The 57,134-nt window shown below is 68.3% G+C and carries 47 protein-coding genes and 6 pseudogenes (1 of these 53 running past the window's edge); 25 read left to right on the top strand and 28 right to left on the bottom strand.

The features are described 5' to 3' along the window. Positions 1-202: the 5' portion of a hypothetical protein gene (locus AB0I66_RS34840; protein WP_363212023.1), read on the bottom strand. Its footprint begins 128 nt before the window's first position; the window shows 202 of its 330 coding nt (coding positions 1-202); it begins with the start codon at positions 200-202; its stop codon lies off the left edge, out of view. 24 nt (positions 203-226) lie between these two features. Then, a complete protein-coding gene (locus tag AB0I66_RS34835) occupies positions 227-1,588 on the bottom strand; it encodes a flavin monoamine oxidase family protein (RefSeq protein WP_363212022.1) in 1,362 nt (453 codons plus the stop codon). A 61-nt stretch (positions 1,589-1,649) separates the two neighbouring features. On the opposite strand from AB0I66_RS34835, the gene AB0I66_RS34830 reads away from it, so the two are divergent. The 3 genes and pseudogenes from AB0I66_RS34830 to AB0I66_RS34820 form a co-directional block, all read left to right on the top strand. Continuing rightward, on the top strand, positions 1,650-2,261 hold the full coding sequence (locus AB0I66_RS34830; RefSeq protein WP_363212021.1) for a TetR/AcrR family transcriptional regulator: 612 nt from the start codon (positions 1,650-1,652) through the stop codon (positions 2,259-2,261). Positions 2,262-2,336: 75 nt separating this feature from the next. Further along, positions 2,337-2,396: pseudogene (locus tag AB0I66_RS34825) on the top strand (MerR family transcriptional regulator); the annotation flags it as partial. A 44-nt stretch (positions 2,397-2,440) separates the two neighbouring features. After that, positions 2,441-2,926, top strand: a pseudogene (locus AB0I66_RS34820) (transposase family protein); the annotation flags it as partial. A 69-nt stretch (positions 2,927-2,995) separates the two neighbouring features. On the opposite strand, the gene AB0I66_RS34815 reads toward AB0I66_RS34820, so the two are convergent. Together AB0I66_RS34815 and AB0I66_RS34810 are read right to left on the bottom strand one after the other, a co-directional pair. Further along, the gene (locus tag AB0I66_RS34815) at positions 2,996-3,427 is read right to left on the bottom strand and encodes a VOC family protein (protein WP_363212019.1); all 432 of its coding nucleotides are present in this window, start codon (positions 3,425-3,427) and stop codon (positions 2,996-2,998) included. Between the two features lie 286 nt (positions 3,428-3,713). Next, entirely contained in the window at positions 3,714-4,073 is a 360-nt protein-coding gene (locus AB0I66_RS34810; protein ID WP_363212018.1) for a hypothetical protein, read from the bottom strand. A gap of 409 nt (positions 4,074-4,482) precedes the next feature. Here AB0I66_RS34810 and AB0I66_RS34805 point away from each other — a divergent pair, with 409 nt between their 5' ends. Next, positions 4,483-5,103: a hypothetical protein gene (locus tag AB0I66_RS34805; protein ID WP_363212017.1), complete on the top strand. Its 621-nt coding sequence runs from the start codon at positions 4,483-4,485 to the stop codon at positions 5,101-5,103. Between the two features lie 107 nt (positions 5,104-5,210). On the opposite strand, the gene AB0I66_RS34800 is transcribed toward AB0I66_RS34805, so the two are convergent. After that, positions 5,211-5,522 carry a hypothetical protein gene (locus AB0I66_RS34800; protein ID WP_363212016.1) on the bottom strand — a complete coding sequence of 104 codons (312 nt, stop codon included), beginning with the start codon at positions 5,520-5,522 and terminating at the stop codon, positions 5,211-5,213. Between the two features lie 21 nt (positions 5,523-5,543). Beyond that, positions 5,544-6,053: a DUF664 domain-containing protein gene (locus tag AB0I66_RS34795; RefSeq protein ID WP_363212015.1), complete on the bottom strand. Its 510-nt coding sequence runs from the start codon at positions 6,051-6,053 to the stop codon at positions 5,544-5,546. A gap of 567 nt (positions 6,054-6,620) precedes the next feature. Between AB0I66_RS34795 and AB0I66_RS34790 the strand changes: the two genes are divergently transcribed. After that, entirely contained in the window at positions 6,621-8,096 is a 1,476-nt protein-coding gene (locus tag AB0I66_RS34790; RefSeq protein WP_363212014.1) for an FAD-dependent oxidoreductase, read from the top strand. Between the two features lie 496 nt (positions 8,097-8,592). Then, positions 8,593-9,066: a hypothetical protein gene (locus tag AB0I66_RS34785; RefSeq protein WP_363212363.1), complete on the top strand. Its 474-nt coding sequence runs from the start codon at positions 8,593-8,595 to the stop codon at positions 9,064-9,066. Between the two features lie 557 nt (positions 9,067-9,623). Here AB0I66_RS34785 and AB0I66_RS34780 read toward each other — a convergent pair. Together AB0I66_RS34780 and AB0I66_RS34775 are read right to left on the bottom strand one after the other, a co-directional pair. After that, entirely contained in the window at positions 9,624-10,367 is a 744-nt protein-coding gene (locus AB0I66_RS34780) for a response regulator transcription factor (protein ID WP_363212013.1), read from the bottom strand. Further along, positions 10,364-11,707, bottom strand: a complete 1,344-nt coding sequence (locus AB0I66_RS34775) for a histidine kinase (RefSeq protein ID WP_363212012.1) — start codon at positions 11,705-11,707, stop codon at positions 10,364-10,366. The genes AB0I66_RS34780 and AB0I66_RS34775 overlap by 4 nt, the downstream gene beginning before the upstream one ends. 235 nt (positions 11,708-11,942) lie before the next feature. Between AB0I66_RS34775 and AB0I66_RS34770 the strand changes: the two genes are divergently transcribed. The 6 genes from AB0I66_RS34770 (at position 11,943) to AB0I66_RS34745 (ending at position 19,448) form a co-directional block, all read left to right on the top strand. Beyond that, on the top strand, positions 11,943-12,656 hold the full coding sequence (locus tag AB0I66_RS34770) for an ABC transporter ATP-binding protein (RefSeq protein ID WP_363212011.1): 714 nt from the start codon (positions 11,943-11,945) through the stop codon (positions 12,654-12,656). A gap of 68 nt (positions 12,657-12,724) precedes the next feature. Next, positions 12,725-15,022 carry an ABC transporter permease gene (locus AB0I66_RS34765; RefSeq protein WP_363212362.1) on the top strand — a complete coding sequence of 766 codons (2,298 nt, stop codon included), beginning with the start codon at positions 12,725-12,727 and terminating at the stop codon, positions 15,020-15,022. Positions 15,023-15,471: 449 nt separating this feature from the next. Further along, complete coding sequence (locus AB0I66_RS34760) at positions 15,472-15,741, top strand: acyl carrier protein (RefSeq protein WP_363212010.1); 270 nt, start codon at positions 15,472-15,474, stop codon at positions 15,739-15,741. Beyond that, positions 15,731-16,966, top strand: coding sequence for a beta-ketoacyl-[acyl-carrier-protein] synthase family protein (locus tag AB0I66_RS34755; RefSeq protein ID WP_363212009.1), 1,236 nt, complete (start codon positions 15,731-15,733; stop codon positions 16,964-16,966). The genes AB0I66_RS34760 and AB0I66_RS34755 overlap by 11 nt, the downstream gene beginning before the upstream one ends. A gap of 377 nt (positions 16,967-17,343) precedes the next feature. Continuing rightward, on the top strand, positions 17,344-18,456 hold the full coding sequence (locus AB0I66_RS34750) for a type III polyketide synthase (RefSeq protein WP_363212008.1): 1,113 nt from the start codon (positions 17,344-17,346) through the stop codon (positions 18,454-18,456). Positions 18,457-18,491: 35 nt separating this feature from the next. After that, a complete protein-coding gene (locus AB0I66_RS34745) occupies positions 18,492-19,448 on the top strand; it encodes an acyl-ACP desaturase (RefSeq protein ID WP_363212007.1) in 957 nt (318 codons plus the stop codon). 77 nt (positions 19,449-19,525) lie between these two features. On the opposite strand, the gene AB0I66_RS34740 is transcribed toward AB0I66_RS34745, so the two are convergent. Then, positions 19,526-20,140: a hypothetical protein gene (locus AB0I66_RS34740; RefSeq protein WP_363212361.1), complete on the bottom strand. Its 615-nt coding sequence runs from the start codon at positions 20,138-20,140 to the stop codon at positions 19,526-19,528. Positions 20,141-20,215: 75 nt separating this feature from the next. Next, the gene (locus tag AB0I66_RS34735) at positions 20,216-20,407 is read right to left on the bottom strand and encodes a DUF4236 domain-containing protein (RefSeq protein ID WP_160502320.1); all 192 of its coding nucleotides are present in this window, start codon (positions 20,405-20,407) and stop codon (positions 20,216-20,218) included. A 359-nt stretch (positions 20,408-20,766) separates the two neighbouring features. On the opposite strand from AB0I66_RS34735, the gene AB0I66_RS34730 reads away from it, so the two are divergent. The 5 genes from AB0I66_RS34730 to AB0I66_RS34710 all read left to right on the top strand — a co-directional run bounded on the left by AB0I66_RS34730 (position 20,767) and on the right by AB0I66_RS34710 (position 32,767). Further along, positions 20,767-21,078 (top strand): putative quinol monooxygenase, encoded by a 312-nt coding sequence (locus AB0I66_RS34730; RefSeq protein WP_363212006.1) that lies wholly within the window; start codon positions 20,767-20,769, stop codon positions 21,076-21,078. A 1,582-nt stretch (positions 21,079-22,660) separates the two neighbouring features. Then, entirely contained in the window at positions 22,661-23,293 is a 633-nt protein-coding gene (locus AB0I66_RS34725) for a hypothetical protein (RefSeq protein ID WP_363212005.1), read from the top strand. Between the two features lie 469 nt (positions 23,294-23,762). Further along, positions 23,763-24,524, top strand: a complete 762-nt coding sequence (locus AB0I66_RS34720) for a dienelactone hydrolase family protein (protein ID WP_363212360.1) — start codon at positions 23,763-23,765, stop codon at positions 24,522-24,524. Between the two features lie 3,553 nt (positions 24,525-28,077). Next, on the top strand, positions 28,078-30,927 hold the full coding sequence (locus AB0I66_RS34715; RefSeq protein ID WP_363212359.1) for a PQQ-dependent sugar dehydrogenase: 2,850 nt from the start codon (positions 28,078-28,080) through the stop codon (positions 30,925-30,927). A 22-nt stretch (positions 30,928-30,949) separates the two neighbouring features. After that, positions 30,950-32,767 (top strand): ThuA domain-containing protein, encoded by a 1,818-nt coding sequence (locus AB0I66_RS34710; protein WP_363212004.1) that lies wholly within the window; start codon positions 30,950-30,952, stop codon positions 32,765-32,767. 356 nt (positions 32,768-33,123) lie between these two features. Here the strand turns inward: AB0I66_RS34710 and AB0I66_RS34705 are convergent, their stop codons facing one another. Further along, positions 33,124-33,591 (bottom strand): MFS transporter, encoded by a 468-nt coding sequence (locus AB0I66_RS34705; protein WP_363212003.1) that lies wholly within the window; start codon positions 33,589-33,591, stop codon positions 33,124-33,126. A 411-nt stretch (positions 33,592-34,002) separates the two neighbouring features. On the opposite strand from AB0I66_RS34705, the pseudogene AB0I66_RS34700 reads away from it, so the two are divergent. Beyond that, positions 34,003-34,278: pseudogene (locus AB0I66_RS34700) on the top strand (helix-turn-helix domain-containing protein); the annotation flags it as partial. Positions 34,279-34,596: 318 nt separating this feature from the next. Here the strand turns inward: AB0I66_RS34700 and AB0I66_RS34695 are convergent. Then, positions 34,597-35,025 carry a hypothetical protein gene (locus tag AB0I66_RS34695; RefSeq protein ID WP_363212002.1) on the bottom strand — a complete coding sequence of 143 codons (429 nt, stop codon included), beginning with the start codon at positions 35,023-35,025 and terminating at the stop codon, positions 34,597-34,599. Between the two features lie 271 nt (positions 35,026-35,296). Beyond that, positions 35,297-35,737: an OsmC family protein gene (locus tag AB0I66_RS34690; protein ID WP_363212001.1), complete on the bottom strand. Its 441-nt coding sequence runs from the start codon at positions 35,735-35,737 to the stop codon at positions 35,297-35,299. A gap of 394 nt (positions 35,738-36,131) precedes the next feature. On the opposite strand from AB0I66_RS34690, the gene AB0I66_RS34685 reads away from it, so the two are divergent. Together AB0I66_RS34685 and AB0I66_RS34680 are read left to right on the top strand one after the other, a co-directional pair. After that, positions 36,132-37,289 carry a pyridoxal-phosphate dependent enzyme gene (locus AB0I66_RS34685; protein WP_363212000.1) on the top strand — a complete coding sequence of 386 codons (1,158 nt, stop codon included), beginning with the start codon at positions 36,132-36,134 and terminating at the stop codon, positions 37,287-37,289. 67 nt (positions 37,290-37,356) lie between these two features. Beyond that, entirely contained in the window at positions 37,357-38,001 is a 645-nt protein-coding gene (locus AB0I66_RS34680) for a PAS domain-containing protein (protein ID WP_363212358.1), read from the top strand. Between the two features lie 1,309 nt (positions 38,002-39,310). Here AB0I66_RS34680 and AB0I66_RS34675 read toward each other — a convergent pair. Together AB0I66_RS34675 and AB0I66_RS34670 are read right to left on the bottom strand one after the other, a co-directional pair. Further along, on the bottom strand, positions 39,311-39,565 hold the full coding sequence (locus AB0I66_RS34675; RefSeq protein WP_363211999.1) for a hypothetical protein: 255 nt from the start codon (positions 39,563-39,565) through the stop codon (positions 39,311-39,313). Positions 39,566-40,172: 607 nt separating this feature from the next. Further along, a complete protein-coding gene (locus AB0I66_RS34670) occupies positions 40,173-41,447 on the bottom strand; it encodes a serine hydrolase domain-containing protein (RefSeq protein WP_363211998.1) in 1,275 nt (424 codons plus the stop codon). Positions 41,448-41,992: 545 nt separating this feature from the next. On the opposite strand from AB0I66_RS34670, the gene AB0I66_RS34665 reads away from it, so the two are divergent. The 3 genes and pseudogenes from AB0I66_RS34665 to AB0I66_RS34655 form a co-directional block, all read left to right on the top strand. Next, positions 41,993-42,763, top strand: a complete 771-nt coding sequence (locus AB0I66_RS34665; protein WP_363211997.1) for a hypothetical protein — start codon at positions 41,993-41,995, stop codon at positions 42,761-42,763. Between the two features lie 174 nt (positions 42,764-42,937). Then, positions 42,938-43,486 carry a DUF4262 domain-containing protein gene (locus tag AB0I66_RS34660; RefSeq protein ID WP_363211996.1) on the top strand — a complete coding sequence of 183 codons (549 nt, stop codon included), beginning with the start codon at positions 42,938-42,940 and terminating at the stop codon, positions 43,484-43,486. Between the two features lie 156 nt (positions 43,487-43,642). Then, positions 43,643-43,962: pseudogene (locus tag AB0I66_RS34655) on the top strand (IS5/IS1182 family transposase); the annotation flags it as partial. Positions 43,963-43,971: 9 nt separating this feature from the next. Here the strand turns inward: AB0I66_RS34655 and AB0I66_RS34650 are convergent. From AB0I66_RS34650 to AB0I66_RS34600, 11 genes and pseudogenes are all read right to left on the bottom strand, one after another. After that, entirely contained in the window at positions 43,972-44,955 is a 984-nt protein-coding gene (locus AB0I66_RS34650) for a pentapeptide repeat-containing protein (protein WP_363211995.1), read from the bottom strand. A 1,087-nt stretch (positions 44,956-46,042) separates the two neighbouring features. Then, on the bottom strand, positions 46,043-46,651 hold the full coding sequence (tmk, locus tag AB0I66_RS34645) for a dTMP kinase (RefSeq protein ID WP_363211994.1): 609 nt from the start codon (positions 46,649-46,651) through the stop codon (positions 46,043-46,045). Next, a complete protein-coding gene (locus tag AB0I66_RS34640) occupies positions 46,648-48,180 on the bottom strand; it encodes a radical SAM protein (RefSeq protein WP_363211993.1) in 1,533 nt (510 codons plus the stop codon). The genes tmk and AB0I66_RS34640 overlap by 4 nt, the downstream gene beginning before the upstream one ends. Before the next feature lie 12 nt (positions 48,181-48,192). Further along, the gene (locus AB0I66_RS34635) at positions 48,193-48,996 is read right to left on the bottom strand and encodes a hypothetical protein (protein ID WP_363211992.1); all 804 of its coding nucleotides are present in this window, start codon (positions 48,994-48,996) and stop codon (positions 48,193-48,195) included. An 89-nt stretch (positions 48,997-49,085) separates the two neighbouring features. Continuing rightward, positions 49,086-49,736 (bottom strand): hypothetical protein, encoded by a 651-nt coding sequence (locus AB0I66_RS34630; protein ID WP_363211991.1) that lies wholly within the window; start codon positions 49,734-49,736, stop codon positions 49,086-49,088. Then, positions 49,733-50,308: a hypothetical protein gene (locus AB0I66_RS34625; protein WP_363211990.1), complete on the bottom strand. Its 576-nt coding sequence runs from the start codon at positions 50,306-50,308 to the stop codon at positions 49,733-49,735. Before AB0I66_RS34625 ends, AB0I66_RS34630 begins: the two co-directional genes overlap by 4 nt. A 136-nt stretch (positions 50,309-50,444) precedes the next feature. After that, a complete protein-coding gene (locus tag AB0I66_RS34620) occupies positions 50,445-51,098 on the bottom strand; it encodes a hypothetical protein (protein ID WP_363211989.1) in 654 nt (217 codons plus the stop codon). Then, the gene (locus tag AB0I66_RS34615) at positions 51,095-51,295 is read right to left on the bottom strand and encodes a DUF5999 family protein (RefSeq protein ID WP_363212357.1); all 201 of its coding nucleotides are present in this window, start codon (positions 51,293-51,295) and stop codon (positions 51,095-51,097) included. Before AB0I66_RS34615 ends, AB0I66_RS34620 begins: the two co-directional genes overlap by 4 nt. A gap of 117 nt (positions 51,296-51,412) precedes the next feature. After that, a pseudogene (locus AB0I66_RS34610) lies at positions 51,413-51,832 on the bottom strand (DUF6302 family protein); the annotation flags it as partial. Continuing rightward, on the bottom strand, positions 51,832-52,260 hold the full coding sequence (locus tag AB0I66_RS34605) for a DUF6415 family natural product biosynthesis protein (RefSeq protein ID WP_363211988.1): 429 nt from the start codon (positions 52,258-52,260) through the stop codon (positions 51,832-51,834). The pseudogene AB0I66_RS34610 and the gene AB0I66_RS34605, both read right to left, overlap by 1 nt. Further along, the gene (locus tag AB0I66_RS34600; protein ID WP_363211987.1) at positions 52,257-52,745 is read right to left on the bottom strand and encodes an ATP-binding protein; all 489 of its coding nucleotides are present in this window, start codon (positions 52,743-52,745) and stop codon (positions 52,257-52,259) included. The genes AB0I66_RS34605 and AB0I66_RS34600 overlap by 4 nt, the downstream gene beginning before the upstream one ends. 238 nt (positions 52,746-52,983) lie before the next feature. Between AB0I66_RS34600 and AB0I66_RS34595 the strand changes: the two genes are divergently transcribed. Further along, positions 52,984-54,321: a helix-turn-helix transcriptional regulator gene (locus AB0I66_RS34595; protein ID WP_363211986.1), complete on the top strand. Its 1,338-nt coding sequence runs from the start codon at positions 52,984-52,986 to the stop codon at positions 54,319-54,321. On the opposite strand, the gene AB0I66_RS34590 is transcribed toward AB0I66_RS34595, so the two are convergent. Next, the gene (locus AB0I66_RS34590; RefSeq protein ID WP_363211985.1) at positions 54,299-54,832 is read right to left on the bottom strand and encodes an NUDIX hydrolase; all 534 of its coding nucleotides are present in this window, start codon (positions 54,830-54,832) and stop codon (positions 54,299-54,301) included. The genes AB0I66_RS34595 and AB0I66_RS34590 overlap by 23 nt on opposite strands. Positions 54,833-55,457: 625 nt before the next feature. Beyond that, positions 55,458-55,901 carry an RNA polymerase-binding protein DksA gene (dksA, locus tag AB0I66_RS34585; RefSeq protein WP_363211984.1) on the bottom strand — a complete coding sequence of 148 codons (444 nt, stop codon included), beginning with the start codon at positions 55,899-55,901 and terminating at the stop codon, positions 55,458-55,460. 229 nt (positions 55,902-56,130) lie between these two features. On the opposite strand from dksA, the pseudogene AB0I66_RS34580 reads away from it, so the two are divergent. Further along, positions 56,131-56,700, top strand: a pseudogene (locus AB0I66_RS34580) (hypothetical protein); the annotation flags it as partial. Between the last annotated feature and the right edge of the window lie 434 nt (positions 56,701-57,134).

Raw genomic sequence — 57,134 nt, 5'->3', positions numbered from 1 at the left:
AGCCGGCGGTGGCCGAAATGCCTTCCCCGGCGAGCAGATTGCCGATGCGGGAGGGACCTGCGGTCTTCGACGTCACGGTGAGCCCTGCCTGGGCAGCGGCGTTCAGCAGGGCGGCGGCGGGCGTGTCAGCGGGTGACCAGTAGGACGATGAGGGCTTTGAGGTCAGGGGCGGCGCCTGGGGCAGTGGGGGGGTGGTGTTCATGTTGGGGTCTCGCTCACGTCGGGGTCAGGGCAGTTTGCGGCGGATCTCGTCGGCGACGCGGTGGCCGGATTCGGCGGCTCCGTCGATGTAGCCCGCCCAGCGGGTGGCGGTTTCCGTACCGGCCCAGTGCAGGGGGCCGACCTGGCGGCGCAGCGCCGGTCCGAAACGGGTGAGGGTGCCGGGCGGGGTGAAGGCTCCGTAGCAGCCGCGGCTGTACTCCTCCTCCGCCCAGTCGCGTTCGATGTAGGCGATGGGGTCGCGGGCCTGGGGGCCGAAGTAGCCGACGAGGTCGTCGATGACCTGGGCGCGGCGCGCGTCGGGGCTCATGCGTGAGCCCGCGTCGGCGTGCCGGCCTTCGAGGAAGCCGACGAGCACGCCGCACGAGCCGTCGTGAGGGGTGTTGTCGAAGACGATGCTCAAGGGGCGGTGGATGCTGCTCACCTGGCCGCTGAGGCCCGCGTGGCGCCAGAACGGCTCGTCGTAGGCGAGGTTGACCTTGATGACCCGGCCCATCGGCATCCGCTGGACGAGTTGGTCACGGTCACCGGGAAGGCATGGGGTGAAGCGGATGCGGGCGGCGAGCGGCGGCGGCACCGCGACCACGGCCCGTTGGGCGCGGACGGTCAGGCCGCTGCGCGTGGTGACGCGGACGCCGGAGGACGCAGCCGGCTGCCAGTCGATGTCGGTGACGGGCGCTTGGAGGAGGATGCGGTCGCCGAGCTGCTTGGCCAGTTCGAGTGCGATGCGCTGCGTCCCGCCGATGACGCGGTCCTGTTGGGCTCCGCCGACGACATTGATCAGTTGGTCGAGGCCGCCGGCGGCGCCGACGTAGAAGGCGGCCCAAAGTGCGGACATGTCCTGGGGTTCGGCGGCGAAGACCGCTTGGGTGATCAGGCGGAAGAAGTGGCGGCCGCTTGGTGTGCGCGCGGCCCTGCGCAGCCAGGTGTCGAAGGTCTGACGGTCCAGCTCTTCGGCCCGGGGCGCCAGCCAGGGGTCGGTCGCGGCGACCTGGCGCGCGATCCGATCCAGCCGGTACTGAGTCTGCCCGATGTCGGCGAGGATCAACGAGTTGAGTTTGGGGATCCTCCCGGTGTAGCGGCGCGTGGCGTGGAGCTCGGCGATGTGCTCGCCCTCGCAGTACGTCGGGTAGGTCCGCAGGCCCAGTTCCGTGATCAACTCCATGGCGCGGTGCTGGGTCGGGGTGACCCATTGCCCGCCCAACTCGATGGGGGCGCCACCGGGCAACTCGCCGTTGAGGAGCCGTCCGCCGACGCGGTCGCGTGCCTCCAGGACCTGGACGTCCACTCCGTCCCGTACGAGGTCACGGGCGGCCACCAGCCCCGCTACCCCGGCTCCGACGATCACGACATCCGCTGACTTCTCCATCACGGCCACCGTTCATACAGAGCGAATCTGGCATACAGAATGTATTTGGTATCCATGGCGTATGGAAACACTGCGCGAGAAGTACGCGGAGAACACGCGCCGCACCCTGCTCGACACGGGATTGCGGCTCTTCACCGAGCGGGACTACGCGAGCGTCTCCGCGGAGGAGTTGGTGCGTGCCGCCGGGCTGACGCGGGGTGCGCTGTATCACCACTTCCAGGGCAAGCCCGGGCTCTTCGAGGCTGTCTTCGAGGAGTTGGAACACCAGGCCGGCGAGCACATCCGGGCGGCGATCGCCCCCGTGTCCGATCCGCTCGAGCGCGCCTACCGGGCGGTCGATGCGTTCCTCGACGTCTGCGCCGGAGGTGCCTACCGGCACATCGTGATCCAGCAGGGGCCGATCGCCCTGGGGTGGCAGCGGTGGCGCGAACTGGACCAGCTCCATCTCGGCGGCCTGGTCCGCGACATCGTGGACACCGCCCTGGACGCGGGGCGGTTGCGACCCCACCCGGCCAACCTGGTCGCCCGAGCCTTTTACGGTGCGCTCACCGAGCTGTCCGTCACGATCATGGAGTCCGACGAGCCGGAGCGGGCCCGTGCTGAGGCGGCCGCTCTCGTCCGCGATCTCGTCGGCGGGGTGGTGACCGACAGCGGCTCGTCGTCGGCCCGATGATCCCGGCCCCGGCACTCCCCGCCGGCGTTCGCACTCACATCAATGTGAGAGTCAACGCGGTGAGGTGCAGGTCACATGCGCGTCGGAGAGATCGTCCGGCGAATCGGTGTCAGCGAACGGCTGCTGCGCTATTACGAGGAACAGGGCCTGCTCCACCCGGACCGGCTCCCCAGCGGCTACCGCGTCGGCACGTTGATGAGGCAGTTGCGCGGCGAGGGCGGCAACTCGCCGGGCCGTGGCCGGCCGTGGAAACTCTCCCTGGAGGACCGGGTGCTACGGGTGGCCACGTACTGGCACATCAACTTGACTCTGCGTCAACTCGCGCCGCTCTTCGGAGTGTCGAAGTCCACCGCCGATCGCGTCATCGGCCATCTCGGCCCCAGGCTCGCGTTTACCCCGCGTGGGCGAGTTGCCGAGGACGCGGTGCTGATCGTGGACGGGACACTGGTACCCACCCGCGACCACCAGGTCGCCGAGCAGTCGAAGAACTATCGCTACTCGACGAACCACCAGGTGGTCATCGACGCCGACACCCGTCTGGTTGTGGTGGTCGGTCGGCCCCTGCCCGGCAACCGTAACGACGCGACTGCCGCCTGAGAGGCGACGGCGTGCGCCACGCGATGCACGGCGTTGCCCGCCTACACAACCTCGCCCTCGCGGGATGACTCCCGCCGCATGCGGGACCTGAGGGGTCCCCGGGAGACGGCTCCCCACCTCGCAGGGTGGGGGAGGAATCAGTCGAGGCAGAACTCGTTGCCCTCGATGTCCTGCATCGTGATGCACGACTCGTTGACGCCATCGGCGCGCTGCGTCAGCACGTGCTTCGCGCCGAGCGCCATCAGCCGTGCGCATTCGGCCTCGAGTGTGGCCAGGCGCTCCTCACCCACGAGCCCGGCACCGGCCCGCACACAGAGATGCACCCGGTTCTTGACGACCTTGCCTTCGGGAACTCGCTGGAAGAGCAGGCGCGGGGCCACACCCGAGGGATCAGTACACGCGAAATAGATCTCGTCATCATGCGGCAGCGAGTGGTGGTACTCCTCCCACGTGACAAAGCCCTCCGGGACCGTCGGTACGACATACCCCAGAACCTCGCACCAGAAGGCGGCGAGGCGCGCAGGTTGCGCGCAGTCGAATGTCACTTGGAACTGCTTGATCGTTGACATCGGCGCACGATAACAGGGGCCCCGCTCATCTCCCTGGACGGTGGATCCACACTGGCGGTTTTTGATCCCGTCGAAGGCAAGCTCGATCTCCCAGCGTTCGCGGTAGAGCGCGACCACGTCGCCCGGGGCCCCGGGTCGCACCGCTGCATCGGCGGGCAGGCACCTCGCCGCGGCCGGCATGACGCTCGCGCGGGCCTCCCACGTCACCCGCCGGCAGCTGTGGATCACGCGTGGCACCGGGGGCCAGGGAGTCGTACCGCCAAGAGCGCAGCAGTGCGGGTACGGGTCAGTTGGGCTTGGGGTCGTCGACCAACTTGAGACGGCATCCGATGCTGTTGTCCGGGTCTTCTCCCGGCGTTTGAAGGAGGATCAGTTCCTCGTCATCGCGCAGCATCGTCAACGGTTCGAGAGTGTCGCCTCTCTTCAGTTCAAAAACCTGCTTGCGCTCGTAGGTCTCCAGCGTCCAGGTCCCCTTGCCGCTCTGTCTGCTGGTAATGCGGCTATCCCTGGCATTGAAGCCCGTCACCCACCGCTTCCACTGCGCCGCACCGTCCTCCTTGAGTGAGAGAGAGGAATCGCATGGCTTGCTGGCGTGCCACCGACCCACAAGATCGGAGCGGCTGACGTTCTGGGCTTCCGGTTCCATGGAGCACCCGCTCAGGAGGGCCGCGCCGAGGCAGAGGAGAGCTGGGATGGCCGCGCGCTGGTGCATTGTTCTCCACTGTTCGTAGTTGGGCAGACGATATGCCGCGGCCGGACGCAGTGGATTTTCGGGGTGTCCAGCACCGTCGCCCACTCGCGGCCCCCGAGCGGACCGTCGACGAAACTTCCCGCGCTGGCCTGTACGTCATCTGGGGCTGCTGCTATAACGAATCCGGCATCGGTGACGCCACCTCACCCAGGTCCATGAACTTCGCGGGTGCTGGGCCGGGCGGGGGCCCCTGGGCAGAGCCCCACCGCCGTTCAATGGACTGGGACTTCATGCGACAGACACCGAACATCCCTGAGTGGTGGCGCTGAAGATGCCGGACCATGAGACGACGTCGCCTCCGCCGGTGGATTCCGAAGACTTCTGCCGCATGTGCGGGTGGGACGCCGACACTTTCTGGGAGAACGGCTGGCCGACCTCCGCCATCTGTGACTGCTGCGGCAGCGAGTCCGGGATCGGCGACATGGGTGCGGAGCTCGGCTCGTGGGACGGTGTTCGCGGCCTGCACGACTTCCGGGGATGGTGGGTCGGTCACGGCGCCCAGTGGTGGTGCCCGCGCAGCAAGCCGCGGGACTGGGACGTGCTGCAGCAGGTGATGAACATCCCCGCACCCTGGCGCACCCCGCCACCGCCACCGCCACCGCCCTCGGGCGACCGGGCGCAGCGCGTCTTTGAACGGGCCGCGTCTTCATCCCCGGGCATCGAGACCGTGTGCCGGATCTGCGGTCTGGCCGGGCCCTCGTTCTGGCGCGACGGCGTGCCCACCGAAACGCGCTGCCCGTCCTGCGGCAGCAAGTCCGGCATCGACGACCTGGGGCGCCCCGGAAATGGGGAGACGATGCGGGCCATCCGTACCCGCCGAGGTTACTGGGTCGGCCTCGGAGCCCCGTGGTACGACCTCGCGGCCTGCCCGAAGAACTGGGACGCACTCGAGCAGTTCGGCGCCATCCCGCCTGCCTGGCGGTGACCTGAGCACCGGGGGGCGGGCTGGGTTGGCGGGGACGAGCGTTCCCGGCGTCTTGCTCCGCATGCACGAACTGCTCGTGGTTTCCGGCTGCCGGCAGCACACAGTCGCTACCTGGTCAGGGGCCCTCCGAGGTCCAGGTCATTCAGTACGACGCTGATCCGTACGGTGTCAACGCGGTCGAGCTGCCGGGGCCGGTGCAGCGTTGCCAGAACGACGGAGCCTGCGCAGTAGTGGCTGGTCGGCAGGATCGGCGCGGCGTGGGCCCGCCGGGCGATCGCGAGGCTCTGGGAGGCGATGTCCACCCGGCCGCTGGAAATGCTGCGGTAGGGCAGCCGCCGGTGCCGTGCGTAGCGCGGGCCGGGAGTTGGGACGTAGACCTGCGCGATGCCCGGGTGCGGTTCCGCACGCGTGTCGGACATGACGGCCGGGACGCCCCAGTGTCAACGTCGATGCAACAGCCCCCGCACGTATGCCGCTTGGCCCGCGTGCTGCAGATCGTCTCCGATGACGCTGATCAGCCGGGTGCCGAGGGTCACATGCGGAGTCCACTGCTTGTCGACGACGCGGTCGAGGGCCGCGTTGTCGAGCGCGCGCACGAAGGTGAGCGTCTGCTGGTGGACCGCGTCGTGGTAACCGCGCAACCGGTCGAGCGAGACGCCGGCGAGGGAGGCAACCTGCTCGGCCGTGTGCCCGTAGCCCGTCTCCTCCTTGCCGAAGGGTAGTTGGAACCGTTCGTACCAGCCCTCGGCGATCCACACCTGATCCAGGCCGGCCGCATCGGCGACATGGTTGTCCTGGACGCGGGTGAGGTGCCACACCAGCCAGGCGATCGAATTGGCCTGGTCGTCGGGACGGAATGCGAGTTCCTCGGGCGAGAGGCCCTCGGCAGCAGCATGCACTTCCTCCCGAATACGATCGAACGCGTCCGCCAGAAGCTCTGCAGTGTTCATTCCTCCATTGTCACCGCGCCGGCGGGGTTGCGCCGGAAGCAGGGTGACGACGGCCTGTCGTTTACGGCGGGGACTGCCGGCGGCCCGGCGGTCACGGGGAGATGGCCCCGCGGTTGCCGGTCGGAATCCGTACGGCGCTGATGGGGCAGGGCGCGCGTCTGCTGACGATTTATACGGCGAGACCATCCGGTTCTCTCCCAGGGCGACGCCCTGGCGACCTTCGGCACCGGCGGCGACGCTCACGTCTGAACCACCAACGTCCGGTACGTCGCCACGTACATCTGCCGCATCAGCACCGACCACCACTGGGCCCAACGTCTTCCGGATCAGCCGGTGGAAGACCTGTGCCCTCATGGAAGCCTCTTCGGCTGGTGTGATTGCGGGGGACTGACCCTGTGTTCGGACCAGACCCATACCTTTTGCAAGCCGGGTGATGTCCCTGGTGCTCTGGGGTGGCTGGAGGCGGCGCGGTGTCTGGCGGAACCTGGTCTGCAGTGGTCTGATCTTGGCGTCCGAGGATGGCTGGTTGGCAGAGGGCCGGGCGGCTGCGTGGCGAGAGGCTTGGGTGTGGCTGCACAGCAAGTGGACGTGTTGGTGGTGGGGGCGGGCGTGGTGGGCCGTTCGCTGGCGTTCGCGCTCGCGGCAGCGGAGCCGTCGGTCCGGGTGGTGCTGGCCGGCGACATGGGCGGTGTGATGCCGTCGGCGTCGGCGTCGGGTGCGGCGGGGGCCATGCTCAGCGCGCTGGGGGAGGTCACCGATCTCGGGGCGCGGACCCGGCATGGTCGGTTGCGTACGGAACTTGCGATCGAGGCGGCCGGGCGGTGGCCGTCCTGGCGGGAGAGAATCCGCGCCTGCGTGCCCTCCGCCGCGCAGCACGATGGTTACGGCACGGGCACCTTCATGATCTTGAACGCGGTCTCCTCCGCTCTGGATGACGCCTCGTTCGCCGCGGTCGCCCGAACCGCCAAGGAGTACGGTCTGGCCTGCCAGGACACTGCCCCAGCGGATATCCCGGGCTACCGGCCGCTGGACAACGACCGGGCCCTGCGCGCCTGGTATCTGCCCGAGGAGCGTTCTCTCGATGCCCGGGCATGGCTGGCCACCCTGGACGCTGCCCTGGCTGCTCAGCCACACATCACCCGGGTACCGGCCGGCCCCCTCACCGCAGCTCGGCGAGGGGGCTACCTCCTGGACACTCCCGCGGGCGCGTACACCGCGCCGCGCGCGGTGGTGACGGCGGGCGCCTGGACCACACCGATCCTCGAAGCCCTCGACCCGGAACTGCCTGTGGTCCCGGTCCTGGCCGCGGCCGGCACCGCGCTGAGCGTGACGGGCCCACAAGCACTGCCCGCGGTGATTCGCACACCCAATCGCGCCTACGCGTGCGGTTTGCACGCCGTCCCCCAGGCCGATGGAGGCCTCTACCTGGGCGCCAGCGCCCACCCCTGCCTCACGCCCGCCTGCGCGCCCACCGCCGGGGCCCTGCGCTTCCTGTTGGACGCCGCACTCAGTCAACTCGACCACCGCCTGGCGGCCGCCGGCGTCACCCATACCCATCACGGGAACCGGCCTCTTGCGCTGGATGGCCATCCCGTCATCGGCTCCACGCCGCGCGAGGGCCTGTGGGTGGCCTCGGGCACCCATCGCGACGGTCTGCACGCATCTCCTCTGATCGCTGAGGCCCTCGCCGCCGCACTCCTCGCCCCGGCCGGCACGCCCGGCCCGTTGCCGGGCCCGCTGGCCGAGTTCGCACCATGCCGGGAGCTGATCGCCGACCTCACCGCGAAAGAGGCCGCTGCCGAAGCCGCCGCGCATCACGCGGCTCTGGCCGCCGAGGCGCGCATGCGGCCCCCGCTGACCGGCGCCTGGCCCCGATCGCTGGCCGACGGCTATGCCGGTTTGCTGGACCGCGCTTACGCCGGCATGCCCGACGGCTACATTCCGCCCCCCGATCTCGCGCCCCTCGCCTACGAGAGCACCGGCCCGGCCCTTGCCGAACTGGCCTCCTCCCACCTTGTCCGCCGTGAGCGCGCAAGGGGCTGACAGAAGTCACGACGTGTATCGCGGGCACCGGGCGAGGTCGTGTATGGCGACTTTCAGTCGTGGCGATGACGGCCGGTATGTCAAGTGCGCGCGCTCGTACCGGGATTGGCGGTTGGTGCGGGGTGGTCAGGTGCCGGTGACGTGTCGAAAGCGGGTCTGCTCCTCGATTCTGTGAAAGCGGCCCGTGTCCCGGTACCCGGGGCGCGGGTCGGCCGTCGAACCGGACGGTTGGGCCGGGAGCCGGGGCATCGGGCCCCACGCCTGCCTCTGCCGCGCGGCTGCGTTGACCAGCGGCGTATGCTGCGCCTGCTCGTATGTGGGGCTGCACGAGGGGGCGTTGATGAGGGAATTCCGAGGGGCCGATTCGGCGGCGGCCACACCCGCAGAGGGGGCCGGCGAGGGGTCGACGGGGGAGCCGTTGTCGGCGGGCGAGGGACATGCGTCAGCCGGCGGGGTGGGCCGGCAGCGCAGGCCGCTGTCGTGCCTGGCGGCTGGGGTGTTGGCCCTGGCGGTGGTGGCCGGTGGTGTTGTCTGGTTCCTGCGGGATGACGTGTCCCACCCGTTCGGCGACGCCAGGGCGTGCGAGGGCAGCCAGGTGCAGTTGCCCGGCGTGATCGTGGCCGGCGGTGCGCCGATCCCCGAGGGCGCCTCAGACGTGCAGTACTTCACCCAGGGCGGCATTGCTGAGGTCACTTTCGTGAGCAGCCTGATTCCGGAATATCTCCACCGCGCGGGACTGCTCCCGCCGGATGCGTCCCCGTCCGACGAGCGGTACGGCACCAAGGGGGTCGCCGAGGATGAGGTCGGGCTTCCCAAGGGGCTTTGCGGGTCCTCCCTGCGCGGTCCGGTACGGATCTACCATCGCACCGGTGAGGGTCCGAGCGTCAACGTCATGGTCGAAGTCTCTGACACCGTCCCCGGCGCCTTCCGTGTCCCGGCCCGCGCCGTGATCACCTACGACCTTCCCTGACAACACGCCTGGGCGGCCGGCTTGGGGCCCTCGGTGCGATCCGGGAAGCTCCGCGGCGCGTCATTCGGCTTCGGTGAGTAGGGCGGGGGCGATGAGTAACCGTGGCGCCGGCCGCTGCACGCGGGGGCACGCTGTCACTGCGCCCGCGGTCCGATGGCCCCGGACCGGGGGCCGTACCAGGACGCGTCATCACACGGTAGTTCACGCGGCCCCTGCAGCCGTCTCGTTGATGCGTCACCTGGCGGCCGCCGCAACCCTCCAGCAGGTTGCGATGTCTCGAGGGGTAGAGACGAGCGGCCGGGTCCGATCCTTCCGGGATGGTGGGAGCAGAGACAGGTCGAGGGGGAAAGCACCGTGCGCGCGGCCATCAGCCTGCCGCAACCACACGCCCGCGCCCGCGAGATCGCCGGGGCCTTTCTGATGTTCTTCGAACGCACCCCCACCGAGCACGGTCCGCAGGCGCGGGTGATGTCTGCCATCCGGGAATCTATCCAAGCGCGTGCCGGCAGTCGTGAAGAGGAGCTGCCTCAGGACTCGGGCGCGAGACCCTGGGACGGTCAGCGCCAGAGCTCCCGCCCGGCCGCGCCTGGCGTGGAGGTCGGTGGGTCCGGGTGCGCGTGCGGGCTGACCAGCCCGGTCTCGTACGCGGTGACCACGGCCTGCACGCGGTCGCGGAGGCCGAGTTTGGCCAGGATGCGGCCGACGTGGGTTTTGACCGTGGTCTCGGAGAGGTGGAGTCGCCCGGCGAGTTCGGCGTTGCTCAGGCCCTGGGCCAGCAGACGCAGGACCTCGAGTTCGCGGGGCGTCAGGGCGGCCAGGTCCCGATGCGCACGCTGCTGGGATTCCTTGTCCGCGGCGTCCGGTGCCGGCGTGGCGCGCGCGTAGCGTTCGACCAGACGCCGGGTGATGGCGGGGGCGAGCAGAGCGTCACCGGTGCGGACCATACGGACGGCGGAGACCAGGTGTTCGGGGGTGACGTCCTTGAGCAGGAAGCCACTGGCTCCGGCGGAAAGGGCGTCGTACACGAGGTCGTCTAGGTCGAACGTGGTCAGCATGATGACGCGGGGGTCATCGGGCGTACCGGTGAGGATGCGCCGGGTGGCCTCGAGGCCGTCGAGCTGCGGCATGCGGATGTCCATCAGGACGACGTCGGGGCGGGTGCGGCGGACGGCTTCGAGAGCCTGCTCGCCGTCGGCGGCCTCGGCGACCACGTCGATGCCGTCGGCCATCAGGATCATGCGGAAGCCGGTCCGGACGAGCGCCTGGTCGTCGGCGACCACGACACGCAAGGGGGCAGTCACGCTGTCTCCAGGGAGTCGGAGGACACCAAGGGGTGGGGGAGGGGTGCGGGCCGGACGGGCGAGGGCGGCAAGGGGATGGTGGCCTTGACCCGGTAGCCGCCTGTCAGACGCCGGCCTGTCTGCAGGGTCCCCCCGTAGAGCGCCACGCGTTCGCGCAGGCCGATCAGGCCGCGGCCGTTGCCGGTGGCCACGGCGGTCGAGGGGCTGCCACCGGTGTCGGTGACCTCCAGGCGGAGAGAGTCCTCGTCGTAGGCGACGGTCACCTCGGCGCGGGCGCCGGTCGCGTGCTTGACCGTGTTCGTCAGGGCTTCCTGGACGACTCGGTACGCGGCAAGACCGACTCCCGGCGGTATGTCGCGTCGGGTGCCGGTCGTGCTGAGGGTGACGGGGACGCCGGTTTGGCTCATGCGGGCGATCAGGGACTCGAGCTGTGCGAGGTCCGGTTGCGGGGCGAGGTGGGCCCCGGGATCGTCTGCGGCGTTCATGGTGAGCAGGCCCATGGTGTGCCGCAGCTCCGTCATGGCCGCACGGCCCGCGGCCTCCACGGACAGCAGTGCCTCGCGGGCCTGTTCGGGGGCGATGTCCATGACCTTGCGGGCTGCGCCCGCCTGGATCGTCATCATGCTGACGTTATGGGTGACGACGTCGTGCAGCTCGCGGGCGATGCGGGCCCGCTCCTGTTCGGCCGCTCGCCGCAATTCCTCGGCCTGCTCACGTTCGAGTGCGGCCATCCGGTCCTGTGTCTCGGCGGTTCGAAGCTTCCAGGTGCGCAGGCCGTTCGCGGCGAAGACGAGCGGGATCAGGATGAGCAGCGGCACGTACTGGGTGGGAACGATGGGCGGACCGCTCAACTGCCCCATCACTTGGGTGTGGTCGTCGGTGCCGATGGTGAGCACGGTCACCGGAAGGCAGGAGAGAGTGGCGATGCGATACGGGCTGTAGACGGCGGCACTGTAGGCGGCGATGGCAACGGCGTAGAACGTCAGGCGCTGTGCTTCGGCCGGCGCCAGCGCGGCTGCGAAGGTCACGATCCACAGGACCGCGAGGGGACGGGTGCGGCGCAGCACCAGCGGCGCGTAGGCGAGGACGGCCAGCCCCACCGCGGCGATCAGGCTGCCGGTTTCGGAGAGCCGGCCGAAGGGGACGACGCCTCTGGCGGAGTCATGGACGCGATCTGCCCCGTTTTCCACGGCCCAATACAGCACATCGGCGCCGACGATCACGGCGAGCAGCAGGTCGAAGACTTGACTGCGGCGGGAGAGGGCGGGCCGTGGGCCGGTCCGGCGCAGCAGCAGCTCCGTCCCTTTCCGCAGGCGGGCCGTCACCGAGGCTCTGTTCACCGAGCCATTGTCGCCGAGGGCCGCACGTCGTCACATCCTCCTGGGTGATCAGCCCGAGTACACCGCACGACTACTTCTCAGGGAGGACCGCGGCCCTCCCCAGGCAGGACCCGCGGCCGCCATCGTCCGTGCGCCGGAGGGGAAATGGCACCGCTTGCCGACGCGCTGCCGGGCCAGCCGCTCCTAGCGTCGACCATGCCCAGCCGGGCGCGACGTAGCGAGACGAGGAGACCTCATGGCAAGCACGCCGGTGATCGAGTTGCGGAAGGTGAGCCGCAGATACGACGGTCCGGGCGACGGGGCTCCAGCGCTGCGGGACGTTTCCCTGAGCGTGTCGGCCGGTGAGGCGGTCGCCATCCTGGGACCTTCGGGCAGCGGCAAGTCCACGCTGCTCAACTTGATCGCGGGGCTCGACCGGCCCGACCAGGGCAGCGTCACGGTGGACGGCGTACGCGTCGATGCGCTGGGTGAGGCCGCGGCGGCCCGCTACCGGCGCGCCAAGATCGGCATGGTGTTCCAGTTCTTCAACCTCCTCGACGACCTGACCGTCGCCGACAACGTCGTGCTGCCCGCGCAGCTGGCCGGCATGGCGCGTGGCGAGGCGCGGCGGCGGGCGACCGAGCTCATGGAGAACCTTGGTGTCGTCCGGCACGCCCGCGCCTATCCGGGCCGGCTCTCCGGCGGCGAACGGCAGCGGGTCGCGGTGGTCAGGGCTTTGATGAACCGTCCGCCGGTGCTCCTTGCCGACGAGCCGACCGGCGCGCTGGACTCCGCGTCCGGCGAGGATGTCAGCCGCCTGCTGCGTGACCTGCACGCCGACGGGCAGACCGTGGTCCTGGTGACGCACGATCTGGCCCTGGCGAGGTCCTGCACTACGCGAACGGTTCAGCTCGTCGACGGCCGCATCAATGCGGACACCGCCACCGCACCGATGGAGACGGCCCGTTGACCGGTATCTCACGCAGCAGGGCGGGAGCACTGAGCCGGGTGGTCCGGGCCGGGGTCGGCCGCCGGCGGGTGCAGACCGTGGTGATCGCGCTGGCCGCCATGATGGCCGTGGCCGCGTCCGTCCTCGCCGGGTCGCTGCTCGTGGCCTCCAGCGGGCCGTTCGACGCCACCTTCGCGCGTCAGAGGGGAGCGCACCTGGGCGTGCAGTACGACGCGGTCGCCAGCAGCGACGCAAAGCTGCGGGCCACCGCACGCGCCGACGGAGTCGAGTCGGCCGCCGGGCCCTTCCCGACGGTGACGCTCACCCCGCGCATCGAAAAGGACCTGCCCGAACCACCGATGACCATCGTCGGCCGCGCCGAACCGGGCGGGGCGGTCGACGAGCTCGCTCTGACCGACGGGCGCTGGGCCACCAAGTCCGGTGAGATCGTGCTGCCTTCAAGAACAGGGAACCCCCCGCTGATCGGTCGCAAGGTCACCTTCCCCGATCTGCCGGGTGCACCGGACCTCACGGTCGTGGGCATCGCCCGCTCGGCCACCGGTACTGCCGAAGCCTGGGTGGCCCCCGACCAGATCGCCGAACTGACCGGTTCCGGCGGGAGCACAAGCCGGCAGATGCTGTACCGCTTCAGCTCCGCCGAGACAGCCGCGCAGGTCGCTTCGGGACGCAAGGCGGTGACCGCCGGACTCACGCAGGGAGCGGTGCTGGGCTCGCAATCATGGCTCACGGTCAAGAAGACCGCCGAGCGGGACACCGCGCTGTACGTCCCCTTCCTGATTGCTTTCGGTGTGCTCGGCCTGGTCATGTCGGTACTCGTCGTCGGCAATGTGGTCGCCGCCGCGGTGGGCGCCGGAACGCGCCGGATCGGCATTCTCAAGGCCGTCGGGTTCACACCGGGACAAGTCGTACGCGCCTACATCGGCCAGGCCCTGCTCCCCGCGAGCGTCGGCACCGTACTCGGTGTCGTGGTCGGTCATCTGTTGGCCGTGCCGATCCTGGCCGAAGCCGAAGAGGCGTACGGCGCCGTGGGGTTGGGCGTCGAGCCCTGGGTGGACGCGTCCGTGATCGGCGGTGTGCTCGGCCTCGTGGCGGCCACCGCATGGGCCGCCGCCTTGCGGGCGGGCCGGCTCCGCACCGTCGACGCGCTCACGGTGGGCCGCACTCCGCGTGCCGGCCGTGGCCGCCTCGCGGCGCGCCTGGCCGGGCGGCTTCCGCTGCCGCGGCCGGTGGCGCTCGGCCTGGTCAGACCCTTCGCCCGGCCGGCGCGCGCTCTTGCGATGGGTACGGCGATCGTGTTCGGCGCCGCCGCGGTGACGTTCACGGTGGGGCTCGGTTCCTCCCTCGGCGAGGTGATGGCCGCCCGCAGCCACGCCGGCGCCGACGTCACCGTTGCGGCCCCCGGCCCGCGCTTCAACGGGCCGCCGAGCGCATCAAAGCCCACCGTCGACACCTCCACCGCGCTCGCCGCGATCAACAAACAGCCGGACACCCGCGCCTCCTACGGCACGGCGACCACCTGGGCGTCGGTCTCCGGGCTCTCCGGTTCGGTCACCGTCACCGCGTTCACCGACGACGCCTCCTGGGGCGGCTACGCGATGGTCGATGGGCACTGGCTCGACGGGCCGGGTGAGGCCGTCGTACCCACCCCCTTGCTGGCCGCGACCGGCAAGCACATCGGCGACGAGATCACCGTCATCGGGCGCACGGGCCCTGCCCGGCTGCGGATCGTCGGCGAAGTCCTCGACCCCCGCCACGACGGCATGCAGGTCTTCACCGATACCGCGACGCTGAAGAAGGCGGAGCCCGGCTTGGCGCCTGCTGCGCACCACATCGCGGTGAAATCCGGTACAGACATGGGGAGTTACCTGGCCTCCCTGAACACCGACCTGCGGCCGCTCGGCCTGGCAGCTGAGGCCGGAGGGACCGACGGCGAGAGCGAGATGGTGGTCACTCTCAACGCCCTTTCCGCGCTTCTCACCCTCCTGCTCGTGGCGGTCGCCGCGCTCGGCGTGCTCAACGGCGTGGTCCTCGACACCCGTGAACGCACCCGTGAGATCGGCATCCACAAGGCCTTGGGGATGACCCCGCGGCAGACCATCGCCATGGTCCTCACCTCGGTCGTGGTGACCGGCCTGTTCGGCGGTGCGATCGGCGTGCCGCTGGGTGTGGCCGTGCACTCCTGGGTGATCCCGGCCATGGGCGACAGCGCCGGACTGCGCTTCCCGGACGGGGTACTCGCCGTCTACCACGCGCCCGAACTCCTCCTGTTGGGCCTGGGCGGCCTGCTCATCGCCGCGCTGGGCGCCCTGCTGCCGGCGGGCTGGGCAGCTCGAACCCGGACCGCGACTGCACTTCGTACCGAATAAGCACAGGGGACGCCCCCATCGAAGTGATGGGGGCGCGCCGCTCACCCGCGGCCGGTACGGCCTGGTGTTGACGCGTGACTGGTGCCTGCGTTGTCGCCGATGGTTGCAGGCGGCTTCTAACGGGTGACACGTCGTTGCCTGTAGCCCTCGTCACCGTTCACACGGCAGCGCGCAGGCAACAGCCAAGAGAGGTGCGGGTGCAGACGGCTGAGGTCGAGGCGGTCGACGTCTTCGGCCTCGATGCCGTCGCCAGTGCGAGGTAGGGCCGCTGTTGTGTGCCGGTGGCGTGATGCCGAGGTCCGGGCTGGCACGGCAGTCAGGCGCAACCGGTATGGCCGGCTCGGGCAGGGGTTGGAGATGCAGGCTTGTCGCGTGCTTGGTCTTGAGGAACGGATGAACGCGGGCAGCGCCACCGGGCCTCCCGCAGCGAGGAAAGAGGAAACCCGAGCATGACGCAGGCGGCAGAAGATGCGGCGCAGTCGGCCCTTCCCAAGGAATTGGTGGCCCTGCTGACCGGCCACCTTGACGTGAAGGCGGATGCTAGTGAGCTCACCGGCGCAACGACGTTCGAGAGTCTGAACCTCGATTCGCTGTCGCTGATGGAGTTGGTGGTCGCGGCAGAGGAGGAATACCGGATCGTTCTGCCGGAGAACTCCCTGGACCTGCGCCCGTCTTCGACGCTGGGCGAGGCGGCCAAGGCGTTTGCGCATGCACGCTGAGGTCGCGGTCACCGGCCTGGGTTTGGTGACGCCGGCCGGGCATACGGTGGAGGAGAATTGGGCGGCCCTGTGCCGGGGACGCTCACTGGCCACGACGGATCCGGGCCTGGCCCAACTGCCCGTCGACTTCTCCTGCCGGGTGCGTGGCTTTGATGCCGAGAGGGAAGTCGGCCGGGTGTTGGCGCGGCGCCAAGACCCCTTCATCCAGTTCGCCCTCGTCGCCGCCCGGCGGGCCGTTGTGGACGCGGGCCTCGATCGGGGGGCCTGGGAGGCGGAGCGAGTCGGGGTCGTGTTGGGCGTGGGATCCAACAGTCTGAGCACCTATGTCACCGAGTTCGGTCATCTGGGCGCCGGGCGGCCGGAGCGGGTCTCGCCGCTGGCGCTGCCGCGCAGCGTGCCGAGCATGGCCGCGGGGGAGGTCGCCCTCGACCTGGGGGTGCGTGGCCCCAACTTCACCACCGCCAGCGCCTGCGCGTCGGGGGCCACCGCGATCGGCGTGGCCCGGGACCTGCTGCGGTCCGGTACCTGCGACATCGTGTTGGCGGGCGGCAGCGAGTCGGCCCGCTCGCGCATGACGGCCACGTGCTTCACGCGGATGCGGGCGCTGTCGCGGCGTGCGGCGGAACCGGCCTTGGCCAGCCGGCCCTTCGACGCGCAACGTGACGGATTCGTCCTGGGTGAGGGCGCCGCCATCCTCGTCATGGAACGCGCCAGCGCGGCTCGGGCCCGTCAGGCTCCCATCCTGGCGCTGCTGCGGGGTTACGGTGCCGGCGCTGATGCGTACCATCCCCTGGCTCCGCACCCGCAGGGCGAGGGCGCGGTCCGTGCCATCCGCACCGCTCTGGCCGACGCCGGATGCGGGATCGGGGACGTGAGCCACGTCAACGCGCACGGCACTTCCACCCCGCTCAATGACGCGGCCGAGGCACGCGCGCTGGTTGGCGTCTTTGGTGAGGCTGGGCCGCCGGTCACTGCTTCCAAGGGCGTGGTCGGGCACGCCTTGGGGGCGGCTGGGGCGATCCAGGCGGCCTACACGATTCTCGCGCTGCGCCATGCGGCCATCCCGCCGGTGGCGAACTTCGAGGGCCAGGACGGGGATTGCAAGCTGGACATTGTTGCCGGGCGTCCTCGCCCCACGCGCGGCGAGGCGGGCGCCGGGGCGGGGATCAGCTGTTCCTTCGGCTTCGGCGGACAGAACGCCGTCTTGCTGTTCACGGCTTCCTAATGAAGACCAGCGCCCACTTTGCACTCGCGGCGCTGAGCACGGGCGGCGCGGTGGCGACCGACGGCGAGGCATCCCGCGCCAGAGGGCAGGCAGGCAGACGGGCTGGGTGTGCCCTCGCCCGATCTGCTCGCCAGACCCGCCTCGCAGGCGGTAGGGCGGCGGTGATGAAGACGCTGGCCGGGCAGCGGGACGTCAATGCTCAAGCCCACCGGCATCGCCATCCGGCTCGGCGCGCTCGTGGACGCCATCCTGGTGCCCGGAGTTCTGGTGCCCGCTGTCATGGCGGTACTCGGTCCGTCCAACTGGTGGGCTCAGGCCCGTATCAGGCCCCCGCAACACATCCGTGCATCCGTGAAAGAAGGCGAAAGTTGACGTTGATGCGAGAGGCGACACACGACCGTATCCGGCAGCCGGCGGCCGGCGCACCACGGGTGGCCGCGATCCAAATGGCCTTCCCGCCCTACCGATACCGGCAGGAAGAGATGCTGGCTGCCCTGGCCCGCACGACGCTGCTCGAGTCAGAGACGGGCGCCCTGGTACTCCGCAAGATCAAGGCCAGTTCGGGTGTGGAGACCCGCTCGCTGTCCCTGCCGTTGGACAAGCTCATCGATCTCGCCCGCCGAGAGGACTTCACCGAGCAGAACCGTATCTGGCTCGATACCGCCATGGACCTGGGAGAACGGGCGCTGATCGGCGCGCTGCGCACCGCAGGCATCCAGCCGCAGGAGGTCGACGCGGTGATCAGTACCACCGTCACCGGTTTGGCCGTGCCGTCACTGGAGGCTCGCCTCGCCCACCGGGTGGGGCTGCGTCCGGACGTCAAACGTATCCCACTGTTCGGCAACGGCTGCGCCGGCGGCGCCGCAGGCCTGGCCCGGCTCCACGACTACCTCTTGGCCCACCCCGACCACGTGGCCGTCCTGCTCGCCGTGGAACTGTGCACCCTGGCACATCAGGTCACTGATGGCTCTGTGGCGAACATCGTCGCCGGCAGCCTCTTCGGGGACGGTGCGGCCGCCGTCGTCACCGTCGGAGCCCACCGGGACGCCGACTTTGCCGGGCCGCAACTGGTGGACACCCAGAGCCTGCTGGTCCCCGGCACCGAGGACGTACTTGGCTGGGAGATCGGCTCCCACGGCTTCCGGATCCTGCTGTCGCCCGAGATCCCGACGCTCACGGCCAAGCATTTGCCCACGGCCCTGAAGCCCCTCCTCGCGAGGCACGCGCTGACGCCGCACCAGATCGCGAGCTGGATCATCCACGGCGGCGGACCGAAGGTCTTCACCGCCGTCGAGCAGACCCTGAACCTGCAGCCCGACGCCCTAGAACTCACCCGGCGCTCCGTGGCCGAGCGAGGCAACCTCTCCTCCGTCTCCGTACTGGACATCCTGCACGCGGCCATGCAAACACCACCCCCCGCGCACGCCCCCGGCCTGGTCGCCGCGATGGGACCAGGCTTCGCCATTGAGTTGGTCCTCTTGCGCTGGTAGAAGGCCGCCCGCGGCCACCGATACCCACCGCTCACATGACAAGAAAGATGCCACGGACCGTGCCCGCCATCCCCGCAGACGTACGCATTCTCATCGACCTCGAACCGGTGGTCACCGACGCCCTCAACACGCACTTCCACACCACCGTCGACTGGTACCCGCACCAGTACATCCCCTGGAGCAAGGGCCGTGACTACGACGGCCTCCTCGAAGGCAAGCCATGGGACCCCTCCCAGCAGAAACTGAACGCGGCCGCCCGAGACGGGCTCCTCTACAGCCTGCTCGCCGAAGAAAACCTGCCCAGCTACCACCGGGTGATCGGGGAAATGCTGTCGCTCGACGGCCCCTGGGGCACCTGGGTCAACCGCTGGACCCTGGAGGAGGCCAGGCACGGCACCGCCATCCGCGACTACCTGGTGGTCACCCGCAGCGCCGATCCGGTGCTCATGGAAGACGCCCGGGCCGCGCATGTGCAGCACGGCTACGAGATCGACTACCGCGGCGACCTCATCGCCTCCCTGGTCTACGTCACCCTCCAGGAACTCGGCACCCGCGTCAGCTACCAGGGAATCCGCCGACTGTGCGACGAACCGGCCTGCGAGGCACTGCTGCAGCGCATCGCCCACGACGAGAACCGGCACATGCTCTTCTACCGGACCATTCTCCAGGCGTGCATGAAAATGCACCCCGACCGGACGCTGCAGGCCGTGGCCACAGTCCTCAAGACCTTCCGTCCCCCCGGCCACGCCGCCCCCGGCTTCGGCCAGTTGATCAGCTCCATGGCCCGGTCGGGCATCCTCTCGCCGGAGATCTACTACAAAGACATCGCCGTCCCCTTCCTCCGCATGCTCGGCGCCCTGGACACCACCGGCGTCACACCGGCCGGACAGCACGCCCAGGAAGAAATCGCCGCCCACATGGAGGAAGCTGCGCACCGCGCCGGCAGATACCGCGCCCTGGCCGAACGCCTCAACCGACTCGCCACCGCATAGGACGAGACTCCGCCGTCCGGGAGGAAGAAGGCCGATCGCACATGCCCCTGGGCGGGGCAACGATCCCCGAAGGAGTCCTACTCGCTGGCTGGGGCCTCGCCCCCTGCGCGCTGATCACGAATCGGGAAGGTCACCGGTGAGGGACGCGCATCGCACTCCTGACCGTGCAGTTCTTCTGGGAGCAATGCCCAGGCGATGGCCCCATCGCGACCGCAGTACGACGGGTCCAGGTGAAACGTGGTCCGTGTCCCGCATGGCTGAGAGGTGGCGAACTCCTCCCAGGTGCCGATCGCTGCCGTCCCAGTCAGTTCCTGGCGATAGCCCCGCCCGTCGAGCCGCACCTCGACAACCGTACGAACGCTGAGGGCCGCTGCGGCCGCTGGCACCCATCTCTCCTTGTCAATAGGGGAGTCGAGGAATCCAGGAACGGGCCTACCGTGCTCGTCAGCGATACGGTGCTGATCATCCTCCACGGTGAAGCTCAGGTCCGATCCGATCTCCACGCTGATCTGGCCATGCGTGCCGTCGCGGTGGTGCAGCGCATCCCAGATCACCTGCTGAAGAACCTCCGTCGGAAGCTCAGGGCTGTCCCTGCCGACCCGGAAATACATCGCCGGATGCGCCCGCACGTGCTCTTCGAAGGTGAGGACCTGGTTTTGATCAGCCGTGTAACGCTCCACAGACCCGATCATGACACTCACCCCCGGGAATCCATATGGACTACCGCCAAGGCGTGGGTGATGGCACGCGCGCTTCCTGCTGCTTTTCTATCGGCGCTTCGTTGTGCGGCGCCAGCCGAACGGGCCCGGCAGGTCCATCGACGTGGTGCGCCGGCCGGTGCTGCTGTGCGTGCGGCGGGGGCCGTGCCGGCCGCCTGTGGTGAGGGACCACGAGCGCTTGTTGATGTTCAGCCGTACCCCGGGAAGTATCCTGAAGCTCTTGCGGAACGTGAGTGGCATGGAGTCCTCCTTATGTCCGTCACCGGGTACCCGCGCAGGCCGATTTCGACCCGACTCGCGAGGCACGGCTTCGTGCAGAGCAGATGATCGATCAACTCGCGGCCCGCTACGGCCCACCGCGACAGCCGGGCCTCCTCCCCGGCCAGCTCCTTCTTGAGCAGCGACGCTATGAACCGCCCCTTCATCCCGCGGCCGACGCTCACCAACCCGCAGCAAGAACGGGCAAGTTGACGGCCAGTTCATCCCACACCGCAGGTGAGCATCACCAAACGGGCAGCCGAATCCAGCCCACCCCGCACTTCCGCACCTGTGCGAGGATCGCCCCGGAACCCGAAGACGCAGCACGACGGGAGGCGCACATGAACAAGATCGGCCACTACGTGAAGTTCCGCACGCAGCCAGGACGGCGCGATGCCCTGGTCAAAATCCTCCTGCAGGCCGCAGAACGCACCCAGGATGTCCCCGGGTGCGAGCTGTACATCGTCAACACCACCCCCCGCGAGGACGACATCGTGTGGGTCACCGAAATTTGGGCCAGCGCGGCCGACCACACGGCCTCACTGTCCGCGCCCGGAGCCAAGGAACTCATCGGGCAAGCCCTGCCACTGCTGGCAGGACCACCCGAGCGGATCGACCTCCACCCCGCCGGAGGAACCGGCCTGCACACCTGAAAACTCGGGCAGCGATCATCGCAGCGCAGGCCGCCAGGCGCCCCCTAGCCGCACAGCCCCCACGCTTGGGGCCCGCCGCCCGTACGGCGCGCCCTACCCGCGCGCATCCAGGCCCAGGACCCGCACCACCACGCCGCATCACGTGAACGGTGAGGAGAGCTCAAGACGTCCACGGCCCGGCAAACAATGACGGCGGGGCAGGTTGCTCATTCATCTCGTAGCCAACTGTGAAGGAGAGCCTCTCGGCGCCGCGAGGGCGCGGCCGGGCTGGCGGGAATCCACGCGTTCAGGGCCGCAGCGGCAACACTCGCGACACGGGCCGCCCACCGCACGGCAGTTGAACGCACCGGCGCCTCACTCACGCGTAGATCCGTGACCTCGGTCCAGGACCATTGCAGCGGACCGGGTCCGAGGACCTGCGGTCCTGCGGAGGTGAGAAGTACGCCAGGTGCCGGCGGGACGGGGGACATACCCAGGTAGGTCTCTGTGGACTGAATCCAGAACAGACCGACCATGGTGCCAAGGTCCTGCGCGTGTTGCTGGGGCGGCGTGGATTCCAATGTCGGCTCCTTGCTGCTGGTGGCGGCCGCCGACGGCGGACCATGCGAACTTGGATGGCCGCATGGGCGGCGCGGTTGTGTTTGAGTCACGTATCGGGTGCGGGTTGCTGGGCGCGGGTGCACATCACCGGCGCCTGAGCGCCGCGCGAAGGAGGCCGGCGCGAACGCCCGGCTCTGAAGGCCTGCCCGTGCCAGCCCGTCCTGAAGGGACAGGGGAGAGCGCACCGCAGCCTTGGCCCTCAGTCTCCTTCGCTGGACTGTGAAGAGCTGTGGGCCAAGGCCCGGGCCGAGGGACGGCGCGTGGAAGAGCCCGGTTGCAGGCCGGCCTGGCGAAGGCCGAAGGTGCTGCTGAGCCGTGCGAAACAGGCAGACGCCGACCTCACCCGCGCTTGACTCCGCGGGGTCGACGCCATGCCCGCTCAGGCCGGGTCTTCGCGTACACCGACCCCCGCGACGCCCTCCTGGTCGTCGGTGTTGACCTCACCACGGCCTTCGGGCTGAGCGCCCGTCAGCTCCTGTCGCACATACCCAAGCCACGGAACTGTCCGCACACCTGGGCAAGTCCGCGGGCCGACAACCGGGTCACAGAGTACGAAGCCGGCGGTGTGCGGTCTTTGGTGAATGCACCCGGCGGGCCATGACTTTGTGCGGGCGCGGAGTGTGGCGTGCCGGGGCCAAGACGGGAGCGTGGCCTGCCGGCGCCAAGGTCGAGGACGCCCGTTCCGGTGTGACTCGGGCTGGTGTACATGTCTCTCGCGCGCTGGTGCCCTTGTGCCCTGTGATGGGTGTGAATGGGTGGGGTGGCAGGGGGCGACACCGTGACAGCATCGTGGATGTGGGCGATAGTGGACGTCGGTGCCGCGGGGGTGCCTGGTGCGCGCCGGCGCCTGCTTGCTGCGTGAGCACGTCCGCACGGGGCGATGACGGTGGGTGGGTAGGTGCACGAAGCGGTTTCTGCTGCGCGGTTCGACTCTGGAATGCTTCTCCGCAGAGCTGACCGGGGGATCCGGACGCTTGCACTGGTGGTGTTGGTGGCAGGGTTTGCCGGTCTGTGTTCCTTTCTGTTTCCGCGTGCGACGAATACCGCTGAGTTCCTGCGCGATGCCCGCAGCGGGCAGGTCTCCGTTGTCGATGTCATCGGATCCGACTCGGGTCGCGCTCGTGTCTCGTGGTCGACGGGTTTTTTGCAGGACAAAGAGCTGAGCTATCCAGCTGACCCACTGCAGCCGGCAGTTACGCAGTTCTCGGCGAGTGTGCGGGGACAGACCGGTGCGCAGGGGGATGGGATCGTTTTTAGAGAGAGGGACAGACTCGAAGAGTTGGGGGTTCTGGACCTCTTGGTACCCCTGATGTATTGGCGGGTGATGCCGTACTTCGCTGTTCCCGTACTGATCTGCTGTGCAGGAATCCTGGTCACGATCCATTTTCGGGCGAAGCGCCGATCTGTCAACGCGGGGTACTGGCTTGTCGCCTCGATGATTTTCGCGTTCGGTTTTCCTGCATACCTCTGGTCGGAACCCGAGCCGCTCATCAGGTTCCGCAGGCAAGGCGCGGTGTCGATGGCGGCGCCGATGCGTGGCTGGCGCATCGCGGGAGGGGTCTTGACCTGGCTTTTGATCGGAAGTGTCCTGGCCTTCGCCCTGACGCTCAGGTAGCTTGGCCGGCCGATAGGTCGCCTGCAGGTGCTCTCGGCTGCTGCCAGGGGGGCTGCTGTCCAGCGGCGAGGATATTCCTCGAGGCAGGGGCGAAGCCCCGCCCTTGTTGGGGTGCGGGCCGGCGCGTGCGTGAGGTCAGGGGCTGATCCAGTCGATGAAGGATTCTCAGCTGTCATCGGACATGGCCAGGAGCAGGGCCGGTGGGGTCTGTGCTGTCGCGTATCGGGTGAGGCCCGGGTGCGCGAGGTGATCGTGATCCCATGGCGCTCACCGAAGGCCCGGCAGTCGGACCTGGTCATGCCGGCGACGGTGACGGGTTGAGACGATCGGCGCAAGACCTTCGAATCCCACCAAGATCGCCAATCTCTGCGCGGTATAGCAAGGGGTGCCAGCGCTGTTCTGCTTGTGGCAGAGCAGCGGCCACACCAGGCTTGGCGATCACTACAGTCCAGGTCTTGTGACGACGACGATGATTGCGGCGCGTGTGGTGGAGTATGCGGCTGATGGTTTGACGATGGTCGGGTATCTCGCGCTGCCGGCCGGTGCGGGCCCGCGACCCGCGGTGCTGGTGGGGCCAGAGGGGATGGGGCTCAGTGACGTCGAGCGCCGCCGGGCCGATGCGCTGGCCGAGCTGGGATATGTGGCGCTGGCCTTTGACCTGCACGGCGGGCGCTATCTGGCCGACCCCGAGGAGATGTTGGGCCGATGCCTGCCGCTGCTAGATGATCCTGAGCGGATGCGCGAAATGGGACTGGCGGCGCTCGAGGTGCTGCGCGCCGAGCCGCGCACCGATCCCGACCAAATCGCGGCCGTCGGCTACGGCACCGGTGGTGCGATCGCGCTGGAACTGGGGCGCGCCGGGGTCAACTTGCGCGCGATCGGAACAGTCAACGCGCTGACCACGGGCCGGCCGGGTGAGGCGGCGCGTTTGGGCTGCCCGGTGTGGGCCGGCGTCGGCTCACAAGATCCGATCATGGGGCCCGCGCAGCGGGAGGCGTTCACCGCCGAGATGCAGGGCGCGGGTGTGGACTGGCGCCTGACGCTCTATGGCGGCGCCTTGCACGCCTTCCACCACCCGCCGGTCGATCACCAGGTGGTTCCCGGTGTCGGCTATCACCCCCGCCACGCGCAGCGCGCCTGGGGTGATGTCCTTGACCTGCTCGCCGAGTGCCTGCCGGTGACCAGGGACGGGGGGCGTGACCCGGGTGGGCATGCCGGCTCCGGGCAATGAGGGGGCACGTGCTTCAAGGCGGTACAGCACGCGCGCATTAGGGGCTCGCTCACGCACGGCCCTGGCCGGCCAGGGCGTGTGATGGACCGGTGCGTTTGTGCCGCTCGGCCCGGCGGCTCCCGATGGCTTCCCCGGCGTTTGCTGCAGCGTGCTGGTTGGGACAGCGCACGGTGGTGATGTATTCATTTGTCGGCTTGGCCACCCAAGCCACGGCCTGACCACCACCGCCGCGGGGGGGGGCCCGCCGGGTGAGTGGGTCCGGGGCACGCGGACCGTGTGCAGGGCGCCTCTGCCGGCCCTACCGGCAGGAACCCGCACCGGTCGGGGTGCGACTGCCGCGACTTGTGCACTCACCGATGCCGCAGTTTGCGGACCCGCGGTGCGGTCATGCCACGTGTTCAATGTGCTGACGTGCGTGGTCGGGGCTGATGGCCGGGTGGTCGGGGTGGTGGTGCGGACGGTGGTCGGTATCTACCACCGGCACGCTTCACATGGGTCGTTGCCCACCCTTCCTCGTGGCGCCGTAGGGGAGCGGGTGCGGCGCCTGGCCTTTGCGGCTGGTGCTGGCCGATGTGCTGACCTGGGTGGTCGGGGCTTACGGCCACGTGGTCGGGGTGGGCCCGAGGATGGTGGTCGGTATCTACCACCCGCTCCAGGTCGCCTTCGGTACCTTCTCCCCGAGGCCACCTCCGGCGCGGGCAGCGGGTCGTGGCGATCGGGCGACGGATGGGCGCGCAGCGGCCCCGGGCGGAGCGTCGGCATCGGTCATCGCGCATTGGCCGCTCGTCGCTCATCGCCCGTTGCCCGTTGCCCGCTGCTCATCGCTCATCGCTTGCGCATCGTCCGTTGCCCATCGCTGTCGCTGTCGCTGTCGCCTTCGTCCCTCGTCCGACGGCCAGCGCCGTGGCGGTCACTCCAAGGCAGAGGGCGATGGGGGCGCCGTGATGGGTAGGCGCTGCCGGCTATGCATTGTCGGCGGACGGAGGCAGATATGCCGTGGGTGGTCGCTGTGTGTGCATTCCTCTGACCTGCGTGGTCGGGGCTGAGGATCCTGCTGGGCGGGGGTGGCGTTGTGGGCGGTGGTCGGTATCTACCACCGCCCGGTCGGCTGCGTCGGGAGCGGGTCGCCGGATCTGGGCCGACGGAACGGGGTGGGTCACGTCCTGCGAAGTGGTGTAGCGACAAGGACGGTTCGCCGTGTCCTTACCGGTGAGCGCCATGTGTAAGACGCACGGTTACACCACTCGGCGGGACATCGCCACGGGGTGCGCACCAGACCTCGTGGACGTCGCCTGCGCACGGCCATCGGGATGGGCGGGCGGTCATCGGTCACGGCCCAGTTCGCCCGTCGCTCATCGCCCAAGTCGCCGGCCGCTCACCGTTCATCGCTCATCGGTCACGTCTGGCCCTCGCCGTCGCCGTTGCCCATCGCCATCGCCATCGATGGCGATGAGCAATGGCGACGGCGAGGGCACAGATGCCGGTCGGTAACGGGGCTGTCTGCCCTGTCGTTGAGCGGATGTGGCTTCCGCTGCTGGGGGTGGCCCGTGGTCGGGCCGACCACCGTGACCGGGGCGAGTTGTGACCTCTTCGTTATCGTGGACGGGGTCAGTGGTCGACAGTCTGGTCGGCCCTGGCGGGTTGCCTCAGAGCATGAACCCCGGACACTCCCAGCTTCACCAGCCTTTGGCATGCCACAGTGGCTCCTCGTCCCGTACGCACCGGCGCCGTTCTGCCCGAAGCACGGCGGTGAGCGGGTACGGCGTCGGGATCAGGCGCGGCGAGATGGCGGGCGAGCGTTTCACGCAGATCGCCAACGCGCTGTTCCGGGGTCCGCGGATCTTGTTCAAGGCCAAGGGGATCTTCGGGCTGATCTCGACGCACCGCGACGGGTGGTGGATCACGCTGTCCGAGTTCGCCCGGTGCGGTCCTGAGGGGCGTAGCGCGGTGCGCTCAGGACTCATCGAGCTGGAGGCGTTCGGATACCTCACATCCGCGAGCGCGAGCGGTGTGAGGACGGCTCGCTGGGCGAGGTCATCTATGCCGTTACCGACGTTCCGGCGCACCTGTACGACCTGCTGGGTGGGGAGGCGCCCGCCGCGGCCGTCATCGCGCAGAGCCGCAGGTCGCAACCAGAGTCCGGTTTTCCTACGTTGGATTGTCCAACGTTGGGTGATCGCCCACCAAAGAACACCAGTCTTAAGAAGACCATCAACCAGAACACCAACTCCGTCCGTCCGTCCGTAACGCGCGCGAGCGCGAATTCGACGTACCGCCTCCCTAGCCGCCGCCATCCCGGGGCAGGGGGACAGGAGCTAACGCCAATTGCGCACAGGCCCTTGAGCCCGTCGGACGGTGAGCGGCTGCTGCGGGCGATCGGTGCCCGCCGGCCCGACCTGCTGCTAGCCGGTCAGGTGCTGACCGATCAGGGCCGCGTTGCGGGGGAGTTGCTGGAGGCGGGCTGGAGGGCCGGGCAACTGGATCACGTCATCGCGGACCGGCCGTTGCCCAGGCAACGCACTGGGCGCGAAGAGCGTCAAGACCGGGCCAGGCCTCCGGTGGCGGAGCCCCGCGGCAAGGTCGATGCCGGGATGCTGCTGGGGGGCGTCTGCGTCCAGTTGGAGGGCCTGGGCGACGGGGCTGCCGACCGGGACAACGCTTCTTCGCACGTGGCCAGGGCGTTCAGGGGCCGCCGTCAGCTGGCGAAGATCGGCGTAAATTTTGTCCACCTGCCGCCGCGCAGTCCGGAGTTGAACGACATCGCACCGGTCTGGCGCCACGCGAAATACCAGGACGGCCCGCAACGCGCCCGGACCAGCATCGACGCCTTCGGCGAAGCCGTCGACCGGCCGCAAGGATCTCCGTCACCCGTCTCCAGCAGGCGATCTCACGGTTTCTTCGGGCTCAGTTGTTGGCTGCCAATGCGGTCTTGGTGCCGTGTCATGGCGCGCGTTAGGGGAGGGCTCATCGCGGGCTCAGGAAGGGGGGGTTCAGCGCCGCACCCCGGTCGAGGACAGGACGATGAGCAGAATACCGACGAGGCCGATGCAGAGGGGGAGGCCGAGCCAGAGCGTGTGCAACCGGACGCCGACCCAGGGCGACTCCTTGACGGCACAGTACTCGGTGCGAAGTTTGGCGGGCGGCGCCGAACGGAGAACTCCCTTTTGTGCTTGGCATCGCGCGGGCCGCGTTCCGGCGATCGCGGTCAGCACCTTGCGGTTCCCACGCCGGCGATGACCTCCCCCCAGGGGGCGAACCGATGCTGACGGCACCCCCACCGGTACAACTCCCGTAAAGGCTCCACCGGATCTCCCCTGGCGGACGGTCTGCCCTCCACGTCTTTGTCCTGTCCGTGGAAAAAGAGCGCCCTGAGTACGTCACAGCTCTTCCGGGAGCAGACCAAGGCCGCTAACTTCCTGTGATGTACCGGTCAACTCCAAGAGAGGGCCGATCCGCAGTGGCGCGACGGCGCGCGCCGAGTTCTCCCTCCGCACGTCCTGTTCAGGCTGTTCAGGCCTTCACCCCCCAAAGGGAGGCACCCGTGCGCAGACGCATGCCCAGATCCACGAGAGCTCCAAGACGCCCCGGCCCCCGCCACCGACTCCTCGCACTGCTTGGCTCCGTCCTGCTCGCCGCCGGCGCCCTGACACCGGTCGCGGTGGCCGCAGAACCCGACAAGGCAGCGGCGGCAGAGGAGTTCCAGCAGGTCACCCTGGCCAAGGGCGTGGCCGAGACCGGCGAGCCCATGACCATGGCCGTCCTGCCGGACCGCTCGGTCCTGCACACCTCACGCGACGGAACGCTGCGGCTGACGGATGCCGCCGGCACCACCAAGGTGTCCGGCAAGCTCGACGTCTACAGCCACGACGAGGAGGGCCTGCAGGGCATCGGCGTCGACCCCGGCTTCTCCTCCAATCGCTTCGTGTTCCTGTACTACGCGCCGAAGCTGAGCACGCCCGGCGGCGATGCCCCGGCCGACGGCACCGCAGCGGACTTCGCCCCCTTCGACGGCGTCAACCGGCTGTCCCGCTTCGTCCTCAAACAGGACGGCACCCTCGATCTGGCCAGCGAGAAGAAGATCCTCGACGTCCCTGCCTCCCGCGGCATCTGCTGCCACGTCGGCGGCGACATCGACTTCGACAAGGCCGGCAACCTCTACCTGTCCACGGGCGACGACACCAACCCGTTCGCCTCGGACGGCTACACGCCGATCGACGAGCGCGCCTCGCGCAACCCCGCCTACGACGCCCAGCGCAGCGCCGGCAACACCAACGACCTGCGGGGCAAGATCCTGCGCATCAAGGTCAACGCGGACGGCTCGTACTCCAACCCGTCCGGCAACCTCTTCGCCCCTGGCACTGCGAAGACGCGACCCGAGATCTACGCGATGGGTTTCCGCAACCCGTTTCGGATGAGCGTCGACAAGACCACCGGGATCGTCTACGTGGGCGACTACGGCCCCGACGCCGGAACCGCGAACGCCGGCCGGGGCCCCGCGGGCCAGGTCGAGTTCGCCCGGGTCACCAAGGCCGGCAACTTCGGCTGGCCGTACTGCACCGGCACGAACGACGCCTACGTCGACTACAACTTCGCCACCAGCACGTCCGGCGCCAAGTTCGACTGCGCCGCGCCCAAGAACACCTCCCCGCGCAACACTGGACTGACCGATCTGCCCCCGGCACAGGCGGCCTGGATCCCCTACGACGGTGGCTCGGTGCCCGAGTTCGGCTCCGGGTCGGAGTCCCCGATGGGCGGGCCCGTCTACCGCTACGACGCCGCGTCGACCTCCGACGTGAAGTTCCCCGAGGCTTACGACGGAGACTTCTTCGCCGGCGAGTTCGGCCGCCGGTGGATCAAACGCATCGAGCAGGCGGGCGATGGCACCGTGCAGTCCATCAACGCCTTCCCGTGGAGCGGTACGCAGGTGATGGACATGGCCTTCGGGCCGGACGGCGCGCTGTACGTCCTGGACTACGGCACGGGCTACTTCAACGGTGACGCCAACTCCGCCCTGTACCGCATCGAGCACGTCACCGGCGGGCACGCCCCGGTGGCGCAGGCGAAGGCGAACGTGACCTCGGGGAAGTCGCCGCTCGCCGTCGCCTTCTCCTCCGCGGGCACCTCCGACGCCGACGGCGACGCACTGACCTACGCGTGGACGTTCGGCGACGGGGCGACCTCCACGGCGGCCAACCCCTCGCACACGTACACCGCGAACGGCCAGTACACGGCGACCCTCAAGGTGACGGACTCCACCGGCAAGTCGGCGACCGCATCGGTGCAGATCACCGTCGGGAACACGGCGCCGACGGTCAAGGTCGAGCTGCCGCTGGACGGCGCGATCCACGATTTCGGCGACGCGATCCCGTTCAAGGTGACGGTGACCGACCCCGAGGACGGCACGATCGACTGCGCGAAGGTCAAGGTCACCTTCATCGTCGGCCACGACAGCCACGGCCACCCGCAGACCTCGGCGACCGGCTGCTCGGGCACTCTGCAGACCCTGGCCGACGGCGAGCACGACCCCAACGCGAACATCTTCGGGGTCGTCGACGCCGAATACACCGACAAGGGCGCGGGCGGTCAGCCCGCGCTGACCTCCCACCACCAGCGCATCGTCCAGCCGAGCCACCGCCAGGGCGAGCACTACTCCACGTCCTCGGGGGTGCAGATCGCCAGCCACACCCCGGCGCACGGCGGCAAGACGGTCGGCTACATCGACAACGGCGACTGGATCTCCTTCACCCCCTACGCCCTGTCCAACGCCACCAAGTTCACCGCCAGGGTGTCCTCGGGCGGTAGTGGCGGCACGATCGAGCTCCGAGCGGGCTCGGCCACCGGGACGCTCCTCGGCACGGCCACCGTGCCGGTGACCGGCGGCTGGGAGACGTTCCAGGACGTGACCGCCAACCTGAGCAACCAGCCGGCGGCCTCTACGGCCCTGTACCTCGTCTTCAAGGGCGGCTCCGGCTCACTGTTCGACGTCGACGAGTTCTCCTTCACCACCGGGACCTTCGCCCCTCGTACGGGACAAGTGAAGGGGGTGAACGGCAAGTGTCTGGATGTCCGGGGTGGGGGGACTGCGGATGGGACGCAGATCCAGATTTATACGTGCGGTACGTCGGGTGCGCAGCAGTGGACGGTGGCTGCTGACCAGACGCTGCGGGCACTGGGCAAGTGCCTGGATATTTCTGGTGGGGGGAGTGCGGACGGGGCGAAGGTGCAGTTGTACGGGTGCAACGGTTCGGGTGCGCAGAAGTGGGTGGCGCAGTCCGATGGCACGGTCCGCAATCCGCAGTCGGCCAAGTGCCTGGACGCTTCCGGCAGTACCTGGAACGACAGCACACCGGTCCACCTGTGGACCTGCCATGGCGAGGCCAACCAGCGCTGGACGCTGCCGTAACCGGACGGAGGTGCACCGCATCATGCGCAACACACCTGCCCCACGCCCACGCCTGCTCAGCCGAACCGGAGCACGGACCCTGCTCGCCCTGTGCGCGGGCTCGGCTCTGCTCCTGAGCCCGCAGGCCCTGGCGCAGCCCGCCGAGCGGACGGCCCCCGCCGCCGCACAACAGCGGACGGCCCCCGCCGCCGCGCAGCAGGCGCGCGCCGCCGCCGACCCGGCGTACAAAGTGCTCGTCTTCTCCAAGACAGCGGGCTTCAGGCACTCGTCGATCGACGAGGGCATCACGGCGCTGCGCAGCCTCGGCGCGGCAAACAACTTCACCGTCGACGCGACCGAGAACGCGGCGGCCTTCACCGCGGGCAACCTTGGCCAGTACAAGACGGTCGTGTTCCTCTCCACGACCGGAGACGTGCTCGACAGTGCGCAGCAGACCGCGTTCGAGGGCTACATCAAGGGCGGAGGCGGATACGTGGGCATCCACGCCGCCGCCGACACCGAGTACGACTGGCCCTTCTACGAAGGTCTCGCCGGCGCGCTGTTCCAGTCGCATCCGGCGATCCAGTCCGCCAAGGTCCAGGTGGAGGACCGCGCGCACGCCGCCACGGCCCATCTGCCGACGACATGGCAGCGCACCGACGAGTGGTACAACTACCGCTCCAATCCCCGCACATCGGCACACGTGCTGGCCTCGCTCGACGAGTCCAGCTACTCCGGCGGCAGCATGTCGGGCGACCATCCGATCGCCTGGTGCAAGGACTACCAAGGCGGACGGGCCTTCTACACCGGGGGAGGTCACACCGAGGACTCCTACACCGACGCCGCGTTCACCCGGCATCTGCTCGGCGGGATCCGCTGGGCCGCGGGCATGACGGAGGCGGACTGCCGGGCGGAGACGGGCTACACCCCGCTGTTCAACGGATCCTCCACCACCGGCTGGAAACAGGCGGGACCGGGCGGCTTCACCCTGGCCGACGGGACCCTGACCTCGCACGACGGTCTGGGCATGCTCTGGTATCAGGCGAAGGAGTTCACCGGCGACTACAGCCTCAAGCTGGACTGGCGGATGGCCGGTGACGACAACTCCGGCGTGTTCGTGGGCTTCCCGGCCTCCGACGACCCGTGGTCGGCAGTGAACAACGGCTACGAGATCCAGATCGACGCCACGGACTCGGCCGACCGCACCACGGGATCGGTCTACGGCTTCAAGTCGGCCGACGTCGCGGCCCGCGACGCCGCCCTGAATCCGCCGGGGGAGTGGAACACCTACGAGCTCCGAGTCACCGGCGAGCGGCTGGAGATCTTCCTGAACGGCCGGAAGATCAACGACTTCACCAACACCGACCCTGCCCGCAGCCTGAAGCAGGGTCACATCGGCCTCCAGAACCACGGGGCCGGCGACGACGTGGCGTTCCGCAACGTGCGCATCAAGACATCGGGCACACCACCGACCACCCCTCGTACGGGACAGGTGAAGGGGGTGAACGGCAAGTGTCTGGATGTCCGGGGTGCGGCGAGTGCGGATGGTACGCAGGTTCAGATTTATACGTGCAGTACGTCGGGTGCGCAGCAGTGGACGGTGGCTGCTGATCAGACGTTGCGGGCGTTGGGCAAGTGCCTGGACATTTCTGGTGGTGGGAGTGCGGACGGGACAAAGGTCCAGTTGTACGCGTGCAACGGGTCGGGTGCGCAAAAGTGGGTGGCGCAGTCGGACGGCGCGCTGCGCAATCCGCAGTCGGCCAAGTGCCTGGATGCTTCGGGCAGTACCTGGAATGACAGCACACCGGTCCACCTGTGGACCTGCCACGCAGGCCCCAACCAGAAGTGGTCTTTGCCGTGACCGTGACCGTGACCGGGACCGGGCCGAGGCAGGACCGGTGCGCCGTGCCGGGCTCACCCGCCTGATCGGACGCAGGGGAATCCAGGCGATCGCGCCGTCCGTGCCGGACCGGGCACGGGCGGCGCTCGCCTGACGGCTGCGCCGCACTCGGCGTGCTCGCCCTGGCTTCAGCAGACCATTGCCCCTGCGCCCCACGCACGGATGTCACCACGACCCCCAGAGGAGAACGGTGCCGCGGAGCCAGACTCCGGGGTCTCGCCTCTTCTCACCGTCCGGCGCTGCGGGTCAGATCGGCGGCGAGGCGGTCAGCCGGGTGCCGTCGATCGAGCGGTCGGTGTGGATCGCGTAGCAATCGGTCACCTCCGTCCGGGAGTTGGCTTGGCGGGCTCGTTCGGCAACATCGGTGCCTGCGTTGATCCGGTCTGCCATGCCCTTTCACTGCCGGGGGCCTGTGTGGCCGTGGAGGTGAGGGAAGAGCTTTTCCAGTGCCGGCCGTTCTCCCAGTACGCCTGCACCTCGGGGAGTGTCCGGCCCGCCGTGTCGGGGACCCGGGCGTACACGTAGCTCCGTGCGATGACGTTGACGGCGAACAGCAGGCAGAAGACGGTGGTGCCGCCCAGGGCGGAGAGTGCGCTGAGGAAGAGCTGGGCGATGATCAGGTGGGCGCTGAGGTGGGACATGAGCATGGCCGATGCGCCCGGGCCGCGGAGTCGGGTGGGGAAGCCTTCGGTGGCGAACACCCAGATCAAGGCTCCGAAACCGTCACCACCACGCTCCGACCTGAACAGCGCCGCAGGTCCTCCGGGCCCGGGACGCCTTGGCACGCGCCCGGCACGCTGAATTCAAGGGCGCGGAAACCTGCCGCTCCATCATCCAAGAGGGCGCGGACACGCCCGGACTGGTGAAACTGTTCGTCTCGAAGGCCGCCGCCAGCGACCCAACTCACCCCGCCCACGGCCTGTTCGCAGAGCGATACGCCGAGATCCGACCCCCAGATCACCGCCTTGCTGCAACGTCGCATGGACGAAGGCGCAGTCCGAACAGACTTGCCCCCCCGAGCGGCTTGCCGCGATTCTCGTCGCACTCGCCGACGGCATTCAGCTCCAATGGCTCACCGACCGGAACATCGACATGCAACAGCCCATCGATGACGTCATGGTTCTCCTCGCCGCGATCCAGGGGCCGCCCGGCAAGGACGACTGACAGGGCCGGCCCTGGCACGCCCAGGCCGTCCGGAGCGTTTCGCACAGCTGCCGCTCGACCTCACGACGCGTCACGGCCGCCACACCGAGGAGGGCATCGAGCTCACCGTGCCGCCGACCTAGCAGGAGCTGGCCGTCTCCATCGGTGCCAGCCGGGAGGTCATCCAGCGGTTGCTGCGGGATCTTCGCGAACGCGGGGCCGTCACCACGGGGCGCCGTACCCTCACGATCCTGCGTCCTGACATCTGCGTCGACAGGCCGCGTCGACAGATGACCCCGACCGCGATCACCACGGCTTGTGAATGGTGACCCCGTGCTCTGACCCTCGGACACCCAAGGGCAACTGGGACGAGTCGAGTTGAGCGTCAGGTTTAGCGCCTTCTCGAAGCGCCTTTGCGATCGGACTGCGGCCCACCCCATCAAAACCCGCCCTGATCAGGCGGCCCACTCAGTATGGGTGATGGCAGGACGCCGAGCGTCAAGCCATACAGCCCGACGATGCTCCTGCCGTGCGCTGCTGGGAAGTGAGAGCGCCAGCGCCATGGTCGGGAGCATCGCCGCATCAAGGGTCCGCAGACCACCGGTCGTCACACGCAGGCTGCAGGCCGGGGCAACGCAGCGCCCCCGTCACACCTTGCTGAATTGGAAGACAACGTACTTGCGTGCGTCGTCCCACTCGCTCGATATCGTGCTGATCCAGCGTTTGTCGGCGGTGGGGTTGCATCCGACGGTCTTTGCCCCGTGTGTGAGCTTGAAGCCGTTGGCGACGGGAGACAATGACCACGCGGTCGCGTCACCGGTGCTGTTGACGAGGTAGATGTCCCCCTTCAGTCCGTAGGTCCAATAGACATAGCCGCCGTAGTTGGCGTTGGTCATCTCGATGATGTAGCCGTTCCCCTGTTCCCGGAAAGCCACCGGCGTACCGGCATTGTTGGCGTCGTTGGCGAACAGTACGTAGTCCCAGCTGGACCACACCTCGTAGGTGACTCCGCGGGTGGGCTGATTTGCCAGAACCAGATTTCCTGCTGAACCGACGGTAATCGTCGTATCTGCCATGGTGTCTGCTCCCTGGAGCGTGCGACCGCAATGGTGGCGGGTCAGCACAGATCGGGGCGGATCAGGTGCCCGAGGGCGGGCATGGAGGCGGCACGCACGCTGGATGTGCCGCCGACCAAGAACGCACCCCAAAGTACTGCGACGTGCTCCACACGCAAGTCGACAAACGAGCCACGAGCGATCCCCCTACGTCAATCATGCGGTCCCTCGGAGCGCTTGAATGGACCGAGGACCCAAGAGGGCGCGAAGGACCCTTGGTCGCCTTCAGACGTCAGGCGCCGTCAGCCCTGACGGATACGGCCGCGCTGACCGGTGTGCCCGCCTCGACGGTGCGGCTGACCGTGCAGAGACGGTCGTGCGAGGTCTTTACGGCCCGGGGCAGGATCGTGCGGGCGCGCTCTCCTGACGGCCCGTCCGGGAACGCTACAGCGAAGGTGACCTCGAGGTCCGACATCCGGTTGCCGTCCTCGTCCTCGACCTTGCTGCCGGTGACGGTGACGGAGAACGTGGTCGGCTCTTCGTGCCGACTCGTGGCGACCTCCACGTCGGCCGCGGTACAGCCGCCGATCGCCGCGAGGAACAACTCGACCGGCGTGAAGTCGGCTCCCTCGCCGGTGCCGAAGCTCAGCGTGCCCCCGTGGGTGTTGGTCACTGTGAACCGGCCCGGGCCGGCCCGCTCGATGGTGACAGAACGCAGCGAATTGTCAGTCATGGCGCCGACAGTACTGTCATGTTTCGCTGACCGCCTTCATGTCGTGCCCGCCCGCACGCCGTGCCGCGTCCGCCCGCGCCCTCACGGCCGTATGCCGCACTGTCGGGAACCTCGCCACGGACTGCCCCTTGCCGCCGGTCGGGCTGATGCGGATAGCCCATCCCAAGGAGTCCGGCACACGGACACCCCGCAGACGGCGCAGTCGGAGCAGCTCTCGGCCTGGATCACTCTGCTCGACCTCGCTGGCCTCGATCGGCTCCCGTCGGTTTATCGATGAGGAGTTGGATTCTTCGTCTAGCTATAGAAAGATAGTCTAATGTGGGGTAGCGGGGTGATCGCCACGCCACCGCCCCCCAGCGGCAGCACGTCGAGCGAGGAGAAGCCGGGACCGCCCATGAATGCCGAACAGCAATCAGCCGTACCCGCCCCGGACCTGTACGACCGGTCGGGAAGGCGCTACTGCCTGGACGCCCTGCGCTGGCGGGGCGAGGACGGCAGCCCTCTCGCCGTCAGCGCACTGCCGGGTCTGCGTCCCGATCAGATCGACACCGCCGAACGGTCCCTGTGGCGCTATGGCGCGGCCCTGCCCGTCCCGGCCGCCCGGCGGGTGAGCCTGGGCGAAGGATGCACGCCGATGATCCCAGCCAACTGGGCCGGTCGGCGCGTCCACTTCAAGCTGGAGTGGTTCAACCCGACCTCCAGCTTCAAGGACCGGGGCACCTCGGTGATGATCTCCCACCTCGCGGCACACGACGTGGACCGGGTGCTCGAGGACAGTTCGGGCAACGGCGGTTGTGCGGTGGCCGCCTACGCCGCTGCCGCAGGCATCCGCGCCAAGATCATCGTTCCCGCCGGCACTTCGGCGGCCAAGATCCTCCAGGCTCGCGCGTACGGAGCCGAGATCGAGCTCGTGGATGGCACCCGCGAGGAGGTCTCAGACGAAGCGATCCGCCAGTCGGAGCACATCCATTACGCCAGCCACAACTGGCACCCAATGTTCATCCAGGGCACCAAGACCATCGCCTACGAGATGTGGGAGTCGCTCGGCTTCACCGCGCCCGACAATGTCGTCCTGGTGGCCGGTGCGGGCAGCAATATCCTCGGATGTGACCTCGCCTTCGGTGAGCTCCTTGCTGCCGGTCAGATCGACAGGCTCCCGCGCCTGTTCGTCGGGCAGCCCGAGCACTGGGCGACCATCGCCGACACGTTCAACGGCATCGACCCGGCCCGCCGTGGCGAGCGAGTACCGACGATCGCAGAGGGCGCTTCCATCGCCCACCCCATCCGGCTGCCCGAGGCGGTGGAGGCCATTCGCCGTTCGGGCGGCGCCGCCTGCGCCGTCCCCGAGGCGAAGATCCACGCCGCGGTCCGCGCACTGAGCGCGCGAGGCTTGTACGCCGAGCCGACCAGCAGTGTCGCCGCCGCGACCCTCGACCACTTCATCGAGACAGGGGCCATCGCTCCGGGCGAGACGACCGTGGTCGTGCTCACCGGTGCGGGGCTGAAGTCCGCCGAGACCATGGCCTCGGTGTTCGCCGGACCATCCGACTGAGCCCTTGCGAGGAAAGGAGAGCACGGTGGCACACCCTTCCGAAGGCGATCTCGCCGACGAGCACCTCGTGGGGAAGGACGAGGACCCCGTAGGGGAGGACGAGCACCTCGTACGAGAAGCCGAGCGCATCGCCGTTGCCATCGGGCGCATGTTCCCGGGCCTGTGCGAAGTCGTCCTGCACGATCTTCGCCGGCCCGACAGCGCCATCCGCGCCATCGAGAACAACCTGTCCGGGCGGCAGGTCGGCGACCCCGCCACCGAGCTGGGGCTGCACCGCATCGCGGACCCCGAGTACCCCAGCGTCATCCAGAATTACAGCAACCAGTTCCCCGACGGACGCCCGGCCAAGAGCACCTCGATCGGCATCAAAAACGCTGACGGGCGTTACGTCGCGGCCCTCTGCCTGAACCTGGACGTCAGCACGCTGTCCCCGCTGGCACTGACCCTTGCCAACCTGGTCGCCACGGACGCCGAACACCGAGGCGAGCCCCTGGAGACGCTGCGTGACCGCACCGGACGTGAACTCCGGTCACACATCGACTCCTTCGCCGCTGCGCGCTCCAGCACCCCCCGCGGCCTCAACCGCGAGCAGAAGCGCGAACTGGTCCGGCAACTGCATGACAAGGGGTTCTTTGAGACCCGCAGTTCCGCTCAGCTCATCGCGGACCAGCTCGGAGTCTCCCGGGCGACTGTCTACAACTACACGAAGTAGCCACCTCGCCAACCGCACAAACACCATGTGGAGGCGGCCGGGGGTGCTGCTGTCGAACCTCGCCGCACGGGTGCCGCCGCGGGGTTGCGCAGAACCATCCGCGCGCGGGTCGCGGACGGCACGTCCACCGCGGGCCTGCCGTCCGCGTCGAGCGGGAGCTGGTCGGATCTGTGGATGCCGCCGTTATGGACGGCGGCGGGTACCGGCTGAGAGAGCTCATGCTCATCGCGGTGTTGTTGGCGAGGTGGATGCTGCTGGAGCCGGTCGTCCGTCAAGTCGGAGGGGGGGGCATGGTTCTACTTTTCCGGTTGCAACAGGCCGGCCGACCGCAGCCAGCAGGTCGAGCACGTCATGCGCCCTCGGCCAGCGTCAGCACCGACAGCAGCGGGCGTGCCCATGGGGGCGCCTGCTGCGGCCTCCCCGGCCGGCGATCGAGGTGGGGTGGAGGGCTGCTGCTCAACTGCTGTGGCGCTGTTGGCGGTCTTGAAGCCGCTGTACATGCCTGGCGTGCTGCCCGGCCCGCGACCTCTGAGCGCGATCAATGGAAAGCACGTGGGGGTCCGCCGCGTGCTCGTACAACTCGATTTCGAAGGAGTCCGCGCCCTCCTCTACAAGTCGTGCCAGGGCGTCCCGGTCTTACTCGGCCGTCGGGCGGGCGCGCACCTCGTCTCTCCACGCCTGGCCACTGGCTTCGGCTTCGTCCACTTCGCCAATATAGGTGTGGGCAGGCAGCATGCGGACTCCTCCGCATCGAGGTCCACAAGAGGCAGACTCGAGCGGCTGAGGGTTGCTTGGTTTTGGTTGGGCTGGTGGCAGCGCCATGACGTGTACGCCACCGGCCCGGCGAGGAGGTTGAGGACCGGGCGGTCATCCAGTGAGTCGCGTGGGATGTGCAGGTTGCCCATCGTTTCGCGTGTGCCATCCGCGTGGTGTGGTGCTGCCTTTGGCGGCCATGTGGGCCTAATTTGTCGGTCCTGGGGGTGTGGGGTGAGGGGCGTATCGAGTGATTGCGTTGGTGGTGTCTCGATGTCAGCTTCAGCTTCACTCTTTGGCGTGCGCCTGGGATCTGAAAGCGCGTCAGCGGGGTGGCGTCTTGGAATTGCAGGGGATGGGGTGGCTTGGTCTGGGAAAGCGCCCTGGTCGTAGGGGGTAGACGGGGGAGGGGAGGCGGCGTGACGTGGCCCCACGAGCTCACGACCCCACTTCCTCACGGCTGGCTCGCCACGGTGGGTTCGGTGCGCGTGCGGGGTGTGGTTTGCTGCGGCTGTCCGTGGCTGTACCGGTTGGTGTGGGTGGTGTGCGTGGTGTTTCAGTTGGGGTTGGGGTGTTGTAGGGCCAGGGCGTGGTCGAGGTGGAGGTCGGTGATGTGGCCGAGGTGGGTGGCCAGGGTGTGGTTGCCGCGTTGGGTTTCTTCGATTTGGGCTTGGCGGGTGGCTGCGGCGTCGGCGAAGGCGGTGGCGGTCTGGCCGTGTGGGGTGGCGGTGGGGCTGGGGGTGTCGCAGGCCTGGCAGATGTCTCGGCCGGTGCTGGGTGTGTGGCACGCTCCGCAGGTGAAGTCGTTCATCGCGTGAGTCCCCTTGTTCGAGGGCGGCGGTCCAAGGGCGAGACTGGATCACTGGTGGCGGGCTTGCTGGAGGGCGGGTATCGGGAGCGTTCCGTTCGGTGTCGGCTGTGGCTAGCTCGCTGCTCATGCCGTGGTGCTGGCCGTAGTGCTGGGTGGGTCCTGCCGGGGCGAGGGTGGCCGGCGCCTGGTTGCGCAGGGGCTTGACGGGGCTGGGGGCCGGGCCCGTGGCGGGAGTGGCTGGTGCGGGGCTGATCATGCGATGTCCCTGGCCTTTCTGGCCCGCGGCGGTCTGTCGGGCGCCTTTTGACTGCTGTTGAGGAAACCAACGGGGCTCGACCAGACGGCCGACCACAGGACCCCGACCACGGTCACGACCTTGCAACGCCTGGGTGGTAGGGCTGTGGTCGGGGTGAGGCGGCGTAGGGCGGTTCGCCGGCTCTGCCTCCTTCTCCCTTCGGCAGTCGTGGGCCGGCCCGTTGCGCGATCACACGTGTGCTGTTGGGCAGGTAGGGCTCTGCACGGCTGGTTCGCGCCGCGCTGTCCAGCCATGCCGGTCGGCCGTTGGTCTTGTCGGCTGCGGCAAGTGGGGCGGGTCCCGGGCTGTGTGTCATGGAGTGGGGCAGAACTCGTTTTTGGCGGCGGCGTCCTCCCATTTCTGCTCGCCCCAGTCGCCGTTGCGGTTCATGGTCATGACCTTTCGGCCGTCCGCGGTGGCAAGGGCACGGGTGGCGGATCCGGGGAGCATGCCGCCATGGCCCCACGCCCAACAGTCCTGGTCGAGCTTGAAGTGCCGCAGGCCCAGCCCGTAGAGGTCGTGCGGGCCGCCGTGTCCTTTGTCGCCGTCGACGGGGACTGCGTTGAGGAGTTGGCGTTGCTGGGCGGGTGGCAGCAGCTTTCCGGCCAGCAGTGTGGACAGGAAGGTGTTCACGTCTTTTGTGGTCGATATGAGTTGTCCGGCGGCGTAGGCCACGGTCGGGCTGAAGGTGGTGACATCGCGCACCGTGGCCTGCGGCCCGTCTTCGAAGAGGGTGGAGTAGTGCCCGGCGTGCGGCCGGGGCAGGGCGGGGGAGCGCTCGGGCACACTCGTTCCTTGCAGGCCGAGCGGGTTGATGATGAGGCGCTCGACGGCGTGCCGGTAGGTGCGGCCGGTGGCCTGCTCGATGACCATGCCGGCCAGGATGTAGTTGGTGTCGGAGTACTCCCACCGTCCGGGTTTGCCGGGCCTGCTGCCCTGTTCGGGCTGGAAGGTGGGCGGGTGGGCCAGGGCGATGTCCACCAACTGTGTGGGGGACCACCTGCGGTAGCGGTTGTCCTCGAACGTGTCTCCCGCATACCGGGCGCGGAACCCCGGGTCGGTGTTGTAGTCGAAGACGCCGCTGGTGTGGTCGAGCAGGTGGCGCAGCGTGATGCTGCGGGGCCGGTAGCCGTTGCCTCGGACTACCCCGGGCAGCCACTTGGCCACGCTGTCGTCAAGCGACAGTTCTCCCTCGGCTTCCAGTTGCAGCAGCACCGTGGCGGTGAACGTTTTGGTGACGCTGGCGATCCGAAACCGCTCGTCAAGTCGCCGTGGCCGCTCGGAATTGAGGTCCCGAACTCCGGCCCGCCCACTCCACGTTGCGTCCCTGTCGCGCACACGGGCGATGACGCCGGGGGTGCCTTCCTCAACGATCTTGTCCAGGATGCGTTGCGTCCGCAGATGGGCTGATCCGTGCGGCGGTGATAATCCGGCGGGCCCGGTCGGTGCGGGGGTGGCGGCGAACACGACCGCGCTGAGGGCGAGGGCGGCGAAGGCGAGGGGCGGCCCGGTCGGCCGGCGTGGGCGCTTGCGTGTGCCTGGGCTCTGCCGTGCGCGCGGCCGGTGTTGGCTCGTGTGGTGATTCATGACAACAGCTCACCAAGGAGCAGGCCTTGGCCGCCATCAGGAAAGACCCGGAAAGGTGTGGCACATGGCCCGGACGGGGACTGGGGGCCTCCCCTAGGGGCTGCCGTCCGCTTCCCAGGCGGTCCAGCTGTCCGGTTCTGCTCCCACCGGCAGCAGAGCACTCTCATCAGGAGGACCGTCGTCGGTTCCGTGCGTGATCGCGGCCGCGAAGGTGCGAGGGATCAGGCAACACCATCTCCTGCCTGCGCTCCCGTGCCTGAAGCTTCTCTCAGCCTTGAAGGCAGCGACGGACCTCTGCCGGAAAGGCCTCACGCAAGACTGCTATCGCACCCGTGAGCGCATCGCCCACCGGCCCTTGGCCCACAGAAACGGCGGTGTGAAAGACACGCCGGTAGACCGTCCCGGAACCTGCTGCGGGCCTTGAGGGAGGACCTCTGATGCCTGATCGTGATCTACGGGTGCACAACCCGATCAAGATGTTGGCTGTCTGAAAGGCGCCGGAGGAGGCCCTTCCGGCGCCTTTCGGTACAGAGATCGGGGTTCAGGTGGGCAAGAAGGTATGGAGAGCTGTCGTGGCCGGTGGGGCGGCGGCGGTGCTCACAGGTGTGGCCGCGGTGCCGGCCGGGGCGGCCGAGGGCGGGGTGTCGTTCACCCGCGTTCAGGTGAACGACGGCAAGGCGATCGTGGTCGGGGTGTCCAAGGAGGTCGCGGCGCCCACTTCCTTCCGGATGACGACGACTCGTTCGTGGAAGTGGCCGGCGGTGTTCCTCTACCGCGGGAATAGCAATACGGGTGAGCGGCTGTGGCACGCCATCGAAACGAGCGACTGCCACGCGGCGGGCGCGGGCGTCTGCGACTTCAACGAGACGATGTACTTCGATCCCACGGTGTGGGACATGCGCAACAGTGAGGCCGGAGCCTGGAAGGTCGCGGCCGAGGTGTCCTTCAAGGGCGGCGGTGGTGACACGGACGACAAGGGTCTGACCGCCTACGTCAAGCGAAACTCTCGCCTGAGTGTGAACGCTGCGCCCGAGCCGGTTTCCAAGGGCAAGACCATCACCGTGACCGGCAAGGTGACGCGGGCCAACTGGGAGACCAAGAAGTACGCCTCCTACGGGGGCCGCCTGGTCAGCCTGCAGTTCAAGCCCAGCGGAGCCACCTCCTACACCACGGTGAAGAAGGTCCACGCCAACGGCTCGGGTGCTCTCAAAACGACCGTGAAGGCGTCCAAGACGGGCGTGTGGCGTTGGGCGTACTACGGCAACACCACCACGGGGCCCTCGACGTCGGCCGCGGACAACGTCGTGGTGCGGTAGGAACCCGGCCCAACACCCCTCTGGGAACGCTTGAAGGCTTCCCAGAGGGGTGTTCAGACATCAGCGCCAAGAACCCCACCCTCATCCTGATCTGCCGGATGCAGGATGCAGCGCCCGGGAGAGGGGTGCACACCCTGAAGCTCGATGTGCAGGCTCACCTCGTACTCTCCACCCATGACTGACGATCCGTTTGGGTGCCGCTGTGTCCTTTGCCATGACTACGGTGACCGGGACGAAGGGGACCGTAGGGATCTGACGGTCATCAAGCATGTGCAGCAGCACGGATGGCACGTCGTGATGGTTCCCGAAGACGAAATCGGCCCCGGGTTCGCCTACACGATCGGTCTCGCGCACACGCACGGTGGACCTGAACTGGCCATGTTCGGGCTCGATGTCCACGTCATGCACCGCGTGCTCAACTCTTTGGCAGAGAAGTCCGCCGCGGGTGAAGAACTGGTTGCCGGCCAAAGCCGCGCGGACGTTGTCATCGGTCATCAAGTCGCACTCAGGCAGGTTGATCACGGCTGGCACCGGACCTTCTTCGGGCAGGCCATCAGGTTCTACCGGCGGCCGCCTCTCCCCGTACTGCAGGTGGCCTGGCCTGATGCCCAGGGCCGTTTCCACTTCGATGAGCAGGCGGCGGAGAGCCATCGCGAGTCGCAGCCCCAGTTGTGGCTGCCTCCGAGCGACCATCCGGTCGGCATCTGGACGAGCGAACTCTGATCCGCCGCGTGCCCGGGGACGAGCCGGCACCCGAGTGCTGCACCACTGTCGCGCGGGTGGTCGGAATCGACCACCGCCGCTGCGGCGGCCCTGCGTTGCGGGGGAGGGGAGGGGGTTGGCCGGGGTGCCCCGGTGTGTGAGGTCGAGCGGGGTGAGGGTGGGCGACCGAGACACGATCCCCACCGTGTTCGCCACTTCAAGCCCCAGCCTCTCCATGCGGACAAAGCCTACGACCGTGCCGACCTGCGGAAACGGTTACGTGGCACACGCATCGGAGTGCGGATCGCACGCAAGGCATCGAGTCCGGTGAACGATGGGGCCACCGCCGCTGGGTGCTCGAGCGGCCGATGTCTTGACTGCCCGGCTACCGACGTCTGAGCCCTCGGTGCGAGCACGATCCCTGCGACTATCTGGCCCTTCTCGAACTGGCAACCGCCCTGTGTTGCTGCAAACGACTCTTCCGCCTGACCACGTAGGACTCGGTCCTAGCGTTGACGTTCTTGAATTTTCGGATTGTTTGCCAATTCTCGGGATAGTTTCGTGTGCTCGTCGAGCACGCAGGTGAGTAGCATTTTCTCGTAGAGATATTGGGCGTCCGTGAGGTTCGTTCCGGTCATGGTGACGCCGTCCATGTGAGTGAAGATGAAATTGGCCTGTGCGAGGTCGGACCTGGAGAAATTGGCGTGGCGTAGGGTTGTCTGAATCAAGTCCGCATGCCGGAGTGAAGATTCGAGCAGTGCCGTGTGCACGAGGATCGCCTGGGTGAAGTTGGCAGCGTCGAGTATGGCGCGGTGTCCACGGGCGTGTGTCAGGTCTGCTCCCCTGAAGATGGCTCCGGAGAGACGGCAGTCGTCGAGGTCCGCCCAACGCAGGTCGGCGCCTGTGAGGTTGATTCTCAGCCGCTCAGGCCTGATTGGTCGGCGGCCCAAAACGGATAGGGCGGCTTGTGCGTCATGGGCGATTCTGGCGCGTAGATCGGCGTCGGCTGGCTGGAGTCTGATCAAGGCGGCGAGGACTTCGACAACCGTTTCGTGGTCTTTCTCGCTGTCGTTCATGATTCGTTCGAGGCTGTATATACCACCGAGTCGTTCGTGCAGTTTGTCCGAGCCGAGAAGTTTGATCGCTTCGACGTAGCGTCCGGTGACTTGGCCTTCTCGGGCGAGTTCGGCTTGTTCGCGGTCTTTCTCTCGTGTGTGATCGAAGAGTTTCTCGGTTTGTTGATGGCTTTTGTGCGTGTACCAGAGTCCGGCTGCTGCGACGAGGCCGGCAACGATGGCGATGAGCATGGTGCGGAAGCCGGTGATGATGATCCCGGCGCTCGAGACGAGCTTCCCGCCCTCTTTGAGGTGGTGGCCTTCGATCCACCAGGGGCCCCAGATGAGGAGCGCGAGGAAGGCGAGGGCGGCGGCGGTTACGAGACTCCAGTGCCACCAGCGTCGCGGCTTCTTGGCGGGGTGGTCATCGCTCATGCCGGTCATGATGACCCTGTGCAGGGGACTGCAGGCAGTGAACGGGCATCTTCAGAGCAGGAGTTGAGCTTGAACGCTAGTGCGGTGATCGCTGGGTGGTGCAGCACGAGGGTCGTGTGCTCCTGATCCGCCGCCGTCCGAAGGGCACGCGGTAGTCTCGTTCCCGTCGACGGGCCCGTTCGGCGGTGAGGCTGGTGACCGCGTAGACCGTCGTGGTGCTGACGTTCCCGGTCCTGCGGCTGCGTTGGCGTTGAACGATCTGGATGGCCTGGCGGGTGCGAAGGCTCCGGCAAGTACGCGGAGATAGCGGATCGCTTCCACTTGCAGTTGATGCACTCGCCAGGGTGAACGCTTCGGTGTGGCGGTGGCGCCGGCCCCCCCGGCCCTCAAGGCTGCATGCGCGGGACGCGATGGCGACGACGATCGACCGGCGGACTCACCGCCGTCAAGTGCTCCCTCCATCCGCGCGGACGGTGCCGCGAAGACGCGCGAGCTGATCGACGAGATGCGCTCCCCGTACCCGCGGCGCGCAATGCGTGCAGATCCGGCCCTATCTTCCGCTGCGGGGCCGGGCTGGTGTGCACTGAGGTGAGCAGTGTCTACGTCCAGCCGTGCTCGGTCAGGCCGTCGTGTTCTTGGAGGTAGCCGAGGAGTCCTCCTTGGGGTATTCGATGACGTCGTGGGGCAGTTCGTGGACGCTGAACCATGCAAGTTGCAGGCTTTTGGCCGGTTCCCGGTTCCCGGTTGGCCGGCTCCCCGCTCCACCGGGTGGCCAGGAAGAAGAATCCGATGCGCTCCAGGGTCTCGTCTTGCTGGTGGTGCACGACGTGGACCAGGCGCAGGTGGTCGGGGTCGACCTCGACCCCGGTTTCTTCTAGCAGCTCGCGTGCGCCCGGCGCGCAGGGGCTCGCCTCGGTCGAGCTTTCCTGAGGGCATGTGCCAGCGGCCGTAGCCGTAGGGGGTCGCCGCGCTGGGAGAAGAGCAGTTTGTCGCCGTCGCGGAGGATGACGTGGGTGTCGATGATGGGTTGCGCGGGTTGCGGGTTCATGTCCCTGGGGGGGCGGCGGGTTTGGTGGGACTGCTGACGCTACCGGGGTTGAGGGAGGGCGTCGGCGATGGTGGTTGCGATCTGGGGCGGGGTGGCGTGAGTGCTGTCGATGGTCAGAACCTTGACGTTCTCGTCGGTGAGGGCCTGGGCGGTCTGGGTGTAGAGGTCGACTTCGCGGCTGGGCATGGTGGGGTCCAGGTGGAAGTGGTGGCGGACTCCGCGCCGGGCTATCCGCTCGGCGATCAGATCGGGTGACGCGGTCAGGATGACCGCAAGATCGGGCATGAGGATGTCTGCGTTCAGGTCGAGCAGGAAGTACAGCGGCACGCCGTCGAGCTGCTGCAGGACCAGTGTTGAGGCGAGGTAGCGGTCACAGAGGACCGTGTCGCCGGCATTGAGGGACGGCGTGATTTCCTGCTCGACGTGGGCGTAGCGGTCTGCGGTGACCAGGCAGGCCAGGGCGTAGCCGTGGATGGTGTCGGCGTTTTGGCGGGTGAAGGCGCCGAGGATGCTGGTGGAGGGCTCCGCCGTCGTGTGGACGGCCGTGCCGCGCGCAGTCAGCTCTTGGTGCAGGGCCTGAATGGCGGTCGATTTGCCGACGCCGCTGGGTCCGTCGAGGGTGATGAACAGGCCGCGTCGCTGCGTCATGCCGCGTCTTTCTGCGGTGTCTGGCTGCGCTCGTGTTGCTCGCGGGTGATGGTGGCCAGGATCGAGCGGACTTCGGCGAGGGGGACGTCACCGAACTGGATGCCGACGGAGAAGTTGAACTCGTCGCGTTGACGCATCGACTCCTCGGCCCCGTCGTTGGTCAGGTCGACGTCGTCGTATGCAAGGAGCGCGTCGGGATCGTGGCCGGCCGCGGTGAGGGTCTGCCAGGCGGGGGTTCCGGGGTAGGGGCGGAACTCGGACGAGCTGACGCGTACGTTGCCCGGGCTGGCGTCTGCGATGCGCCGCAGGGTGCGGATGTGGCGGACGGTCGCCTGGATGTCGTCGTGGCTCTCGTCGGGGTATCCGAGGATGAAGTAGCCCTTCACGTCGATGCCGTGCTGGAGCAGACGCCGGGTGACGCGCTCGGTCATGTCGGCGTTGATGCGTTTGGCCGTGGCCTGGAGCATGCGGTCACTGCCGGACTCGCCCCTCAGGGCGACCTCGTGAAGGCCGTTGGTGAACAGGCGGTCCAGAGCGAAGTCGGATACCCGGTTCAGGACGTTGATGCGGCCGGTGGCATCCCACACGTACCGCTCGCCGATCTGATGGCGGATGAAGGCCTGCATCTGTTCCTCGATGACCCGGCCGACGCCGAGGAACAGGTCATCGACGAACCGGAAGGCGGTCACGCCGGACTCGTCGTGCAGCATGTCGAGTTCCCCGATGATGTTCTCCGGATCGCGGACGCGGATCAGGGCATTGGGATTGGCGCTGACCGCTGCGCCGCAGAAGGCGCAGTTGTAGGGGCAGCCCCTGGATCCGACGATGTTCGCCTCCATGTGCCCGGTGTGGGCCGCGTTTTGCAGGTGCACGGCGCCGCGGCGCAGGGCCAGACGACGGTCCGTCCTTGTAGGAGCAGCCCGGTAGGGGTCTTGTGGGAGGAACGCGCGGTTGACGTAGGGCAGGGCGTTGATGTCCGGGCCGAGCATCCGGGCCCTCTGCTCCTTGTCGGCCGTCAGGCCGGCCGCCCGAGTTCCGAGCAGCCGATCCCGCCACATGACGCCGGGCAGTTCGCGTCGGTTCTGCTCGTCTGCGAGGAGGGCGGTAACCCGCAGCTCGCCTTCGCCGAGGACCAGTGCCCTCAGGTTGGCCATGCGCGGATCGGCTAGCACGCGCTCCGGCATGGCCTTGGCGTGGTGACCGCCGACCATCAGCGCGATGGCGGGATCGAGCTGCGCCGCGATGCGTACGGACATCTCATAGGTGGGGGCGAGGAGGCTCATGGCCGCCCACCGCGGCCCCGCAGCGTTGACGATCTTCGCCGTCTCGGTGATGCCGAGCCCGTGGGCTTCGGCGTCCAGTACGCCCACGTTGAAGCCGGCCTGCTGCGCGTATGCCATGCCCAGGACCGGCAGCGTGTAGTCGTTGGTGCGCGGCCGTTGGTCGTAGTCGCGCAACGGCGCGCTGACGAACACCGCGTCGAGCGTTTGGGCCGGATCGGCGCCTGCGATCAGCGGTAACTGGGACATTGATCCTCCTGGTCATGGAGCGTGTGAGCCCCAGGTGAGGGTCGAGAGGGTCAGGGTGTGCAGGGCGGTGCTGTCGTTTTCGGCCATGGCGGCCCACATTGGGCCAAAGGCTTTGTCCTTCTTGTCGGGCCAGGCGTGTTGGGGTGCGATCTGCGCGGCCCAGGTGCGTACGGCGAGGTCGTCGTGCGGGTAGATGCTGAAGTCGCCGCTGTAGTCCGCAGCTGCGGCGGCCGCGGTCCACGGGCCGATGCGCGGGATGCTGGTCAGCGCGGCCACCAGGTCGGCGGCCGTCATCCGCTGCCAGTGCCAAAAGTGCCGCTCATGATGGGTTGCGGCGGCCTGGAGGACGGAGCGGTGGAACTTGGCGCCCACGTCCGTGAATTGCTGTTCCTCTAGCGCCAGGACGTCCTCGGCGGTGGGGGCGACGTACAGCTCACCGTGCGGGGTGTCGATGGTGGTGCCGTAGGCCTTGCACCAGTTCCGGTAGAGCTTGCGGGCCTGCACGGCGCGCACGACCTGCCGAAGGATGGCGGTCGTGATCGCGTCCCAGAGCCACGGATTGGCCAGCCGCTGCGTCGGGCCGAGCTCGTCGAGACCGGCCTTGAGCGCGGCGGGGACGGTGCCGGGCAGACGCGCGGGGTCGGCGGTGACGACCCTCGGCTTGTCGTCCTCCATTCCGTGCACGCAGGTCATATGCAGGCCCTCGCGGTCCCACGACAAGACCCAGAGTCCGGAGGCGGTGCGTACCGCGCGTGCGCGGCCTGCGGCCCCGGTGCCGATCCAGGCGGGGTGATCGGTCGTCAAAACGCCCGTCATCAAGTGCTCCTCGTGTGGTGCGGTTGGTGCGCCGTAGCCTCTCGCGTCACGGCGGTGCGGCGCGCACGGCTAGGGACAGCGGGCCTGGATCAGTCGATGAGGCCGCGTCTTAACAGGTAAGTGCGCATCAGCCGGTACTCGCCCACGCTCGCGGGCCGGGATGCGACGGCCTGTCTGCCCGGCACGGCCGGACCCGGCCAGGTGTCGCGCGGGGGCATCAGTTCGGCGACGGCGTTGGAGCGGCTTTTACGGCGGGGGCCGCGGACGACCAGGGTCACGGTGCCCGGCTCCATCGCGGCCTGGTGCACCATCGGGTGCCCCAGGGTGTAGGAGTCGCCGGGACGTTCGAAGGTCACGATGCTTAGCTCCAGGTCGTCGCCGGTGAAGGGGCCCTCCCAGCCATCGGTGCGGCGACGGACGACGTGCACATAGCCACCGGTGAGGACGCGCGTGGCGAAGGCGTGGCAGTGATCGTGAGGGACACGCTGGTTGCCCGGGCGGGGGTTCATGTTCATGCGGATCTCGAACCCGCGCTCGGGTGCCTGGTAGAGGGCTAGCCGGTGCAGGAGCAGTGTGACGCGGCTGTTCGCCATCAGGTCGGCGTCGTCGGGGATCTCATCCACCAGCCGCGTCAGCAGCTTGCGGTCGCCTGCCAGGTGGTCCAGGAGTTCGTGACTGATCCGCTGCACGTCGCGCAGATCCAGGGTGTCCAGGGAGGGGACCTCGGCGAGCCAGCTCATCGTCCACCGCCACAGCCGGCGCCAACGGCCCGTTGGAGAACCCAGCGAGCACGGTGGGCCAGCACCGCGGCCCCGTCGAACGGGACCGGTCCGATCGGCCCGGCCTCGGGCTGTGCGGCGGCCAGAACGTGCATGGCTCCGGGGCTGCTGCGCAGCGCGCACAGGGTGCCAGGGTGCGCTGCAAAGACCTGCTCGGGGCCGAAGGTGCGCGCGTACTGAGGGCGGCACGCCTGGACGTCGTCGGGACGCTGGTACACCTCCAGGCCGAGGGAGCCTGTGACCGTCAGGACGACGGCGCTGGAAGTGATCGGCCACGGCGTCCACGCAGGTTCGTAGGCAAGGCGCAGAGAGAGGCTGCCGCCGTCGTGGCTGGTCAGTGGCAGGCAGGCGAAGCCGTGTGCGAGGAAGGCGTTGGGGGCTTTGGGTGTGCGTTGTTCCAACAGGCCAAGGAGCCGGGTGGCCAACGGGACGAGCCAGCCGGTGACGTCGTCCGCGGGGACCTCCGGGATCTCGCCGGGGTCTGGGCCATGGCCGAGCAGCCGGTCGACGAGGGCGGGCAGGAGAACGTCCACGAGGTGTCCTTCATCAGCGGGATGGGGAGCGGCCCGGCGCCGGGCCGATGGGGGGCGCGAAACCGGGCGCCGAGGGTCGTGCGCCGCTCGATGAGCAGTCAGGAGCCATCCGGCTCACCGAGCAGCTGTCTGGGGGCTAGGCGGCAGGCGCGAGGTCGTTCAGGTCCACGATGGTGAAGCTGCGCAGGGTGCGGACCATCTGGGAGGCCAGGACCCACCGCAGGGCCGGGTCTCCGTAGGGGATGGGGACGTCGTCGGCTGCCAGGGCGTGGATGCCCTTGCTGGTGTACGCATAGGGCGTTCCGATCACGCCGTACATCCGTGCACTCTGCGCCAGCAGCGCGACGTGCCCGTGCTCTGCGAGGTAGGGGCACCGTTTCGCGGCCGTCCGCGCGTGCCGTTGGCAGAGTGGTGGCTGGGCGGTTCGGATCGTGGTGCTCGGCGTGGGGATGCCCTGTTTCTTGCTTTCCAGGAACAGGATGCCCTCTGGGGTCCGGGCGGGGGCGACGCATACCTGGCACTTGAGCTTGAGCATGCACTCGCGCTGCCGGGAGGGGTGGATCAGGCGCCACTTGGGTTCGCCGGTCGGCAGCCGGTCGGCTCCGATCGACTGCGATACACGGGCCCATAGGACGCCGCGCACATCACGGTCCTCCGGCGTCTCGTCCCAGTAGCCCAGACGCGTGTTGCCCCGAAGGTCGAAGGCGGCGCGTAGGGAGAGGAAGGAATCGGCCTCTTCTCCCTCGCGCCCGGTGATATAGGGGATGACGCCGTGCTGCGTCGTGTTCACTCGGCTGCTCCCGTCAGCCCGACGGGGCGGTGCGAGGCGATGACCGAGCCGTTGGGCAGTATCCCGCCTCGGTCGTCGAAATCGATCGTGCCGTTGCAAAGCAGCGTCCAGCCCATGACGTCGCCACGCGCCTGGGGCTGGACGGCCTCGCGATCCGGCTGGTCAGCCGTGGGGCATGGGGGCTTGTGCTGGCACATGTGCGTCGCGCTTCCTCTCGGTCGTGCGGTGGGAAGGGAGCCCTCTTCGGCGGCCCTACGGGGCCGCGGGGGAGCGGTGGTTGGGCGCCGAAGAGGGCGTCTGGAGGACGTGACGTGCAGGGCGCTGGCGCGGGGGTTTATGAACGCGGTGATCGCGCGTTTGCTGTAGCCGTAGAAGCGGCCGAGGGTGACGTCACCGCAGTCGCGCCCGTGCGCAGGCGATGGCTCTCCCCACTCCACGACGTCGGCGGTGTCTGGGTAGGGAGATGGCCGTAGGTGCAGGTTTGGGAAGCCGGGACGATCGCTCAGGGCGTCGCAGATCTTCAGCCCGACGCATGGGCACGCCACTGAGAGATACCCACCTCGCCGTGTCCCCTCGACGGGCACAGCGAGGAAGGGCATGCGCAAGCTCCCTACGGCCGCGCTCGCTTCCAGGAGCCGCAGGTCCGCGAGGCGATCCGCGTAGAGGTCGTAGTCGTACGCCTTTTGCGGGGGCACGAGGGTGACGGTCACCGGAGGGCGCGAGAGAGTGTGCATCACTCGGCTCCTTTGATGGAGCGGGTCTCGAGCAGTGCTTCGACTAGGTCGGAGACCACGAAGGCCAGTCGCCGGGCAAGGCCGACGGCCTCTTGGTGGTTGGCCGGTAGAGGCTCGTCATGCAGGGGGCGCCCGAGGTTGATGAGGCGGCCCATCTCTTCGGTGGGCGGATACGACGGGTCGGCGACAGCGATGTCACTGAGCCGCTTCAGGTGTCTACGAAGCCGCTCAATCAATACCCCGGCGGTAGCCGCTGTTGGCGCCTGGCTACCGATCGACGCGTCGAGGTCGTCAAAGATCGCATCGACGAGGAAGGGCTCCTGAGCGGTGATCCGTTCCAGGACACGCCGCAGCTCGTTCTGGCTGAGGGGGGATTGCCACGCGGGGGCTGGCGAGGCGGCCCTCCTGGCGGGCGCGGCCGCGCTCATTGTTCGCTCCCCGTGGCAACGGGAATCGTGCACCAGGTCCTCTCGCCGTCCGGGCTGGAGCCCCATCTGCCGCTGCGAGCCTCGGTCACTGCCTGAACGATGAGGAGCCCGCGGCCGGTTTCGGCGTCCTCGCTGGGCCGTTGCACTTTGGGAGGCTGGCTGGTCCCGTCCTGCACTTCCAGATGCAGGCGTCCGTCGACGAGCGTGAGCGACAGCGCAATGTCGGTTCGGCCGTGGTTGTGCTCGATAGCGTTCGTGACCAACTCGGAGACGAGTAGCGTGACGTCATCGGCCAATGCGGAAAGACAGCAGTACTCCAGGCGCGCTCTGACCAGTCGGCGCATCTCCGACACGCGCATGGCGTCCTGCACGGGGACCGGCCCGTCCTCGTTGCGGGGGCTGATGGAGAAGCACACGGCCCACACGTCGCGAGCGGGCATGTTGCGCAGCGGGGTCGCCTCGCCGGCCGCCCGGGTCGCCGTCATGACGCTGCTGCGCAGTGATCCCCGCACAGCGGCTGCCGGAACAGGCCGTGGTGCGCTGGAGGGCGGGCGAGGGGCGAAATGCCCGGTACCCGAGGTCTGACTGGCATCTGTTCTTTCGGCATGCCCGGAGTGTCGCGAGTTCGCCGACCGTGCTGAAAGGCCCAGCTGATTACCCAACTTGGGTACCATCACCAGTGGTGACAGGAAGCAACGTTATGTAGTCCGTGGGAGCGTCGCGATGACCAAGCCGGCCCGTGCGCAGGAGCTTCCTGCCGGGCTGCTCACTGACCCGGAGATGCTCGACGCGTGCCGGGAACGCGACTTTGCCCGCGTGTTCCGGATGGTGAAGTCCAGGGCGGGCATCTACCCCTCCATGATCGCTAGGAGATGCGAGCTGACGCCGAGCCGGGTCGGCGAAGTCATCGCCGGTCGCCGTCAGTTGCTTCACATGGACGTTGTCGAGCGCATCGCGGACGGTCTGCGCATCCCAGGCCATATGCTCGGGCTGGCGCGACGGCCCTGGGAAACACCGCCGACCCTGGCCATCACCGAACATGCGGAGCCGCAGGAGCTGCAAGCGGAGACGAGAACGTCCACATCACTGCCTGGTCCGGACGTTGACAGCATCTTGGCGTTGACCACTCGGGCGGCCCTCAGCACGGCCACGCTTGAGGCGTTTCAGTCGTCCATCGAGGACTATTGGCGCCGGGACGACCAGCACGGGGGAGAGGCGCTGCGGCCGGCCATTGTCGGGCAATTGCGTTACGTGGTCGGTGTCTTAAAGGACAACCGTTCTCCCTCGATCCAGAGCGGCCTTCACGGAGTCGCGGCTGAGTTGGCACGCCTCGCCGGATGGACCTACTTCGACGCGCGCCAGTACAACCAGGCCCGCGCGTATTTCACCCAGGCGCTGCAACTGGCCAGAGAGGTTGATGATCGACAGACCATGGCCAACGTTCTGGCCTGCATGAGCCTTCAGGCGACCTACCAGGACAAGCCCGCAGATTCACTGGCGTTTGTTACTGCTGCCCAGGACCAGGTTCGGTCGGTCGCCGGCAGCACCCCACGTGTGCTTTCGATGCTGTCCATGCGTGAGGCCTACGCGCACGCCACTCTCGGAAATGGGGGCTCCACCCGCCGGGCGATCGGGGAGGCGCACCGTTACTTCGAGGAGATCCAGGCAGGTGACCTCGATCCTGCGTGGGTGAGCTACTTCGACGAGCCGAAGCTCATAGTGGATACCGGCATCGCCCACGCGCGGCTCGGCGAGGCGTCGACCGCCGAGCCCCTGATCGCGGATGCGCTACGGCGGGAAGACCACGCCAATCAGCGCGGCCGAGCATTCCACACGTTCTGGCTGGCACGTACACAGCTGGACCAAGGCAAGCTCGACCAGGCATGCCACACGGCGACGCAAGCCCTGGGCCCGGCGTCCGCGGTGGCATCAGAGCGGGTGACGGGCCATCTCAGGGAATTCTACGACCAGTTGGCGCCGCACCGGCAGGAGCCAGTGGCCCTGGCCTTCGAGGCGCGGCTACGGGTCCTCCTGCCGCTCAGCGGAACGATTCATCCATGAGCAGGTACAGCAGGCCGACGAGCGACCCGCTGCTCACGATCTCCTTACGGTCGATCATTCCCCGGATCTGCGAGAGGGGAATCCACTCGATGCGGTCCGACTCGTTCTTCTCGGTCGGCGGCCCCGAATAGGTGGCGCCGTCGATGCGGAAGACATGGTGCTGTGAGTCAGTGATCCCGTTGGCTGGCTCGGCGTAGACGAGCGCCTTGATGGGACCGGCCCGGTAACCCGTCTCCTCCAGTACCTCGCGACCCACCGCCTCCTCGGGAGTCTCCCCCTCCTCCACCAGGCCCATGGGCAACTCCCAGGCCCAGGAGCTTGTAATGAAGCGATGCCGCCACATCATCAGGACCTCTTGGCGATCGTTCACGACGGCGGCCACAGCCAGATGGCGAAGGCGCACAACGTGGTACTCCCACCTGCGCCCGTCAGGCTGCTGGACGTCCACCAAACACAGGTTCACCCACTTGTTGGCGTAGACCTGTCGTTCACCGTGGGTCTTCCACTCCATACCTGCGGCCCCTCTCGATCGGTCTACAGGATCGCAGACCGGTGGACGGCCTGAGCAGGAAAGACCCGTTTCGCGTCAGCCTGACGAAAGTTCCCCACCCGCAAGGCATTCCCTTGGGGGGCAGATCTCTCCTGCCTTGCCGTGGTCGAGCCGGGCAGCATCCGTTGCCATCTCTGCGGTGAGTCCCACTTCGATGCTCACCTGATGGCGCGCGGCGGCGCCCCATGGCAAGCGTCACCCGACCCGCTGACCTGCGGTGAATGCCAGGAACCCACAGTCGGCACAGGGGTATGGGTCTTGGACTACCCCGGCACTCCCTATCTGTTCTGCTACTCCTGCGCTGCCCGCACGCCACACCCCACGCCGTAGGGCCAACCGGCACAAGACACCACGCATCGTCGCCTGCGCTTTCGCCCAGCCTGGCGCCGCAGGGTGGCCAAGTCCCGAACAACGGCCGCCAGGCAACAACGGTCATGACAATGGCGCCATGTTGCTCTGATTCCGCTCCGCGTCGTTAGCGTCCGCCGCAGTGGCGCGGCATCGCGACCCACTGCGACGAAACCGCCGACTTTTACCAGGCAGTTGTCGCCCTCGCATGTCCCAGGGGGTTGCCCGTCTGGCCTACCTACCCCTTACCGACGGTCTTCTCCTTCTTCTCCGAGATCTCCTTGCAGTCGAAACAGAGATCAGCGGTGGGGCGCTGCTCCAGGCGACGGAGGCCGATCTCGATCCCGCAGGAGTCACACCAGCCGTACTCCTGGTCTTGGACCTTCTGCAAGGTCTTGTCGATCTTCTTGAAGAGCTTCCGCTCCCGGTCGCGGTTGCGGAGCTCCAGGGCGAACTCCTCCTCTTGGCTGGCTCGGTCAGCCGGGTCGGCGAAATTCGCGGCCTTGTCCTTCGTGTGATCGGCGGTCCGATCCACGCTGACCGTCAGTTCCTGCTTCCAGGCCGTGAGGAGGTTCGTGAAGTGCTTGCGCATGGGCTCGCCCATGTACTCCTCGCCCCGGGTCTCCTGGTACGGCTCGACCCCGTACAGCGTCTGCCCGATCTTGGTCTTCTCGGTGGTCAAAATTCCTCCTGTGCTGGGCCCGGTCGGCCGTTCGGCGCGACTGGCCGATCGATTGACACTCCCAGCGCTAACGGAGTCACCCGTCAAGTAGACACGTCCAGAGCGGGTCTGCCGCCAACAGGCCCCACCCGTGCCTCTGCCAGCAGACCCTCAACTCCTCGCGCGCCACGGCTACATCTGGGTGGGGCCCTGGTGGGATGCAACAGATGTGGTGTCGCCCAACGGCTCCGGCGGCCTCAAGCGGGACCAGGGCGCCGTCCTCGGCCCGCTCTCCGCCCAGCACTCCAACGCCGGCGCCCGCCCCTTCTTCAGCCAGCTCGACATCCCCTGCCGCATTGCCCACCTCGACCTGTCCCTCGCCCTTGTCACGGAGATGTCCGGCAAGCTGGAGATCGCCGCCCACCACTACGGAACCCACGCCGTCGACGAGCGGCTCTCGCGCCGCGACCGCGCAAGAGCCCGGCTGTGGGTGGGGACCGCGCTGAGCAAGAACGGCCACCACGACTATGCGACCCGCGTCATGCAGACCGCGACCCGCGACTTCGAAGACCTCCAGAAAGCCGACGACTGGTCGGTGGCCCACCAGAAACTCGCCCTCGCCCGCCGCGGCTCCGGCGACCTTGCCGGAGCCCTGCACCTCATCGTCATCGCCCGCAACAGCGGGATCACCGACTCCCCGATGCAACGCGTGCGACTGGATACCGCTCATGGCCACATCCTGCTCTCCGGCGCAGCGACCCGGGATGATGGGCACCTCGTCCTCGATCTGGCCACCAGGACAGCCGCGCAGTACGGACTTGTGCAGGTGCGGCGACCGGTGTTGGCGATGCATGAACGTGGACGAACTGCCTTGCGTGGCCGCGCTCCGGAAGATCCGCTGGATGTTGAGCTGTGGCACCTGCTGGCTCGGGGCGAAGGCGATCGCCGACGAGACCGCCCCCAGCTCGTCCACGCTCAAGATGCTGCGAATCCTGGCGCTCGGGAACGGACTGGAGCACGAGCAGGCTCTGGCGCTGTCCGGGCGGATTGACCGCCGTCTGCCCGACGCGGGGTAATACGCGCGCCAGAGTGTCCCAGGCCGTGCGCTGCGGCCCGGGAGCGTGTTCAGGTTTCGGTGTCTGGCCCGATGACGGCGACGAGGTTGATGCGCCCGGCTTCGTCGCTGATGAGCAGGACGGTGATGGCGCCGGGGAGGGTGGTTTGCCGCATCCGCACGGGTCCTTCGACGTCGAG

The sequence above is a fragment of the Streptomyces sp. NPDC050439 genome (assembly GCF_040655335.1).
Lineage (GTDB): Bacteria > Actinomycetota > Actinomycetes > Streptomycetales > Streptomycetaceae > Streptomyces.
This window is presented reverse-complemented; position numbering and strand designations above follow the sequence as displayed.

Coding starts and splice junctions, on each gene's coding strand:
- AB0I66_RS34835 (WP_363212022.1), bottom strand. CDS start 1,588: ATGGAGAAGTCAGCGGATGTCGTGATCGTCGGAGCCGGGGTAGCGGGG.
- AB0I66_RS34830 (WP_363212021.1), top strand. CDS start 1,650: ATGGAAACACTGCGCGAGAAGTACGCGGAGAACACGCGCCGCACCCTG.
- AB0I66_RS34815 (WP_363212019.1), bottom strand. CDS start 3,427: ATGTCAACGATCAAGCAGTTCCAAGTGACATTCGACTGCGCGCAACCT.
- AB0I66_RS34810 (WP_363212018.1), bottom strand. CDS start 4,073: ATGGAACCGGAAGCCCAGAACGTCAGCCGCTCCGATCTTGTGGGTCGG.
- AB0I66_RS34800 (WP_363212016.1), bottom strand. CDS start 5,522: ATGTCCGACACGCGTGCGGAACCGCACCCGGGCATCGCGCAGGTCTAC.
- AB0I66_RS34795 (WP_363212015.1), bottom strand. CDS start 6,053: ATGAACACTGCAGAGCTTCTGGCGGACGCGTTCGATCGTATTCGGGAG.
- AB0I66_RS34770 (WP_363212011.1), top strand. CDS start 11,943: ATGGCAAGCACGCCGGTGATCGAGTTGCGGAAGGTGAGCCGCAGATAC.
- AB0I66_RS34760 (WP_363212010.1), top strand. CDS start 15,472: ATGACGCAGGCGGCAGAAGATGCGGCGCAGTCGGCCCTTCCCAAGGAA.
- AB0I66_RS34755 (WP_363212009.1), top strand. CDS start 15,731: ATGCACGCTGAGGTCGCGGTCACCGGCCTGGGTTTGGTGACGCCGGCC.
- AB0I66_RS34750 (WP_363212008.1), top strand. CDS start 17,344: ATGCGAGAGGCGACACACGACCGTATCCGGCAGCCGGCGGCCGGCGCA.
- AB0I66_RS34745 (WP_363212007.1), top strand. CDS start 18,492: ATGACAAGAAAGATGCCACGGACCGTGCCCGCCATCCCCGCAGACGTA.
- AB0I66_RS34740 (WP_363212361.1), bottom strand. CDS start 20,140: ATGATCGGGTCTGTGGAGCGTTACACGGCTGATCAAAACCAGGTCCTC.
- AB0I66_RS34735 (WP_160502320.1), bottom strand. CDS start 20,407: ATGCCACTCACGTTCCGCAAGAGCTTCAGGATACTTCCCGGGGTACGG.
- AB0I66_RS34730 (WP_363212006.1), top strand. CDS start 20,767: ATGAACAAGATCGGCCACTACGTGAAGTTCCGCACGCAGCCAGGACGG.
- AB0I66_RS34720 (WP_363212360.1), top strand. CDS start 23,763: ATGATTGCGGCGCGTGTGGTGGAGTATGCGGCTGATGGTTTGACGATG.
- AB0I66_RS34715 (WP_363212359.1), top strand. CDS start 28,078: ATGCCCAGATCCACGAGAGCTCCAAGACGCCCCGGCCCCCGCCACCGA.
- AB0I66_RS34710 (WP_363212004.1), top strand. CDS start 30,950: ATGCGCAACACACCTGCCCCACGCCCACGCCTGCTCAGCCGAACCGGA.
- AB0I66_RS34695 (WP_363212002.1), bottom strand. CDS start 35,025: ATGGCAGATACGACGATTACCGTCGGTTCAGCAGGAAATCTGGTTCTG.
- AB0I66_RS34690 (WP_363212001.1), bottom strand. CDS start 35,737: ATGACTGACAATTCGCTGCGTTCTGTCACCATCGAGCGGGCCGGCCCG.
- AB0I66_RS34685 (WP_363212000.1), top strand. CDS start 36,132: ATGAATGCCGAACAGCAATCAGCCGTACCCGCCCCGGACCTGTACGAC.
- AB0I66_RS34675 (WP_363211999.1), bottom strand. CDS start 39,565: ATGAACGACTTCACCTGCGGAGCGTGCCACACACCCAGCACCGGCCGA.
- AB0I66_RS34670 (WP_363211998.1), bottom strand. CDS start 41,447: ATGAATCACCACACGAGCCAACACCGGCCGCGCGCACGGCAGAGCCCA.
- AB0I66_RS34660 (WP_363211996.1), top strand. CDS start 42,938: ATGACTGACGATCCGTTTGGGTGCCGCTGTGTCCTTTGCCATGACTAC.
- AB0I66_RS34650 (WP_363211995.1), bottom strand. CDS start 44,955: ATGAGCGATGACCACCCCGCCAAGAAGCCGCGACGCTGGTGGCACTGG.
- tmk (WP_363211994.1), bottom strand. CDS start 46,651: ATGACGCAGCGACGCGGCCTGTTCATCACCCTCGACGGACCCAGCGGC.
- AB0I66_RS34640 (WP_363211993.1), bottom strand. CDS start 48,180: ATGTCCCAGTTACCGCTGATCGCAGGCGCCGATCCGGCCCAAACGCTC.
- AB0I66_RS34635 (WP_363211992.1), bottom strand. CDS start 48,996: ATGACGGGCGTTTTGACGACCGATCACCCCGCCTGGATCGGCACCGGG.
- AB0I66_RS34630 (WP_363211991.1), bottom strand. CDS start 49,736: ATGAGCTGGCTCGCCGAGGTCCCCTCCCTGGACACCCTGGATCTGCGC.
- AB0I66_RS34615 (WP_363212357.1), bottom strand. CDS start 51,295: ATGTGCCAGCACAAGCCCCCATGCCCCACGGCTGACCAGCCGGATCGC.
- AB0I66_RS34605 (WP_363211988.1), bottom strand. CDS start 52,260: ATGAGCGCGGCCGCGCCCGCCAGGAGGGCCGCCTCGCCAGCCCCCGCG.
- AB0I66_RS34600 (WP_363211987.1), bottom strand. CDS start 52,745: ATGACGGCGACCCGGGCGGCCGGCGAGGCGACCCCGCTGCGCAACATG.
- AB0I66_RS34595 (WP_363211986.1), top strand. CDS start 52,984: ATGACCAAGCCGGCCCGTGCGCAGGAGCTTCCTGCCGGGCTGCTCACT.
- AB0I66_RS34590 (WP_363211985.1), bottom strand. CDS start 54,832: ATGGAGTGGAAGACCCACGGTGAACGACAGGTCTACGCCAACAAGTGG.